Annotated in this window: 47 protein-coding genes (2 of these 47 running past the window's edge); 22 read left to right on the top strand and 25 right to left on the bottom strand. The window is 52.0% G+C overall.

Going from position 1 to position 57,671, the window contains the following annotated elements; translation table 11 throughout:
• Nucleotides 1–494: the beginning of a hypothetical protein gene (locus tag H8L32_RS06895; RefSeq protein ID WP_230412100.1), read on the bottom strand. The gene continues 910 nt to the left of window position 1, outside the view; the window shows 494 of its 1,404 coding nt (coding positions 1–494); it begins with the start codon at nucleotides 492–494; its stop codon lies beyond the left edge, outside the window.
• A gap of 311 nt (nucleotides 495–805) precedes the next feature.
• Between H8L32_RS06895 and H8L32_RS06890 the strand changes: the two genes are divergently transcribed.
• The 3 genes from H8L32_RS06890 to H8L32_RS06880 are packed head-to-tail and all read left to right on the top strand — an operon-like array spanning nucleotide 806 to nucleotide 3,963.
• Nucleotides 806–1,735, top strand: a complete 930-nt coding sequence (locus tag H8L32_RS06890) for a rhamnogalacturonan acetylesterase (protein ID WP_186946440.1) — start codon at nucleotides 806–808, stop codon at nucleotides 1,733–1,735.
• Nucleotides 1,736–1,755: 20 nt separating this feature from the next.
• Nucleotides 1,756–2,502, top strand: coding sequence for a DUF6250 domain-containing protein (locus H8L32_RS06885; protein ID WP_186946439.1), 747 nt, complete (start codon nucleotides 1,756–1,758; stop codon nucleotides 2,500–2,502).
• A 42-nt stretch (nucleotides 2,503–2,544) separates the two neighbouring features.
• Nucleotides 2,545–3,963 carry a glycoside hydrolase family 88/105 protein gene (locus H8L32_RS06880; protein WP_222619255.1) on the top strand — a complete coding sequence of 473 codons (1,419 nt, stop codon included), beginning with the start codon at nucleotides 2,545–2,547 and terminating at the stop codon, nucleotides 3,961–3,963.
• Between the two features lie 48 nt (nucleotides 3,964–4,011).
• On the opposite strand, the gene H8L32_RS06875 is transcribed toward H8L32_RS06880, so the two are convergent.
• The 11 genes from H8L32_RS06875 to H8L32_RS06825 all read right to left on the bottom strand — a co-directional run bounded on the left by H8L32_RS06875 (nucleotide 4,012) and on the right by H8L32_RS06825 (nucleotide 18,764).
• A complete protein-coding gene (locus H8L32_RS06875) occupies nucleotides 4,012–5,853 on the bottom strand; it encodes a nickel-dependent hydrogenase large subunit (protein ID WP_186946438.1) in 1,842 nt (613 codons plus the stop codon).
• A gap of 51 nt (nucleotides 5,854–5,904) precedes the next feature.
• Entirely contained in the window at nucleotides 5,905–6,714 is an 810-nt protein-coding gene (locus H8L32_RS06870; RefSeq protein ID WP_186946437.1) for a M15 family metallopeptidase, read from the bottom strand.
• Between the two features lie 61 nt (nucleotides 6,715–6,775).
• Nucleotides 6,776–7,681: a phosphoribosyltransferase family protein gene (locus H8L32_RS06865; RefSeq protein WP_186946436.1), complete on the bottom strand. Its 906-nt coding sequence runs from the start codon at nucleotides 7,679–7,681 to the stop codon at nucleotides 6,776–6,778.
• Entirely contained in the window at nucleotides 7,681–8,292 is a 612-nt protein-coding gene (locus tag H8L32_RS06860; RefSeq protein ID WP_186946435.1) for a hypothetical protein, read from the bottom strand. The genes H8L32_RS06865 and H8L32_RS06860 overlap by 1 nt, the downstream gene beginning before the upstream one ends.
• 46 nt (nucleotides 8,293–8,338) lie before the next feature.
• A complete protein-coding gene (gene hypE / locus H8L32_RS06855) occupies nucleotides 8,339–9,454 on the bottom strand; it encodes a hydrogenase expression/formation protein HypE (RefSeq protein WP_329605157.1) in 1,116 nt (371 codons plus the stop codon).
• Entirely contained in the window at nucleotides 9,451–10,605 is a 1,155-nt protein-coding gene (gene hypD, locus H8L32_RS06850) for a hydrogenase formation protein HypD (RefSeq protein ID WP_186946434.1), read from the bottom strand. Before hypD ends, hypE begins: the two co-directional genes overlap by 4 nt.
• On the bottom strand, nucleotides 10,592–11,314 hold the full coding sequence (locus tag H8L32_RS06845) for a D-sedoheptulose-7-phosphate isomerase (RefSeq protein ID WP_186946433.1): 723 nt from the start codon (nucleotides 11,312–11,314) through the stop codon (nucleotides 10,592–10,594). Before H8L32_RS06845 ends, hypD begins: the two co-directional genes overlap by 14 nt.
• A 30-nt stretch (nucleotides 11,315–11,344) precedes the next feature.
• A complete protein-coding gene (locus H8L32_RS06840) occupies nucleotides 11,345–11,623 on the bottom strand; it encodes a HypC/HybG/HupF family hydrogenase formation chaperone (RefSeq protein WP_186946432.1) in 279 nt (92 codons plus the stop codon).
• A 10-nt stretch (nucleotides 11,624–11,633) separates the two neighbouring features.
• The gene (gene hypF / locus H8L32_RS06835; RefSeq protein WP_222619254.1) at nucleotides 11,634–14,156 is read right to left on the bottom strand and encodes a carbamoyltransferase HypF; all 2,523 of its coding nucleotides are present in this window, start codon (nucleotides 14,154–14,156) and stop codon (nucleotides 11,634–11,636) included.
• Nucleotides 14,157–14,264: 108 nt separating this feature from the next.
• Nucleotides 14,265–16,073: a hypothetical protein gene (locus H8L32_RS06830; protein ID WP_186946431.1), complete on the bottom strand. Its 1,809-nt coding sequence runs from the start codon at nucleotides 16,071–16,073 to the stop codon at nucleotides 14,265–14,267.
• A gap of 579 nt (nucleotides 16,074–16,652) precedes the next feature.
• Entirely contained in the window at nucleotides 16,653–18,764 is a 2,112-nt protein-coding gene (locus H8L32_RS06825) for a TonB-dependent siderophore receptor (protein ID WP_186946430.1), read from the bottom strand.
• A 426-nt stretch (nucleotides 18,765–19,190) separates the two neighbouring features.
• Between H8L32_RS06825 and H8L32_RS06820 the strand changes: the two genes are divergently transcribed.
• Complete coding sequence (locus H8L32_RS06820) at nucleotides 19,191–21,353, top strand: S46 family peptidase (RefSeq protein ID WP_186946429.1); 2,163 nt, start codon at nucleotides 19,191–19,193, stop codon at nucleotides 21,351–21,353.
• Nucleotides 21,354–21,469: 116 nt separating this feature from the next.
• Here the strand turns inward: H8L32_RS06820 and H8L32_RS06815 are convergent, their stop codons facing one another.
• From H8L32_RS06815 to H8L32_RS06785, 7 genes are all read right to left on the bottom strand, one after another.
• Nucleotides 21,470–21,859 (bottom strand): nuclear transport factor 2 family protein, encoded by a 390-nt coding sequence (locus H8L32_RS06815; RefSeq protein ID WP_186946428.1) that lies wholly within the window; start codon nucleotides 21,857–21,859, stop codon nucleotides 21,470–21,472.
• A gap of 117 nt (nucleotides 21,860–21,976) precedes the next feature.
• On the bottom strand, nucleotides 21,977–24,148 hold the full coding sequence (locus H8L32_RS06810) for an AAA family ATPase (protein WP_186946427.1): 2,172 nt from the start codon (nucleotides 24,146–24,148) through the stop codon (nucleotides 21,977–21,979).
• Nucleotides 24,148–25,350 carry a hypothetical protein gene (locus tag H8L32_RS06805; RefSeq protein WP_186946426.1) on the bottom strand — a complete coding sequence of 401 codons (1,203 nt, stop codon included), beginning with the start codon at nucleotides 25,348–25,350 and terminating at the stop codon, nucleotides 24,148–24,150. The genes H8L32_RS06810 and H8L32_RS06805 overlap by 1 nt, the downstream gene beginning before the upstream one ends.
• A gap of 223 nt (nucleotides 25,351–25,573) precedes the next feature.
• Nucleotides 25,574–26,254: a Fe2+-dependent dioxygenase gene (locus H8L32_RS06800; protein WP_186946425.1), complete on the bottom strand. Its 681-nt coding sequence runs from the start codon at nucleotides 26,252–26,254 to the stop codon at nucleotides 25,574–25,576.
• 282 nt (nucleotides 26,255–26,536) lie between these two features.
• A complete protein-coding gene (locus tag H8L32_RS06795) occupies nucleotides 26,537–26,971 on the bottom strand; it encodes an EamA family transporter (RefSeq protein WP_186946424.1) in 435 nt (144 codons plus the stop codon).
• 99 nt (nucleotides 26,972–27,070) lie between these two features.
• Complete coding sequence (locus H8L32_RS06790) at nucleotides 27,071–27,493, bottom strand: histidine kinase (protein ID WP_186946423.1); 423 nt, start codon at nucleotides 27,491–27,493, stop codon at nucleotides 27,071–27,073.
• A gap of 38 nt (nucleotides 27,494–27,531) precedes the next feature.
• Nucleotides 27,532–28,329 (bottom strand): COG4705 family protein, encoded by a 798-nt coding sequence (locus tag H8L32_RS06785; protein ID WP_230412098.1) that lies wholly within the window; start codon nucleotides 28,327–28,329, stop codon nucleotides 27,532–27,534.
• 298 nt (nucleotides 28,330–28,627) lie between these two features.
• On the opposite strand from H8L32_RS06785, the gene H8L32_RS06780 reads away from it, so the two are divergent.
• The 5 genes from H8L32_RS06780 to H8L32_RS06760 all read left to right on the top strand — a co-directional run bounded on the left by H8L32_RS06780 (nucleotide 28,628) and on the right by H8L32_RS06760 (nucleotide 35,666).
• Complete coding sequence (locus H8L32_RS06780; protein WP_186946422.1) at nucleotides 28,628–29,290, top strand: response regulator; 663 nt, start codon at nucleotides 28,628–28,630, stop codon at nucleotides 29,288–29,290.
• Nucleotides 29,287–30,642, top strand: a complete 1,356-nt coding sequence (locus H8L32_RS06775; protein ID WP_186946421.1) for an ATP-binding protein — start codon at nucleotides 29,287–29,289, stop codon at nucleotides 30,640–30,642. The genes H8L32_RS06780 and H8L32_RS06775 overlap by 4 nt, the downstream gene beginning before the upstream one ends.
• 81 nt (nucleotides 30,643–30,723) lie before the next feature.
• Nucleotides 30,724–31,905, top strand: a complete 1,182-nt coding sequence (locus H8L32_RS06770) for an efflux RND transporter periplasmic adaptor subunit (RefSeq protein ID WP_186946420.1) — start codon at nucleotides 30,724–30,726, stop codon at nucleotides 31,903–31,905.
• Nucleotides 31,902–34,994: an efflux RND transporter permease subunit gene (locus H8L32_RS06765; protein WP_186946419.1), complete on the top strand. Its 3,093-nt coding sequence runs from the start codon at nucleotides 31,902–31,904 to the stop codon at nucleotides 34,992–34,994. Before H8L32_RS06770 ends, H8L32_RS06765 begins: the two co-directional genes overlap by 4 nt.
• 6 nt (nucleotides 34,995–35,000) lie before the next feature.
• The gene (locus H8L32_RS06760; RefSeq protein ID WP_186946418.1) at nucleotides 35,001–35,666 is read left to right on the top strand and encodes a phosphatase PAP2 family protein; all 666 of its coding nucleotides are present in this window, start codon (nucleotides 35,001–35,003) and stop codon (nucleotides 35,664–35,666) included.
• A 267-nt stretch (nucleotides 35,667–35,933) separates the two neighbouring features.
• Here the strand turns inward: H8L32_RS06760 and H8L32_RS06755 are convergent, their stop codons facing one another.
• The gene (locus tag H8L32_RS06755; RefSeq protein WP_186946417.1) at nucleotides 35,934–36,725 is read right to left on the bottom strand and encodes an SDR family NAD(P)-dependent oxidoreductase; all 792 of its coding nucleotides are present in this window, start codon (nucleotides 36,723–36,725) and stop codon (nucleotides 35,934–35,936) included.
• A gap of 81 nt (nucleotides 36,726–36,806) precedes the next feature.
• Nucleotides 36,807–37,724 (bottom strand): alpha/beta fold hydrolase, encoded by a 918-nt coding sequence (locus H8L32_RS06750; RefSeq protein WP_186946416.1) that lies wholly within the window; start codon nucleotides 37,722–37,724, stop codon nucleotides 36,807–36,809.
• A 133-nt stretch (nucleotides 37,725–37,857) separates the two neighbouring features.
• On the opposite strand from H8L32_RS06750, the gene H8L32_RS06745 reads away from it, so the two are divergent.
• The 4 genes from H8L32_RS06745 (at nucleotide 37,858) to H8L32_RS06730 (ending at nucleotide 43,588) form a co-directional block, all read left to right on the top strand.
• The gene (locus H8L32_RS06745; RefSeq protein WP_186946415.1) at nucleotides 37,858–40,824 is read left to right on the top strand and encodes a sensor histidine kinase; all 2,967 of its coding nucleotides are present in this window, start codon (nucleotides 37,858–37,860) and stop codon (nucleotides 40,822–40,824) included.
• A gap of 58 nt (nucleotides 40,825–40,882) precedes the next feature.
• Nucleotides 40,883–41,509 (top strand): response regulator, encoded by a 627-nt coding sequence (locus H8L32_RS06740; RefSeq protein WP_230412097.1) that lies wholly within the window; start codon nucleotides 40,883–40,885, stop codon nucleotides 41,507–41,509.
• A gap of 122 nt (nucleotides 41,510–41,631) precedes the next feature.
• On the top strand, nucleotides 41,632–42,858 hold the full coding sequence (locus tag H8L32_RS06735; protein ID WP_230412096.1) for a hypothetical protein: 1,227 nt from the start codon (nucleotides 41,632–41,634) through the stop codon (nucleotides 42,856–42,858).
• Nucleotides 42,803–43,588: a hypothetical protein gene (locus H8L32_RS06730; RefSeq protein WP_186946818.1), complete on the top strand. Its 786-nt coding sequence runs from the start codon at nucleotides 42,803–42,805 to the stop codon at nucleotides 43,586–43,588. The genes H8L32_RS06735 and H8L32_RS06730 overlap by 56 nt, the downstream gene beginning before the upstream one ends.
• A gap of 192 nt (nucleotides 43,589–43,780) precedes the next feature.
• On the opposite strand, the gene H8L32_RS06725 is transcribed toward H8L32_RS06730, so the two are convergent.
• Both H8L32_RS06725 and H8L32_RS06720 read right to left on the bottom strand, forming a co-directional pair.
• On the bottom strand, nucleotides 43,781–44,902 hold the full coding sequence (locus tag H8L32_RS06725) for a TatD family hydrolase (RefSeq protein WP_230412095.1): 1,122 nt from the start codon (nucleotides 44,900–44,902) through the stop codon (nucleotides 43,781–43,783).
• Between the two features lie 18 nt (nucleotides 44,903–44,920).
• Nucleotides 44,921–46,309: a nucleotide pyrophosphatase/phosphodiesterase family protein gene (locus H8L32_RS06720; protein ID WP_186946414.1), complete on the bottom strand. Its 1,389-nt coding sequence runs from the start codon at nucleotides 46,307–46,309 to the stop codon at nucleotides 44,921–44,923.
• On the opposite strand from H8L32_RS06720, the gene H8L32_RS06715 reads away from it, so the two are divergent.
• From H8L32_RS06715 to H8L32_RS06685, 7 genes are all read left to right on the top strand, one after another.
• A complete protein-coding gene (locus H8L32_RS06715; RefSeq protein WP_186946413.1) occupies nucleotides 46,308–46,505 on the top strand; it encodes a hypothetical protein in 198 nt (65 codons plus the stop codon). The two genes, H8L32_RS06720 and H8L32_RS06715, sit on opposite strands and share 2 nt — an antisense overlap.
• Before the next feature lie 468 nt (nucleotides 46,506–46,973).
• Nucleotides 46,974–47,144 carry a hypothetical protein gene (locus H8L32_RS06710; protein ID WP_186946412.1) on the top strand — a complete coding sequence of 57 codons (171 nt, stop codon included), beginning with the start codon at nucleotides 46,974–46,976 and terminating at the stop codon, nucleotides 47,142–47,144.
• Between the two features lie 166 nt (nucleotides 47,145–47,310).
• Complete coding sequence (locus tag H8L32_RS06705; RefSeq protein WP_222619253.1) at nucleotides 47,311–48,606, top strand: 3-dehydroquinate synthase; 1,296 nt, start codon at nucleotides 47,311–47,313, stop codon at nucleotides 48,604–48,606.
• 13 nt (nucleotides 48,607–48,619) lie between these two features.
• Entirely contained in the window at nucleotides 48,620–49,876 is a 1,257-nt protein-coding gene (gene eboE, locus H8L32_RS06700; protein ID WP_186946410.1) for a metabolite traffic protein EboE, read from the top strand.
• A complete protein-coding gene (locus tag H8L32_RS06695) occupies nucleotides 49,873–50,856 on the top strand; it encodes a UbiA family prenyltransferase (protein ID WP_222619251.1) in 984 nt (327 codons plus the stop codon). Before eboE ends, H8L32_RS06695 begins: the two co-directional genes overlap by 4 nt.
• 57 nt (nucleotides 50,857–50,913) lie before the next feature.
• The gene (locus H8L32_RS06690) at nucleotides 50,914–51,825 is read left to right on the top strand and encodes an EboA domain-containing protein (RefSeq protein ID WP_186946409.1); all 912 of its coding nucleotides are present in this window, start codon (nucleotides 50,914–50,916) and stop codon (nucleotides 51,823–51,825) included.
• Nucleotides 51,826–51,841: 16 nt separating this feature from the next.
• A complete protein-coding gene (locus H8L32_RS06685; protein ID WP_186946408.1) occupies nucleotides 51,842–52,276 on the top strand; it encodes a GAF domain-containing protein in 435 nt (144 codons plus the stop codon).
• 3 nt (nucleotides 52,277–52,279) lie between these two features.
• Here the strand turns inward: H8L32_RS06685 and H8L32_RS06680 are convergent, their stop codons facing one another.
• Nucleotides 52,280–53,377: a hypothetical protein gene (locus tag H8L32_RS06680; RefSeq protein WP_222619250.1), complete on the bottom strand. Its 1,098-nt coding sequence runs from the start codon at nucleotides 53,375–53,377 to the stop codon at nucleotides 52,280–52,282.
• Between the two features lie 298 nt (nucleotides 53,378–53,675).
• On the opposite strand from H8L32_RS06680, the gene H8L32_RS06675 reads away from it, so the two are divergent.
• On the top strand, nucleotides 53,676–54,287 hold the full coding sequence (locus tag H8L32_RS06675; protein ID WP_186946407.1) for a hypothetical protein: 612 nt from the start codon (nucleotides 53,676–53,678) through the stop codon (nucleotides 54,285–54,287).
• 328 nt (nucleotides 54,288–54,615) lie between these two features.
• Here the strand turns inward: H8L32_RS06675 and H8L32_RS06670 are convergent, their stop codons facing one another.
• A complete protein-coding gene (locus H8L32_RS06670) occupies nucleotides 54,616–56,079 on the bottom strand; it encodes a serine hydrolase domain-containing protein (RefSeq protein ID WP_222619249.1) in 1,464 nt (487 codons plus the stop codon).
• 566 nt (nucleotides 56,080–56,645) lie between these two features.
• Here H8L32_RS06670 and H8L32_RS06665 point away from each other — a divergent pair.
• Nucleotides 56,646–57,671, top strand: the beginning of a protein-coding gene (locus tag H8L32_RS06665; RefSeq protein ID WP_186946406.1) for a cupredoxin domain-containing protein. It continues 4,404 nt past the right edge of the window; only the first 1,026 of its 5,430 coding nucleotides appear in the window; it begins with the start codon at nucleotides 56,646–56,648; its stop codon lies off the right edge, out of view.

Here is a 57,671-nt window from a genome sequence, read left to right as displayed (position 1 = left end):
GCAAATACCGCAGCAAGATCAACCTCTATCAGTTCTACCGGCGAGGCCTGACGTGGCCGACCAGTTTTTCCTTCTCGTGGCGATTTATCCGTGCTGCGCATGAAATACAGTTTCATGGCACGTGTCGACACATTCAACATGCCTGTATAGCCGCCTTCAGATACCTGTACGATATCCCCGGTTTGTTCATTGACGGCCATCGCTTCACCTTTTGCGATACCTGAGCGAAAGATCACCCATTGCCCATCGGAAGTCCATTGTGGATGGGTAGGATAGATTTTTGAATCACCATGCGGCTGGCTGGTCAGAAAGGTCAGCATGACTCCAGTAACCGGGTCTTTGACCACTTTGCGTTCACTGGGGAAACGATGCCCTATTTGCGCAAAGGCTGATGTGGACAACAGGCAGAACAAGCACAGGAAAAAATTCAGAAAAAGACTCGGTATGCGAGCAGGCAAGATACGAACAGAGATACGAACAAATAAGCGCTTCATGGAATTTTGATATGTGTGGGAGTAATCGGTTAAATCCCGGATACGCATTTTCTCAACATGCTTGAGTGGAATGGCATCAGTGCTGCCTATTGTGCTTGGTTTTCAGGCAGTTTTTTCATAATTTGCACTGCACAATCAATAGTGATCATTTTTTTGATTCTTTAGGCAAGTCTTGCAGTCAGTTACAAGCTCTCGAATAAAATGAAATCATATGTTGAGGCTGTTGATTTACCCATATGCACTCACGTGTATGATGACCTTCAGTCTTTCGCTACCTGACGATACTTAACCATTATTCCTGTCATCCATTTATGAATACCAGTATGTCTGCGGTACGCCGCCTGATCTGTGTGAGTGTGCTGGGCTGGACTTGTTCTGCCCCGGCGCAAACTACGCCGCCACCAGCGGTGAATACCGATCCCAATGCAGCAGCACGTATCGTATTGCCGGAACCGGCGAATCCGCAATTGCCTTCAGTTTTTTTTATCGGTGATTCAACCGTGCGCAATGGCCGGGATGATGGTCAGAACAAGGGCGCGGAAGGGCAGTGGGGTTGGGGTAATCCTATCAAGGCTTATTTTCAGACGGATAAAATCAATGTCGTCAACCGCGCCATCGGCGGTCTTAGCAGCCGCACTTATCTGACTGGCGGGCACTGGCAAAGAAGCCTGGCATTGATGAAGCAGGGTGATTTTGTCGTCATGCAATTTGGCCACAATGATAATGGCCCCTTGAACGATACCAGCCGTGCAAGAGGGACCATCAAAGGCATCGGTGAAGAGGCTGAAGAAATCGATAACCTGCTGACAAAATTGCCAGAAACAGTACACAGCTACGGCTGGTATTTACGCAAATTTATTGCCGAGGCCAGAGCCAAAGGCGTGCAGGCCATCGTATGTTCTCCCATACCTCGCAAGAACTGGGATGCAAATGGAAAAATAAATCGCAGCAAAGCCAGCTATGGCGGTTGGGCTGAACAGGTGGCGAAACAGGAAAAAGCGGATTTCATCGATCTGAATGAAAACATCGCCGCTGCCTATGACATCATGGGTAAGGATGAGGTGATGAAACTGTTCCCCGTAGTGACACCGGATGAACATACCCACACCAATCTGGCCGGTGCAGAATTCAATGCACGTGTGGTCGTGACTGGTATCAAGACCCTGCAATATGCACAGTTGAAGAACTATTTGAATGATAAATCGGTCGACATCAAATCGACTGCAGCTTCACAAAAATAGTAATTCAGGAAATCATATTCATGTTTCATTTGCAAACAGTTTCGCGCCCGGCTTGCAAGATTACTGCCGTCGTTATTGCGGTAGTTGTTGCAATGGTGTCTGCCTTGCCTGCGGTAGCACAATCCAGCGAAGCCACTTGTAGTCTATGGGGCAGGGCTGGAAAACTGATTTACCAGGATGATTTTGATAAAGATCTGCGACAGTGGCAGGTAGAGTCTGCCGACACAAAGAATTCCGACATCAGTGTTGCCAATCACCAGCTTTTGATTGATGCAGCGAAGGGTGCTACGGTGTGGTTCAAGCAAAAATTATCCGGCGATATCTTGATCAGGTACACCCGCAGGGTCGTCATGGAGCAGGGGCGCAATGACCGGCTGTCTGACCTGAATCAATTCTGGATGGCGACCGACCCGCGTAATCAAAACATCTTTACCCGTAAGGGCGTTTTTGAGCAATACGATGATTTACGCCTGTATTACGCGGGCATAGGCGGCAACACCAATACCACGACCAGGTTTCGTAAATACCAGGGCAATGGTGAACGTAGCTTGCTGACCGAGTTGAATGAACGCGACACCTTATTGCAGGCGAACCGCGACTACGTCATAGAAACTACGGTGTACCAAGGCTGCACACGCGTTTTGGTCGATGGCAAAGTGTTCTTTTCATACAGGGACAAAGATGCCTTGCGGGATGGCTACTTTGGATTCCGGACCACCCAATCCCGGCAACAAGTACGTGATTTCAAGATTTACCAGTTGGAATGAATACCCGCAAGATTTATTTATAGAGCAAAAAAGATGATAAAGATGAGACAAAAAAACCAGTCAGGCCTGCGTTCAACATTGAAATTATTGGCCATCGCAGGCATCAGTTGCATGCTGCCATTAAGTATGGGCATGAGCACGGCAGTAGCCGCAGGCAAAACAAACAATACAGGCAAGCCAGCCAATGACGTGACAGCGCCACTGCATTTGATGCAACCAGATTACCCCACACCATACGGGCAACCGACAGCAGAAGATGTCAAGAAAGTGCTGTACCGTGTGCATACCTATCTGGACAATGTTACGCCTGCCAAAATTATTGATGGCAAAACAAAAAAGCAGATTACTGATTTTTCCCAGATCAATGACGATACGATACTAGCCCCGGGCGATTATCGCCTGACCAGCTACGAATGGGGCGTCACCTACGCAGGCATGCTGCTGGCCGGCAGTGCCACGGGTGATAAACGTTTCAGCAATTACGCCAGTGAACGCCTTGGTTTGCTGGCTGATCTGGCACCGCATTACATTGCCCGACTGAAGGCCAATCCGAAGAGCCCTTCACCTATCCGTTCATTGTTGCAGCCCCATGCACTGGATGATGCGGGTGCCATGTGTGCCGCCATGATCAAAGCCACCAGGGAAGGCGTGTCCAATAAACTGTCCAGCCTGATTGATATTTGCAGCAGCTACGTCAGCACCAAAGAGTTCCGTCTACCGGATGGCACGTTGGCCCGTAACCGTCCGCAACCGAATACCTTGTGGCTGGATGATCTGTTCATGAGCGTGCCCGCCCTGGCGCAAATGGGAAAATTAACTGGCGACACCAAATATTATGACGATGCCGTAAAACAGGTCAAACTGTTTTCTGACCGTATGTTCAACAAAGAAAAAGGCGTGTACATGCATGGCTGGGTGCAGGATATGGGTGTGCATCCGCAATTCCACTGGGCCAGGGCTAACGGCTGGGCCGTCATGACCATGGTTGAATTGCTGGATGTACTGCCACCAGACCATCCTGGCTATGCCGACGTATTGGCGCAATTGCAGGCCCATGTCAAAGGTCTGGCGTCCTATCAACACGGCACAGGCTTCTGGCACCAACTGCTGGACCGTAATGACAGTTACCTGGAAACGTCTGCCACTGCCATCTACACCTATGCCATGGCACACGCCATCAATCGCGGCTTTATTGATAAACGTGCTTATGCACCAGTAGTCATGCTGGCATGGAATGCGGTAGCCAGCAAAGTGACGCAAAAAGGCCAGGTGGAAGGTACTTGCGTCGGTACTGGCATGGGCTTTGATCCAGCGTTTTACTACTATCGTCCAGTGAATGTGTTTGCGGCGCATAGCTACGGCCCGGTATTGCTGGCCGGTGCAGAAGTCATCAACCTGATGAAGGCCAACACCTTTGAAATCAATGACAGTTCATTGCAGCTCAAAGTAAGCAAGCCATAATGAAGTGATCGGGCGAGGCATTTCAGACACGAAGAAATGCCTCGTTGATCAAACAGAGACAGCAGGGAAGTGAGTATCAATTTCCCTGACCAGCACTTCTTCGGTTTTGTCTATCAGCACATGTGCAGTGCAGCTCATGCAGGGGTCAAAACTTTGTATCGTGCGCTGTATGTCTATGCCACTGAAATCACTGGCATTGCTAAAACTGCTTTCTATGATAGGCGTATTCTGTAAAGCCATTTCCAGTGGACCAGGCTCATGTCCCGGCGTGCAGGTACCAACATTGATACGTGAAGGTATGGCGATCTGGTAATTGTCGATGACATGCTCCCTGATCACTGCCCAGTGCGCCAGGAAGCCGCGACTGGCCCCCCATAAGCCCACACCCAGTTGTACCCCAGGCTTGTTGTTGTCGAGCGCTACATGGGTCAGGGTTTCACCCTTGCGTATCAATTGTCCGGCAATGGCAATGTTTTCCTGGGTAACTGAAAAATTGAATGCCAGTGAATAGGCGCGCGCACGATTGCGCTCAAAAGCATTCCAGACTGGCGGTATACGCCATTGCATAGCCAAGCCTGTGCCACCACTGACAGGCAGGCAAAATTCCAGGCTGCGACCAGTTGCTGCAACAAATGGATTGTCGGGGATTTTGCGGGCGGCTGCCGTCAGGTACAACCGGGCATAGGCACCCACTTCAAAATTATGTCCGCGCCAGCTTAAGCTGGAACCCCAGCTATACGCCTGGGGATTCAGACTCTTGGGGTTTTGGGTACGCTTGTTCCATGGATGATAGGCCGAGACAGGGTTGCCCAGCGGATCAGCTTTGATGAGATCTTGTTCATCTTGACTGCGCTGCTGGAAAGAATAATCGAGAAACTCTTCCATACCCGCATTCAAGAGACTCAGGCGAGTGCACAGCAATTCGCCGCGTATCATCACGGCTGGTGTGGACCAGCGTTTTTCTCCCCAGGCATCGCAATGTGCGTAGCTGCCATCATAGTGATCGGGGTGATCCCATTGACCAAAATCCAGCATGGATGCCACCGAGCGTCCTATGTCTTCATACAGCGGATTGGCATCCAACATGAAATCAAATACCTCATCCCACACCGCTGCTGTCTTGCGACTATACGATGCAAAGGGTTGCAGGATACGGCTGAAGTCTGCCATTTTTCCGGCATCCACATGAATGCTCACACCACCGGGAATGATGGATTCTGAATGCGGATATTTGCCACCCAGCACAGTATATGCCTGGCGCGCCAGCGCAACCATATGCAGGGCTTCGCGGTATAGCGCACCGCCCTTGTTCAGGTCGTGCAAAATGTCGCTGACATGCTGATAACCGTGAAGCTGCTGATGACGGCAATGACTCTGGCAGGCTTTTACCCATATCTCTGGATTGCTTTGTTCTATCACTTGCTGTGAATAATCAGGACCGGCCAATACAAACAGATGCATGCAATTGTCATTCAGGTATTGGCAACTGAGCAGCAGATTACGCAAGACTATGCCCAATGGAGGAGGCTTCAGACCCAGCGCCATTTCCAGACACAATGCAGAAGCGGTCGCATGCACGCCGCCGCAAATGCCGGATGCGGTTGCGCTTACCATGCCTACCTGTTTCAACGCACGACCGGGCAGCAATGATTCATATCCTTTGAACAGAGTCGCCATGGATGCGCTATTAAGGACGGTACGGCTTTCAAGATCAACCCGACAATGTACGGCAAGTGCGCCTTCCAGCCGACTCAGTGGATCGACTTTGGCTGTCATGCTGGCCTTGTTCTTTTGCCTGATCAGCCGCATCAGGTCAGCATCTATCCCATTTTCTGCTGTTACGCTGACTGTATCTGTGCGCTGTGTCTGTTGTTCTGAATCCAGATCCATGCTGTTTCCTTATCACTTGCGGTTGAATGCCTTGCCTTCACTTGTTGTCCATCAGGCTTCTGGTTCCCATTCAGGTGGTCCCTTGTAGCCATACCACGCCATATCGGGTGCACTGCCATACACAGCGTTTTTCACCTTGATCCAGATCTGATTGCCCCAGTCGTGATGCCAGTAAAAGATGGGGTCATTGGTCATGTCCTCGGCAAACAGGGCCCAATGCAGGAGCCGTCGGTTCCACAGGCGTTCATCTCTGTCATCAATGGCACCAGTCAGTAACTGGCGCTCAAAATAATCTGTAGCGCTGACATCGCTGTATTCTTCAAAATCCGAGCCCATGTTCAGCCATTTGCCTGATTTTCGATCACGCAATACCACGTCTATCGACGAACCCGTGCTGTGTATGGGAAAGCTGCGCGCATCCCTGGGGTCAAAATTTCGTGGGTCACGTAGGTAGCCAAGTGTTTGCTGGCGCAACTCTTCTTCACTGGCATCTGGTCTGGCCGCATGTGCGCGATCCCAGTAATACGCCCACAAGCCGCGCTGGCATTCTATGGAGCGATAAGCGTCCAATATGAAAAGCTCAACGCCAAAGGATGACAGCACCGCATTCGCACGTGCCAGTTTTTCTGCGAATGTTTTTCTTAGCCAGCCATCCTTGCGACTTCCTTTGATACGCTTGCAATACGGTGAATTCTGACCGTTATCCATCGCATGCCATGAAGAAAAAGCCAAACCATAATCACGCACATTGACCAGTTCTTCCGTGAACAAAGGAGAACTGGTGTCCAGCGGAATCTGGTAATGCGGCAGTCTTATCTTGCTCAGATCAGCCAGCGGAATCTGGTATTGAATGTCATACATGTCTTGATCCTTATATTTTAAACCGGGCAATTTCTTCAGATGTCTATGGCCAGACTGATCTTCAATGATGCTGATGTTCAATGGTGAGCAACTGCATTTTCTCTTCGAAAATGGAATTCAGGTAACGCTTCTCCGCCTGTGCCAGCGAGAAAATTCTTTCTTTCGTCCCTGGTTCAAGCAAGGAAATCAATTGATAAAAATTATCCATACTCTCGGCAAATAATCTGGACAGGCAGCGTGTCGTAGGCGTTGTCTGCTCATCGTTGAGAATGGCTGCAAAGCTTTTTATATCATTGATGCCATGTTGATTGATTTCGAATTCAATCTCGGGATGTCGCCGCGCAAGCCCGTTTTCCAGTTTGAAGATGTACAACCAGTAACTGTCTTTGACTGCAGCCGCATCCAGTGTCTGTTGCATGAAATATTGCTGGGTGCCAGTAACATATATATCGTTGATGGTAATCACCTTGCGCTGACAGAACTGCTTCATCTGAACATCACTATCTGCCATGGCCTGTGTTTTTTGTCGTTGCTGCACACGCTGTGCCAGTTGGCTTTTGCTGTAATTATTTGTCAGATCAAAATCATCCTGGCTGTTCACCGCGATTTGCTGCTGGTTTAAACGCGGTTCCAGCAAGCTCAGGCTGAACCCCTGTAATTGCAATAAGGCGTGTACGCGCCTTGCCAATAAATTGGCAGCGGAAGGCAGATGATAAAAAGCGGGTGCCGTAATCACCCAGTCAACGGCAATATCTCTGGTGTCTGTATCAGCGTCCTGCTGCATAATGTTTGCTGCCAGACAGCTCAGTTTTTTGCTGAAAAAATCGATCTGCTGCCATTGCCCCAGTTTCATGCCGGGGTAATGGCGGTATAAATCTGCATTAAATCGCAAGGGCAGGGAGCTGATTTCTTCCAGACACATTATCCTGCTGCGCACCTCATGCGGATCATTTTTCAGATTCAGCATCAGGCCAGCACTTTGTTCCAGACATGATTGGAAGGCACTTCACCTTTGCCCAGGGGCGGCAATAACTCTACGGTAAAGTTTTCTTCCAGTGGTGCTACCCAGATCCGTGATGACAGATTCACCTTGTAGAGTTCAAATAATTTATCATCATCAGCCTTGGTTTCGCTGTAAACGCGACGGTCTATCAATTGATAGAACTCATCCGGTACGAAATCTTCGTTCAGCATGACGTGGGCAGTCTGCTTGCCATCGCTGACCCACCATTCGAATTTCATCTGACTATTGCAACGGCTGACACAGTTATCGTTTTCCATTACGGTCAGGTTGCCTTTGTCGGCGCAGTGGGTTACATAGTTCAGCGAATCAAGCACACCGGGGCCAGGATGGGCACTGACAACAACCAGATTATCTCTATGCCATAACTGGTCGCGGGACAAGGCCAGCGCTGCCACCTGCATGGCGCGGTAACCGACGGCAGTTCCCCACCAGAGCGAGCGCTGATGTTTTGCAGTGGCTTCCTGATAATCAAGTGTCAGCACCTTGCCCTGATCAACGATACGTATCAGCAGGCCTTGTGCCGGGATATACTCTTTGGATGAAAAACTGGTCATGGCATTTCCTTTTTTGCGAAAAATTTTCAATATCGATATATGGCGATCAGCAGATGCGCGGCAACTGTTCACCAACCAGCATGTCAACAATGCGCTTGCCACCAAACAGGGTCTGCATGTGCACACGTCCTGGCCGTCCATCGTGTAAAACGGTACCTATGTCTGCTGCATCCTTGCCCAGGGCATGTCCGCGCATGGCTGTCAGGGCAGCATCGGTTTCTTCCGCAGGAACGACCGCAACCAGTTTTCCTTCATTAGCCAGGTATAAAGGATCGAGGCCAAGTATTTCGCAAAAACCTTTTACTTCTTGCCTTAGCGGCGTCTTGGTTTCGTGAATTTCTATGGCGCATTTCGACGCGTCGGCAATTTCATTGAGGACAGATGCAATCCCACCGCGCGTTGCGTCACGGATGAAGCGAGTATGTGGTGCGGCTTTCAGCAAGGTCTGTATCAAATCATGCAGGGGAGCGCAATCACTTTCTATGGGACTGGTCAAATGCATGTCACCACGTGCATTCAAAATCGCTGCACCATGATCACCCAAAAAACCATTGACCAGGATATGGTCACCAGCCTGCGCCTGATGGGCACCCAGTTTATAGTCCTGGTGAATCACCCCTATGCCTGCGGTATTGATGAAAATCTTGTCGCAACTGCCGCGTCCCACTACCTTGGTATCACCGGTGACGATAGTCACACCGGCTTCCCTTGCCGTGTCAGCCATGGATTTGACGATCTGACGCAAGGTGTCAACCTGCATGCCTTCTTCTATGATCATGGCGCAGGTCAGGTACAGAGGTGTGGCACCGCCTACGGCAAGGTCATTGACAGTTCCGCAAATTGCCAGCTTGCCGATGTCGCCGCCGGGAAAGAAGATGGGGTCAATGACATAGGAATCCGTCGTCATGGCCAGCCGGTCACCCAGTTTCGCCAGATCACTGAGCTGGAAACGGGCCTGGTCTTCCAGTGTGTTCAGGGCAGGATTGCTGAAGGCATCGATAAACACATCGTCAATCAGGTCGCGCATGGCCTTGCCGCCACCGCCATGTGCCAGGGTAATGACCGAACTGACCAGTTTGCCGCGCCTGGTACGGATATCTGTCACGTTTGCGACCGCCGCCGCGCTGTCAGGCGGGGCGAGATTTTTTTCTATCATGTTCATAGACTGGTTTCCTCAAGCTGATGTATTTTGATACTGTCTTTGGGGGCGCCACCATATTGATAATAGGCAGCGCAGGCACCTTCACTCGACACCATCAGTGCACCCAAAGGTGTTTCCGGGGTACAGGCCTTGCCGTAGACCTTGCATTGCCAGGGCTTGATAGCGCCTTTCAACACTTCACCGCACTGACATGATTTGGGGTCGGCGATGGTGACCGAGGGCAGGGAGAATTTTTTCTCGGCATCGAAGGCCGCATATTGCTGGTTCAGTTGCACGCCTGAATTATCGATCGAGCCCAGGCCACGCCATTCAAAGAATGGTCGCAATTCAAACACCTTGCTGATAGCTTCCAGCGCCATCCGGTTGCCATGTTCTGGTACCACGCGGTTATACTGATTTTCAATCCGCGCTTCACCCACATGCAATTGCTTTAACACCATCCACAGGGATTGCAGGATATCCAGGGGTTCAAAACCCGATACCACCACAGGGCGCTGATAGTGTTCAGCGATGAAACCATACGGTTGATTGCCTATCACCATGCTGACATGGCCCGGGCCAAGAAAACCGTCGAGTTGCAGGTCTGGCGAATCGAGCACGGCCTTGATGGTGGGGATAATCGTAATGTGGTTGCAGAATAAAGAAAAATTACGTATGCCTTCTGCCTCGGCCTTTAGCACCGTCAGGGCGGTGCTGGGCATCGTGGTTTCAAAGCCCAGGCCAAAGAAAACCACTTCCTTGTCAGGATGTTTTTTCGCTATGCTGAGTGCATCCAGCGGCGAATACACCATGCGCACATCTGCACCCAGGGCCTTGGCCTGCAGCAGGCTGCGCTTTGAACCAGGCACCCGCATGGCATCACCAAAGGTGGTCATAATGGTGTCTTTTTGTTCGGCAATGGCCACACAGTCATCCACACGTCCCATGGGTAATACGCATACCGGGCAACCGGGGCCGTGTATCAGTTCCAGGCTGGCTGGTAACATGTTTTCTATGCCATACCGGAAGATGGAATGGGTATGCCCCCCGCAGACTTCCATGATGTATACCGGACGTTTCAAATCTTCTGACAGCTCATCAGAGATCCGTGTAATTTCCCGTATCAGGGATTTGGCTTTTTCCGGGTCGCGAAATTCATCAACGTATTTCATGTTCGGCCTCTGTATCGTGATTGGTTTTATTGCTCAAATAGCCGCGCTCATCCGCCAGCAGGGTATGTACCAGGTCCCACAGGACGTGATAGATCGCTACATGGCATTCCTGGGTACGGTGTATGCTGTCGGAAGCCACGACCAGGCAATGGTCCAGTTCCATCGCTGCCATTTCACCACCGGTACCACCTGCCAGACCTATCGTGACTGCACCGATTTTCTTTGCCTGCGCAAAGGCCCTGAGCAGATTGTCTGAATTGCCGCTAGTGGAAATACCTATCAGCGCATCATTTTTCTTCATCAGATTGGCGACTTGTCGTGCATAGACATGCTGGTACCCGACATCATTGGCAATCGCTGTCATCACTGTTTTGTCACAGCTCAGGTCATAGGCAGGCAATGCGGGGCGTCCGGTGGTGACTGGATGTAAAAATTCTACGGCGATATGTGAGGCATCCGAACTGGATCCCCCATTACCCATGGTAAATAGTTGGCCCTGTTTTTTATAGATGCCGGCAATTGCATTTGCACAATCAACGACTGCCTGTTGATGAGTGGCAAAGAAATGACTGATCACACTCTGGTGTTGAGCCATTTTTTGTTCTACGGAGTCCAGTAGCGCCTGGTTCATGCTGACAGTATCAGATTTCTTTTTAGTGAGAAACGGATACAGTGCTTGCAGGTGGCTGGCATTTTCAGTATTGGTCATGACGCTCTCATTGATAAATTCTTGCTTGCTTCAGGAGTCACCTTCCTGCATGGCGACCAGTTCTTCCTGCATTTGCCCCAGTTCATTGAGTATGGCCAGCGTTGCCCTGGCTTCTTCTTCATCGATCACGCTCATGGCAAAGCCCACGTGTACCAGCACCCAGCGATTGACCAGTTCGTGCAGATTTTTCCCATCCTGGGCAACACAACTAAGGTCGACGGCGCGTTGTATGCCGCCTACATCCACGATGCCAAGCAGTTGCCCGACATCACTGATGCTGACAATTTTTCCTGGAATTCCTAAACACATAATGTTTCCTTCATGGTGAGATAGCGTGTTGGGTAAAGTTTTTCTGCCTGAACGAATAATCTTCTGCCATAAGTCTTGCTGTTGTTTGTGCCGTTCGTACTGTTGCTACCGTTGGTATTGTTGATACTGTCACTAATTCGAGGGATCGGGCCGCTGCAATCGCTGCCTGGCCAAGTGCTATTCCACCATCATTGGAAGGCACCAGCGTATGGCTCAGGCAGTTGAATTGCTGTTCACGTAAAGACATTTCCAGTCCTGCCAAAAGAATCGCGTTTTGCATACAGCCGCCGGATAGCACCACATCCTTAAAAACATGTTGCTCACGCAAAGCGCAGACCATTGCCGTAATGCCTTTGATCAAGCCAGCATGAAAACGGGTCGCGATAAGCGAGGCTGACAGGCCTTGCTGCAAGTCACCCAGCAACTGTGGCCACATGCTGGCGGCGTTCAGTTCAAAGAGCTTTTGCGTGGCTTCAGTTGAAGCTGGTGAACTAGCGGGTTTTTCTATGCAAAAGTCATAGGCTGGGTAAGTTGCCTTGCCTGCCAAACAGTCAGCCAGCAGGTTTTTGTCGACCAGCATTTCCAGTTCCATCGCCGCCTGGCCTTCAAACTGGACTTGTTGTCTATGCAGGCCGACCGCAGCGGCTACCGCATCAAACAGGCGGCCTGTTGAACTGGCAAGTGGGCAATTCATGCCACTTGCCAGCATGTTTTCCAGTATGGTGATGGGTTGCTGGCTAAAGAATTTCGCCAGATCAGTATCAGAAAATTGCTGGATAAAGGTATCCCATTGCATACCATTCAGAATATGTGCATAGGTGTTGCGCCAAGGCTGTCTGATAGCCTGTGCTGCACCTGGCATGGCGACCGGTTTGAAGCGCGCCAGTCGCTGGAAGTTGCGGTAGTTTGTCAGCAAAAACTCACCACCCCAGAATTGCCCATCGTCACCCAGGCCCAGACCGTCAAGAGCAATACCCAAAACCGGTGGATGCGAGAGTGCAATCTGATTCTCTGCCATGGCACTGGCGATATGTGCGTGATGATGCTGCACCGTGCTTACAACAGACGGCAGCAAGTCCGGCACATCGTGCGCGAGTTTGTTGCAGACGTATTCGGGATGCATGTCCTGTGCCACTTGGACAGGCATCATTTCAAACAGTCGCTGGTAGAGAGCCAGATTATGTTCATAATCATCCAGTGTGCTGATGTCTTCCAGATCCCCCTGATGTTGTGACAAGATGGCCGTGCCTTGTTTGACCAGACAAAACGTGGATTTAAGTTCTGCGCCATAAGCGAGTATGCCATCCACTTTTTCAAACCCTGCTGGCAGTGGTATTGAGCGTGGCGCATAACCACGCGCACGTCGCAGGATACGGGCCTTACCTGCGACGCAACGCACGACAGTATCGTCAATGCGATTGGCAATATCCCGGTTATGGCAAACGATCAAGTCGGCAATGCCCGCCAGTTTTTCTAGTGCTTGTTCATTGTCAATGATCTGGGGTTCACCTGACACATTGCCGCTGGTCATCACCAGTGGCCGTCCAAATTGCTGACAGACCATATGGTGCAACGGCGTGTACGGCAACATGAAACCGAGCAGGTGACTGCCAGGCGCAATGTCTGCCGATAAAGCTGGCACATCGGCATCAGTGATCTGTCTGGCTTCCAGCAGGACGATGGGCGCAGCAACGCTTTGCAGCAACTCTGCTTCCAGTTGATCAACGGCACAGTATTGCTGTATGCAGGCAAGTTCATGCGTCATTACAGCAAAAGGTTTGGCATAGCGCTGCTTGCGCTGACGTAAAGCCTGAACGGCATCGTGACTGGTCGCGTCACAGCACAAATGAAAACCACCCAGGCCTTTGATGGCGACGATTTTTCCATCTTTCAGGGCCTGATCAATATGCTGCAACTGTTGCGCGATTCTATCCTGATAGCCATCTATATCTGTGCTGCTACAGTGCACCAGTAATTGCCCCGTTTCATGCAAAAACAACTGAGGACCACATACATGGCAGGCTATGGGTTGGGCATGAAAGCGGCGATCCAGCGGATCATCATATTCTTTTTGACAGGCCGGGCACATGGTAAATGCCTTCATGGTCGTCCGTTCGCGATCATAAGGAATACCCTCAATGATGGACAGGCGGGGCCCGCAATGTGTGCAATTGGTAAATGGATAGCGATAACGGCGTTCTGCTGGGTCCATGGTCTCGGCCAGGCAAGACTTGCAGGTGGCTGCATCAGCGACTACTTCGGTACGACCTTGCGTATGGGTGGATTGCGTAATGCGAAAATCCTCATATTCCCAGGCTTCACTGACGGTCTCGGTAGAGATGGAATCAATTTTTGCCAGCGGTGGTGCTTCGGCTTCCAGTCGCTGCAAAAATTCACTGATATCGTTTTGCATGCCTGACAGGCGTATCAGTACGCCATCGGTATCATTTGATACTTCACCATGTAACTGGCATTCCAGCGCAAGACGGTAAACTGCTGGACGAAAGCCCACACCTTGCACGGTGCCTTTCACGCGTATCTCCTGATTTTCCACAACAGATGACATACCCGGGCCTCAATACTGTGACACTACCTGCGACAGACAAATACGGGACCATCCTGGCCCCGTATTTAAAGCTGCTTACTTCGGATACAACGGGATGAGCGTGTTGTAGATATGGCTGACTACTGTATTCGCCGGTTGCCCCGCCGGTTGTGATTTATTGGAATGGCAGCTAAAGCAGTTTGATCCATTGATCTTACTGCTCGTGCCCTGATCGTAAGTTTCCAGTGTCGTATTGTTGAGCAGATTGGTACCTACCTGATTGGTGGGAGTGACCGTTTGTCCACCAATGGTCCAGGTTGCGCCTGTCATCATGTAGTTGGTGCGCAAATCGCCTTTGATCAACTGGCTGAGTACACTGCTGTTGGATGAAATGACCTCGGTATTTTCCAGCAACACATTGGTGGCATCCGAACCTGTACCCCAGGCTTTCCAGCGCAGGGTATCGCTGGGGCCGATAGGTGCGCTGGTGTTTGCGGTAATATTTGGTGAGGACGTGAAATTGGCAAGTTGTACATTGGGTGTTGCAGATTTCAGCGATGAAAACAGCCAGGTACCGGTAGTATTTTGTGCTACATTTACCGTTGTACCACTGGTGTTTGTGTAGCTATAGGCCGCATTGGGTGTATTGCTGACATGTTCAAAAGTCGCCCATATCATTTCTGGATGGCCTTTGGCACTTCCCACGACGTGCATGCCGACCAGGGCAAGTACGACGGATTTGGTTTGTCCAGTAGGTATCCAAAGCTGAGTATTGCTCTTGTTATATAAAGGTACGGTACTGGTGACAGTGACATAGTTACTGGCTTTCAGGCCCAATGCATCCAGCCCGACGACATCTATCCATGATGTTTTTACTTCCATCGCCAGTGCTTCAGGTGCCGGGAATTTGGTTCCTTTTGACGCAGCATAGGCAATCACTGGATCCAGTTGCGCCTGGGTAGTGGGGAATACGTTGGTGGGGTTGGGAATGACGCCATTCGCGACACCCGTCTGGAAATAGGCGAAAACATCGTTGACCATGGTGGCGTAATACACCAATGACTGATTTTGACCGACCAAAACGCCCGACAAACTACCGGCCTGACCTTGGGTAGGTTCTATGGTATTGCCGAGACTGTCAATGAAGACTGTTTTGCCATTCACCTGGAAGCCTTGCACCATATTTTTTGTGGCAGTGCTGTCCGCAGTCAACAGCCTGGGCGCGACGCGGGCGGCCAGTGTTGTGTCCATGGTCACTTTGCCTGGCAAGGTAATTTTTTTGTCATTCGCATCAAAGAACGTTGGCTTCTTGCCGTCTTGCGCTTCTACGCGGTTAATTTCAACTAGTTTGCCAGCGCTATTGCGTATCAGAGATTGGCCTTTCTCCGTTTGTGGTGCAGGTAAAACCTCAAACATGCGGCCATCTTTGCTGGTGAGAAGTTGCAATCCATTTGGACCAGCCTGTGCACTGCGGATATTCAACAAGGGCAGGGGCAGGTCGGGTTGATTTTGCGTATAGGTGCGTTTTCCCTGGTTATTTGCGCCGGATACGTTGTAGAAAATCGGCGAATTGAAGACCAGGCTCTTGCCACCACCATAAGTACTTGGGGCAGGTGATGTCAGCCACAAAAACATCTGTTCTGACCATTGATAAAAGCTACAGTCACCAGTATTCGGAAAGGTCACACTGTTGGCCGGGTTGACCGCACCGTTCAGCGTAACCGTTCCGCCAAACCAACTGGCAAACGTTTGTGGCGATACGGCACACAAAGGTTTTGCATCTTGCGGCACCGTTACCTGTGCCTGCGCAAGGCCACTCAGCAATGGCGTCACTGCCACCAGCGCGCATCCCAGACATGTTGATATGACGCGATTGCGCCGGCTTGCTGCCACTAATCCGCTCATTGTATTTCTCCCTGTTTTGAAGGCGAGAGGTGTAATTTTCTCTCGCTTGTGTTTCATCAGACTACGAAGTACAGACCCAAGACACACTGCTAATCAGCCTGGTATTACCAAGCGAAATGGATGGCGATATTAAGCAACGATTAAGTAAAGATTGAGCAACGATTAAGAAGGCAGCCAATACCCGGCTACCGACAGAAAATCGATGACAACAACTACGCGCTGTTTTAGAAAACGCTTGAAATGTTTAAATGGAATGTAAAAAATGCAATTAACGATTAAATAGTAATTTAACATGCATTTTGAATAATTGCTTAATTAATGTTTAATTATTTTCTTTTTTGCTACGCTAGCTTGCCGACAGGCAAATGCAAGCTGAACGCGCACATCAAAAGTGCATCGATATGTCATTCTGCAAAGAAAAAGAAGGGGGATGTGGCAAGAGCTGCCTGATGTCAGCAATGTATCAGGCGGGATTCCAGATGGTTCAGCGGCAACAGATTTGTTCTGTTGCCGCTGCCAGATCGGTAATGTTTTTTTGGGAAACTGTATCGATAGTGAATTGATTCAACAAAAGCTGAATCAGAGATCTACCTTTACAGATAGTTTAATCAGCCTGGGCATGCCAGATGCCAGACGCGTACCGGCACCAGCCCAGTAACGTTTGTCCCCTGCGTTTTCAACGTTGATCTGCCATGTAGTCCGCTTGCCCATGGTTTGTGTGACATACCGGCTGCCTGCACTGAACAGTGTCACGCCGCCGAGATAAGCCTGATTCAAATCATTCACAGGACGACTGCCGTTATAGTAGGCACCAGCATTTACAGACAGTCCAGGCAGCGATTCAAATTCATATGACAGGAAAGTGCTGGCAGTCTGTTTGGCTGCATTTTCTGGTGCCTTGCCATTGTAAATAGTACTGATTTTTTGAAACTCCGGGCTCAGGAGCTGCAAAGAGGTTTGCCATGACAGTTGACGGCTCAGTTTTCCTTGTGTTGACAACTCGATGCCGCGATAACGCTGTTCACCATCAGCGACAAAAACATTGCTGGTATTGGTGTAGTAGCCAGGGCGGGTGATATCAAACAGGGCAGCAGAAACCAGGGTATTGCCAGCAGTCAGCCAGCGCAGGCCAAATTCTTTTTGTTTGCTGACGCCGGGTGCCAGGCGTACATTCTGGTTCACCGTGCCAGTCGGTCCCGGCTCGCCTTCCTCCAGACCTTGCGCTGCCGAGGCATAAAAAGACAGGGCAGGGGACAGTTTGTAAATGACAGATGCCATGGGTGTGGTTTTGCTCACATCATAGTGGCTGGTGCCCTGATTACTTTGGTAGCTGGCCCGGCGTATGCCCACCACACTTTGCCATTGCGGCGTGATTTCTATCCGGTCAAGCAGATACACGCCGCTGTCGCGCGTATCCAGGGCAACCGTTGTCGGGCTGGTAGGTATGGCACCAAAAGACACGGTTGTAATGGGTGTCGGGTCATACAGGTTTTGTGCGGCAATCGTATAATTACTCTGATAAATAGGATCCTGGGTTTTGGTGGTACGTGTTACCCCAAAAGTCAGTTCATGTTTCAGCATACCTGTCGCCAGGCTCCCCGCGAGTTCTGCGCGTATCAATTTCGATGCTGTCACCTGATGCTGCAGGTTGCCGGTAATGCGGCCAGCGCCGGTGCTGACGGCAGCAGTATTATTGAAACGAAAAATTGGCAGGCTGCGGTCACGTGCGGTTTCTGATGCGCCCGTTTCCAGGGTGAAGGCCCAGTCATCAGTGATGGCGTAGTCGGCACGCAACTGCGCATTGGTGGTCCTGGTTTCAAACCTTGCCCATTCAGGACCGATCAGACGTGTAGGGTCAACCGCTATCGGCAGCGGAATGACGCCGTTGACAACGGTTGGCAAGGCGACGCCAGCCTGCTCAATGAGTTTGCGTTTGTCGTATTCAAAATCGGCTTTCAGCAATAGCTGCTTGTTGACGCGCCAGTCCAGTGCGGCAGAGGCAAAACTGCGGTTACCGTTATTTGCCTTTTCAAGGTAAGGTCCCAGCGTACCTCCTGCGGCATTGACGCGAATACCATATTCCTGTTCTGCGCCAAAACGACGGCCAAGATCAACATTGGCAATCGCGCTGCCATTCTGATCTGCCATCAATCCAATGCTGGTGACGGGGGTGCTGCCGGCACGTTTGGTCACAAAATTCACCACTCCGGCCGGAGAGGTAAAGCCGTAATACAGTGCCGATGCACCTTTCAGGACTTCTACCCGTTCCTTGTTTTCCATCGATATCTGGGAAAAATTCATGATGGGAAGCGAGCCATTGAGGCGGTAATTAGTACGGTTTTCAACTGCGATACCACGAATCACCAGTTGGTCCCAGGTGTCGCCACCGTTTTGCTGTCGGGTGACACCTGCCGTATTGCGCAGGGCATCATATAAGCCGGCGGCAGCCTGCAGTTCCAGCAAATCACGCGTAATCACATTCACTGTTGATGGTACATCCATGATATTTGACCCGCGAAAACTGCCTGCGGCTGTGCTTTTGGGGAGGAAACCATCCGCCCTGGTGCTGGTGATTTTCACTGCCTGCATGATGCTGTCATCTGCTTCCTGCGCAAAGGCCGCGTGTGGGGCATAGGCGATAGATAGCAAGGCTACGACAGGAAGCAAGGTATTCGGATGACGCTTGGGCATGATGCAAAAACTTTCAAATTAGATGGCAATAAGCTGCGGATGACATGTGACTTGGCTCTGTGCAGAGCAAAAAATCAGCATGAAATCAGAATTCAGATAAAGAGGGATGTAATACGGATGGATCAGGAAAATAAGGCAAATAAGACAATGATGCTTAGGCTAAAAAAACAGACATTTTATATTGAATGAGAATCATTATCAATATGTATCGTAAGCTGGCAAAACATATCCGGAACGAAAAGTCGCATACCGTGATGCTTGCGTACAAACAAGTAGTAGCTGGGGTTCTGCGTTTATGTACCGAATGTACCGAAATAAGGAACTTTCCCTATAATTCCCAGACTAAGCAAATCGCGCCCTGGATTAATGATCCGGGGTTTCGAGGGGGAATTACCTTTAATTTTCACATTTTTCTATAATAATATGATGAAAAAAACACTTACTACTCTGGCGGTCATGAGCCTATGCCAGATCGCCAGCGCAGATGAAGGCATGTGGATGCCGCAACAACTGCCGCAAGTCGCCAAGCAACTGAAGGCAGACGGCTTGAAACTGGACCCGGCAACACTCACCAAATTGACGGAATTCCCTATGGGTGCCATCGTCAGTCTGGGCGGTTGTTCCGCATCCTTTGTGTCACCACAGGGCCTGGTTGCAACCAACCATCACTGTGTCTACAACAGCGTGGCGCATAACTCCAAACCAGAGCGCAACTTGCTGGCCAACGGTTTCCTGGCAAACAGCCTGGATGAAGAATTGCCGGCCTCACCTGGTTCGCGCATACTGGTCACCAAAGATGTCAGCAATGTCAGCAACAAAATCATTGATAAGGCAACTGCCAGGCTGAACGGCAAGGCCCGTGTTGATGCGATTGAAAAAAATTCCAAAACCATCATCGCAGAATGCGAAAAAGATGCCGGCCATCGCTGCAACGTCTATCCTTACTACGGTGGACTTGAGTATTACCTCATCAAACAACTGGAAATCAAAGACGTACGCCTGGTCCATGCTCCACCAGAAGGCGTAGGCAAATTTGGCGGCGATACCGACAACTGGATGTGGCCACGTCATACCGGCGATTACGGTTTCTACCGCGCCTATGTCAGCAAGGATGGCAAATCCGCTGATTACAGCAAGGATAATGTGCCGTATGTACCCAAGCATTTCCTGAAACTGGCCAAAGACAATCTCAAAGAAGGCGACTTCATCATGGTGCTGGGTTATCCAGGTCGCACCAACCGCCATCGCCTGCCTTCAGAAGTAGCCTACACTTTTGACTGGAACTACCCAACATTTGTGAAGAGCTCTGGCGACACGCTGGCCATCATCGCCATGGAAACCAGCAGCAATCCGGACGCCAAACTCAAATATGCTGGCCAGGTAGCAGGTATCAACAACTACTACAAAAACCGTCAGGGCATGCTTGACAGTTACGCAGGCAGCGACATACTGGCACGCAAGACCAAAGAGCATGAAGAGCTGAAAGCATGGATCAACAGCAATCCTGCACGCGCCAAAGAATTTGCCAGCGACATTGATCAGGTTGAAAAACTGATTGCCGAACGCGATGCCCTGGCCAAGCGTGACTTTTATCTGGCCAGCTCTTATCCACGCTTCCTGGGCACCGCACGTACCTTGTACCGCCTGTCCAATGAATCGACCAAGGCAGATGCAGAACGCAAAGCCGGCTTCCAGGTACGTGACCTGCCTCGCTTCAAGGCCACCGTCGATGCAGTCGAACGCAACTACGATGAAAAAGTCGACAAGGCTTTGGTCCTGTACAACCTGAGCAAATATGCAGCCCAACCCAAGGCAGAGCGTAGTGCCAATTTTGATACTGCAGTAGGCATCAAGGACGGCATGTCTGAAGCTGATCTGAAATCCCTGCTGGATAATCTGTATGCAGGCAGCAAGCTGGGTGACAAGGCAGCACGCAGTGCATGGCTGACCGCCAAGCCGGAAGACTTCAAGGCCAGCAACGACAGTTTCGTCAAGGCAGCCGTTGCCATGTATGAAGGTGGCTTGAAACGTGAAGCTGAAGAAGAAGAGTTGATGGGTAAAATCCAGCAAGCCTATGGTAACTACATGAAAGCAAAAATCGCTTACATGAAGAGCAAAGGGCAGGCAGTCTACCCTGATGCCAATAGCACCTTGCGCGTCACTTTCGGCAAAGTCATGGGTCGTGACCATGGTACCGCCGATGGCCTGGCGTGGAGCGCCTTTACTACCGTCAATGGCATCCCGCCAAAAGCAACCGGCACAGGCGAATTCAATGCCCCAGCCGCACAATTGGCAGCTATTAAAGCCAAAGACTTTGGCAAGTATGTTGACCCGCAACTGAAAACAGTCCCTGTGAACTATCTGGCTACGCTGGATATCACTGGTGGCAATTCAGGTTCTGCTGCATTGAATGCCAAAGGCGAATTCATCGGCCTGGCATTTGACGGCACCCTGGATTCCATCATTTCCGACTGGGACTACAACAAGGCCAATTCCCGTTCCATACAGGTCGATCTGCGCTACATGCTGTGGCAGATGAAACATGTGGACAAGGCTGACCGCCTGTTGAAGGAAATGGGCGCAGAGTAATATAGTAAGACTGCTATAACCTGAAAACCCCTGCAAGATTCGTATCTTGCAGGGGTTTTTCATGTGGCTAACAATAGTAAGTGTCGCCTTTCAAACGCCAGAGTCTGTTGGTTTGATTAAAGCTCGTATTTGTTCCCCGCTGTCGAGCGAATAGGATGCGTGTCATAGATCAAGTCCAGATACCTGACCTTGTCGCTGTCTGGCTCAAAGCTGAACATATCCATGACCTTGAAGCTGATTAAAGTTCCGTCGCGTACGGTCCAGTCATATTGAAAATAAGCTGTTGCATGGTGTTTCTTTGTCGTGCTGACAAAGATGTCAATCGGGGTGATGACATTACGGCTGGAGGCTTCTGCCAGTCTGTCAAAGAAAGGACCTGCATCCATTTCACCAAGAAAAGGCGAGAGAACTTTGCCATCTTTGGCGAACAGGCTTTTGATGGTGGCGTAATCAGCATCACCCAGTGCCTGCATATAGGTTTGCAAGACTAAAATGTAATCAGACATGAATGATCTCCTTTATTTATGAAATGAGTTCTAAAATAAATTCTATATAGCTGCTGCAAAGCGACAATTATGACAGTTGCAGCCTTTGATTTAGTGCATGTGCCTTACTGTATGTGCTTATATTGTAGCGGCTGCATGCAGGGAGGTCAGTTCTTGCCTGAGCAAAAGCGTAACCTCGCTTTGCTCAAACTGTTTAATCAGCAGCGGGATGGCAAATACAAGTTCTGTTCCCTCACGTTTCAATACATAAGCCAGTTGCAAACGGGCGAAGGCATGTCGCAGGGTTTCTGGCTGAATTTGATGTGTCCCGGTACTTTCCAGTAGCGCGACCAATGCAGATAAACTGGTTTTTCCGTGCAGGGCGGTGTGATAGACAACTATGCGGTCCAGCCTGCATGCAGCTTCATCATGGCTGAGCCGGCCCCAGCCTGCCAGCGCATCCTGAACCGCCTGTGAAGACAGGGCCAGTGCAGTATGGCGTGCTTCAATCGCGCGCTCGCCCGGTTGCAGGACTTCCAGGCATTCCTGGCAAAGAATGGCCAGCAAGTTGGCGCGCTGGCCGCTGGCTTCCACCAGTTGATCAATCAGTTGGTTGCTGGCAAAGCCAAAGCGCAGGCGGGACAAGGGGACGCTGGCCAGTTCCCTGCATGCTTCCTGTTCCAGTCCGCCTATGGTGAGGACTTCACCAAAATTACGCAGGGGTGACTGATAATCCAGCACTGCCGTTGCATACAGATCCCAAAAACCGGCCAGCATGAACCAGCAGCGTCCTTCATCACTCAATGCGCGCAGGGCAGATAATTGCCTGTAACCATTTTGTGCTTCATCACGAAAAAACTGATCTGCCTCATCAATCAGCAGGAATAAGCGTTTGCCGACAAAACTGGTTTCGAGGTGGGCAATGATGTCTTCTATGGAGCTTGTCGCAGCCAGTCCAAACTGTAAGGCCATGCGCGGCGCCAGACGGTGATCACGCAAGGAAATATAATGGCAGACGATCTGCGGATGTTCCTGCAAACGGCGCTGTACTGCTTTCAACAGGCTACTCTTGCCAAGCTGGCGTCCGCCAACCACCAGATAATTGGCGGGTTCACGACCGATGACGCGTGCCAGCAATTGGTCCCGCCCGAAAAAGGCACCTGAACTGGTGATGGCCCCGCGTGTCTGGTAAGGTGAAATACGGGTGACGCGCAATTGTGCCGCCAGCAAACATAATAAAACAGCCGTGGCTTGCCTGCTGAGCAGACATTCCGTCTGGCTGGCACTGTCCAGCATGACAAACATATTGGCCCTGTCATCACAGTAAGCCTGTAACAAGGGCATGGGGTTTTCTGCTGAGTGTGCTGCCAGAATCAGCATCACATCTGAGCCGGTTTGTGCCGTTACCAGGCAACGTATCAATGAATCTTCATCCAGGTCTTCGAATGGAATAAACACCAGGCAACGGTCCAGGGAAATCGGCAGGTTGCTGGCAAATTGCCATTCGAAAACCTCACCGGGAAGTGTCCAATCCTGGCTAGCCTTGCATTGCGCACCCAGTTGTTTGGCCAGACAGGCAGCCCGGCTGTTGGCGTTGTCGTTAACATAGTTGACTGCGCGCTGCCAATCCGACATGGATACAGCCGCTGCCTGCAGGGTAGATTGGCGCCGGCCAGCCAGTCGCAGCAGTCTATCCAGTTTGGGCAAGATGGGGTAGGGCGTGCGTCGCAGACGTTCTGGCCGTAATTGTGTCGGCCCCAGCAAGGGATGGCGTAACAACAAAAAAATACCCGCGATAATAAAGATGAGTGCGCAAAACAGCGGCAGCATCTTTAACATGCCCAGACCTGGTCCACTTGTACTGCCGCCATCACAATTGACGGGTAAAAAACCTGATGGAATCGGCGGTGAACCAGCCTTGCAGCGCCATGTTGAGCTGGATGGGTTTAATTCAAAAATGATCTGAGTACCCGAGATGGAGCCCAAATCAGCACGATTGGCAATATCTGCCTGCAACACATAAGCTTGTGGTGAACTGACGATGAGATAGGAAGTCATCGTCTGTGGTGCATACTTCTGGATGTCTTTTGGCCAGCCATCTTCAATACTGCGCGCCTCTGCCAGTGCTATTCGCCATTGAATCAGATCGTTCCAGATGGCTCCCATATTTTCTGCAGCGAGTATCCTGCCACGTGTCATGGGGTTCAGTTTTGGTGTCAGTACGGCGCTTGCAATGAATAAGGTAAGCAAGGCAATTAAGACAATGCGCGATACTTTGCCCGGCAGAATGTGCGCCAGCTTTTTCAACATTATTCGATCACCATCAAACCTGCATCGCGAATGATGTCACAACGCCAGTACAGGCGCGCCTGGTCACCCTGGCCACGAACATGAATCAGATTGCCCCAGAACAGGCGGCGCAAATCTTCATCTTGCAGATAGGGGCGGGCGCGGCCCAGGTCTTCAGCCAATAAAAGCTCGCGCAAACGGGTTTTGGTATCCGGGCTCTGTGTCAATGGCAAAAAGGTTTGCCATAGGCGGGCACTATGAATTAAATGCATACGCAGGGCAGGCAGGTCGTCGGGCAGCTTGCCCGTATTCTCTGTCAGCCATTGCATGCCCTCCTCAAAAAGAGCAGGGTGGCCGCCACACAAAGAGGCCAGTGCTGCAATGCCGGCTGCAGACACCGTATGATCTGGCCAGCGCTGTTTGACAATGATATTGAGGTCTTCGGTACTCGCATCTGGCCAATGGCTTACCTGTGCGATATTAAGCAAGGACAAGTCGCCACTGCGATATTTCAGGTCGGCCAGTGCCTCACCGCCACAAAGCAACAGATGCAGGCGTCCGCCATGCATTTCACTCAGGCTGCGCAAGATACCGGCCAGTGTCTCACGCAGCGCTGGCGTGCCTTGTTCAAAACGGCTGACCAGGCAAAATACACGTTCACCTGCATTCAGCTTTTGTTCTAGCGCTGCTTCAAATTCATAATCCGAACTGACATCTGCAAAACCGCATTGGCGCGCTATCGCAGCAAAATAGTCATTGCTTTCCGTGCTAACGCTGAAAGGTGGTTGTATATGCAGGGTCGCAGCTTCACCATACTGGGCGCGTGCACGGGCCAGCAATTTTTGCCTGAACGGTGGCTGACCCCAGTGTGCCTGTGACAGCAGTAAGGTGATGGGGTAGGGGGCTGCCTGCGCCAGTCGCACAAATAACTGATTCATGAAATCAGCAAATGGTGTTTCACCTTCTTCTTCGCTTTGCAATGGAAATTCGGGTGCCAGACCTGCAGCAGCAAAGAAAAGATTGGTCTCTGCTTCTGTCAGACGGAGGTAGCGTGCACAGGCGTGCAGGCTATCGCGGGATCTTGGGCTGGGAAGCGACGTGCCATTTCTCCAATTATTGACTGATTCACGGCTTAAACCAATTTCGGTGGCGACGCCGGATGCGCTGGCACGAATGCGGCGCATATATTGCGATAGCAAGATAGAAAAAGTATCAAGATGCATAGGCAGTCTGTCCCGGGTGATCATCGATGGCTCTGGCGCAGATCCAATTTATCCATGACGGCACATATTGAACTGCCTTGATGAGCATGTCGCATTTTAACAGTGCGTGCCAGCACTGGGCATGACGACGCTGTCAGGCGACGGCAATATCGACTTGACAGCCTGTCAGGTGGGCGGCTAAGGATTTCAGTGTGGCAGAGATACCCGCAACCCGGACAGATGCTTAGACATCAGCCCACAGACGCAAGAGATTATGATAATGCCCGGTCAGCCCGACGATGGTTTCATTGTCGCCATACGCCGCGCGCAATTGCTGGATGTTTTGGTCCAGGTCAAACAGCATGGAACGTTTCCAGTCGTCACGGACCATGCTTTGCGTCCACATAAAAGAACAGACTCTGACGCCGCTGGTCACTGGTTCTACCTTGTGTATGCTGCTGGATGGATAGACAATCAGGTCGCCTGCCGGCAATTTCACTTCATGGGTGCCGTAAGAATCCACCACGACCAGCTCGCCACCCTCGTAATCATCAGGTTCGCTCAGGAACAGGGTAGACGATACATCCGAGCGCATGCTGTAAGCACCACCGATTGGAGTACGAATGGCACCATCGATATGCAGTCCATAGTGTTCGCCGCCTTCATAGCTGTTAAAAAAAGGTGGGAGGATGCGCAAAGGCAGCACCGCAGAAAAAAATAGCGGATGCGACTTCAGTTTACTGACAATGAGCTGTCCCAGCTCGATTGCCAGAGGCGACCCTTCCGGCAACTGGCGATTACGCTTGACCTGCGCCCCTTGTGGACCAACACTGGCCCGTCCATCAATCCACGATGTCTCATGCAGACGCTGGCGAAATTGCGCAACTTCCTCGGGTGTCAATACACCGGGAATATGTAACATCATGATATGTCCTTTGAAACCTTGCTAATGCGTGTTACTTGCAAATTTATATGTTAATGAGAATTATTTTCATTATCTCATGCGTGCCAGCGGTTGAGAAGAGCATTGCAGTAGCAGAAAGCAGGTGATCAAGGCATTGTTGATCTGGGACAAAGTTACCGCTCTCCGAATTTTATCGGGGCTGTTGTCAGGCGACGGTGCTCAGGGCAGCGCATGCAGGAAGCAGCATACCCGCATCGCATAAGGCTCAGGTCACGGTTGCCGTTATATTCAGGACGGTAAATCTTAACGTTTGATGGCCAATACCAGGACGCCGCCAGCAACCAGGGCAATGCCTGTCCATTCTTGCAGGGATGGTCTTTCCTCCAGAAAGATAAAGGCAAAAATGGCCACCAGCACCAGGCTGAGTTTGTCGACGGGAGCTACTTTTGATGCTTCACCAATTTGCAGGGCACGGAAATAGCATACCCATGAAGCGCCCGTCGCCAGGCCGGACAAGCCCAGAAACAGCCAGGTTTTTGGCGATAGCGCAGCCGGGTTGCTCATTTTCCCAGTGAACCAGACAAAAGCGGTGAGGACGATAATAATGATGACCGTCCTGATCAATGTCGCAAAATCCGAATCCACATTGCGAATCCCGATCTTTGCAAAAATTGCCGTACATGCGGCAAATACAGCAGACATGAAGGCCCAGTAAAACCAGCTATTGGATGAATTCATTTTAATCTCACAGAAAAATCGATGAATTAATATACACCCTGGGTATGGGCGTGTAGCAAATCAATATGCCTTGCAGTATTTACTGGGCTCCACAACCTGTTATTTCGCTGTGGCAGCATTCGCCTTGTCAAATTCATTCAGCAAATCCCTGATGCTCTGTTTGCAGCTTGCCGGATTAGGGTTGCTTGCACGCAAGGCAGCCAAAGCCTTGTCGATAGATTTATCTATCACGTGCCAGTCTGCCGCCGCTCTGGGTTTCAGCCCGGCTTCTGCTTCGTCCCAGCTTAGTTCCAGGTCTTTGATGCGTGTTTTGGCAGCGGCAAGATCGCCTTTTTCAATAAGGGCCGAAGTGTCTTGCGCAATGATTCTGAATTTGCCCAGATCGCCGAGTTTGCTGCTTGCCGCCTGCGCCGGACTGATCACGGAAACCGTGAAGGGGAGAGTACCCGAAGCCAGTATCGCAACTGTACTGATTGCCAGCATGATTGGTTTTATTTTTTGCTGTATTTTTTGCTTTTTCATTTGATTTACCTTATTGAGTATGAGTGTGAACGCATTTGTCAGGGCGCATTTCCCTGGTTGTCGGCCACATTCTTTGCTGACCGGTTTTGATTCTGGCTGACCACCAGCACAAGAATTGCAATAATGCTCAGAAATATCAGGCTGGTCATGATGGTTCCCCAACCTACACCACCATATTCTGGCGATTGTGATAGCAGGTCACCCAGCGAGGCACCTAAAGGACGAGTCAGAATGTATGCCAGCCAGAAAGCCAGAACAGCATTGACTCCGAGTCGACAGGCTACATAAATGAGTGCAATCAGTGCGCTGAACAAACCTACTCCAAACCTGAAACCCAGACTGAGTTCTTCCGTTGCCAGATCACCTGCTGCGGTCCCAAGAGCGAACGTCAGCAGGATGGCTGCCCAATAAAATAATTCCCGGCGGCGCGTCACGATAGTGTGGATAGACAGCGTACGTTCACGCCAATACCAGGCAGCAAAAACGGATGCAAGTAATACGCAAAACACGAACGTACTGAGATAAAGACTGACTCCAAGGCGATCAGTCAATGCATCAGTTATCTGGGTGCCAACGACACTCAATAGCACGACTGTCAGCCAGTACACCCAAGGTATATACCGGTGCAGCCGTATTTGCCATATCAGGGCAACGGATAACAGGCTGGCCATGAGCAGGCCGGTGATGCCGGTTCCCAGCCCTGCATGGACAGCCAGATAGTCCGCACCAGTCTCGCCTACGGTCGTCGAGAGTATCTTGATGATCCAGAAATACATGCTGACTTCGGGTACTTTATTCAACATCCGGGATTGTTTTTGCTGTTGCAATGTTTGCATTCTGAGTCTTTCTTTGAAAAATCCCTGTCTTGCCGGGACATACTAATTTTGCAGTCAGCATATAGGGCGAAGATTAAGAATTCATTAACAATCACAGCATATTTTCACGCCAAAGTAGATCGTCGCGGATCGTCGGGTTTTAAGACTGGCTTAACGATAGGTGCGCTAAGCTGTAGATAACACTTGGCGATCTGTCAGCAATTTTCATGTTTTGCATCATCGTGATTTTTAATGCAGAAGTCGCGCAGGACGTACGCAGGATGTATTAAAGCAGGCTAAGTCCCAAAGGAAATGTCACGTGAGAATGTTGCTGGTAGAAGACGATCCCATGATCGGAGAAAGTATAGAAGAAGCCTTGCATGGTGAAAATTATGCGGTGGACTGGGTACGCGACGGCCATAACGCAGAATTGGCTTTGGATACGCAAAACTATGATCTGATGTTGCTGGATCTGGGCTTGCCCAAAAAAAGCGGACTTGATGTGCTGCTGCGCTATCGCAAGCAAGGTGGTGCCGTTCCTGTATTGATCATCACTGCACGTGACGCCAAGGCAGACAGAATAGAAGGGCTGGATGCCGGTGCAGATGATTACCTGATCAAGCCATTTGATGTCGACGAACTCATGGCACGCATACGTGCAGTTTTGCGACGACGTCACGGTTATAACCAGTCCAGCATCAGTCATGGTGACGTCACGATGAATCTGGCTACCCATGAAGTTACCCTGAATGGTCTGATCGTACATCTGTCAGCCCGTGAATTTTCTGTCTTGCGTGCTTTGCTGGATTCGGGCAGCAATGTTGTTTCCAAGACGCAGCTGGAAGATAAGATTTATGGCTGGGATGATGAAATAGAAAGTAACGCAATAGATGTCTATATCCATCATTTGCGCAAAAAACTGGGCGCAGATTTCATCAAGAATGTCAGAGGTGTCGGATATAAACTGATGGCAGCCGAATGAAAACAATACGAACCCAGCTCATGCTCGGTTTGCTGGTGGGCGCATTGATATGCACGCTGGTGGCTGGCTTCGCCATTTATCACCAGGCCGATCATGAATCAAATGAGCAATCAGACCGGCAACTGAAACAAATCGCCGCAGCCTTGCCTCTGCAATTTGTCGCGAATCAGCTATTGCCTGCAACCGAAGACCTGGACGATAAAATTGCCGTCCAGGTATGGGAAAAGGATGGTTGGCAAGTTTACTTTTCTCAATCTGATATGCACCTGCCGCCTCAGAAAACAATGGGGCATCAGAGCGTATTTTTTGCGGGTGAAACTTTTCGGGTTTACACCGAGACCAAAGGCGGGCGTCTCCTGCAAATTTCGCAACCGCTTTCGGTAAGACATAAATTTGCAGTGAATATGGCATTGCGCATGTTATCCCCCTTGCTGTTGCTGTTGCTGGCTTTGGCCACCTTGATTTATCTGGTCGTTGGGAAAGCACTGGCTCCCCTGGATAAAGTTGCTGGTGCCGTTGCCATACGTTCGCCACAGGCTTTGCAGGCGATAGATCAGACAGGATTGCCGGAAGATTTGTTACCCATCGTCGTTGCCTTGAATCGCCTGCTTGCCCGGATACAGACGACGCTGTCAGCGCAGCGTATTTTTGTGGCAGATGCTGCACATGAACTGAGATCTCCGTTAACTGCGCTGAAGTTGCAATTGCAACTGGCTGAACGTTCTTCAACAGATGAGTTACGTGCAATCGCATTTTTAAAACTGCATGACAGACTGGACCGCTCCAGTCATTTGGTGCATCAACTGTTGACGCTTGCACGTCATGAACCAGATGACGTCATGCATACCCCGGTTATTTGCGATTTGCATTTGCTGACCCAACAGGCAGTCATGGATCATTCCGCCTACGCCGACAGCAAATCGATAGATCTGGGAGTTGCCAGTGAATCCATGCCGGTAAAGATTTCAGGAAACATTGATGCACTCGGCATCATGCTCAGCAACCTGGTCGACAATGCCCTGCGGTATACCCAGCAAGGCGGCAAGGTCGATGTGTTTTCTGGCATTGATGGTGGTCGCCCTGTCCTGCGTGTCTGTGACAATGGACCTGGTATTCCATTGGCAGAACGTGAGCGCGTGTTTGACCGGTTTTATCGTCCCGATGGCAATACTACCTGGGGTTGTGGTCTGGGTATGTCCATTGTGAAAAGTATCGCCGACCTCCATGCGGCAGAAGTGCATCTGGACAGTAATCCTGCCGGCAGCGGACTGATTGTCACTGTCCGCCTAATGTCTGAGGCTTTGTATTTTTCTGGACCCGACGATGATGCTGAGCAGGGACGTATTGTCTGAAAAATGTAAGGTAAGGCATTGGGGCGTGTTGATGAAAGTGCTGTCTCTACAGCGAAATTGTTGAAGTTTTCAGGATCTATCATGTTAAAAAGAAAAAACCATTGGGTGATCTCCGCTACCGCAGGCATCATTCTTCTTGCAGTGATTGGCCAGCACTATATCTGGGGGCGTACAACTGAAAAGCAGCTTGCACCAAAAGCCTTGCCGCTGGTGACCATCACAACAACACAACGCATTGATCTGCCAATAGAATTTTCTGCGCAGGGGCATCTGGTCACCTTGAATCAGGTTGATGTGCGACCGCAAATTACAGGCATCATCCGCAGTGTCAATTTTCACGAAGGGGATCAGGTGCAGGCAGGGCAGTTGTTGTTTACGCTGGATGCCAGCGATGCCAGTGCCCAGATCAATCGTTATAACGCACAATCGGCTCAAATCAAGGCGCTGCTGGCCGATGCCCAGCGTGATTATGTCCGGTCCAAAGAGTTGGTCAAATCTGGCTTTATCTCTGACAGCACCGTCACCAGCGCGCAGAGCAAAGTGGAAGCATTACAGGCGCAATTGAACGCAGCAAGCGCCGAGACAGACAGCGCAAAAATACAGGCAGGCTATACCCGCATAACGGCACCTGTTTCCGGCCTGGCGGGAGCAATCAGTATTCACCCTGGCAGCCTGGCGCAAACATCTTCTGCAATACCACTGGTCACGCTGGTGCAAATGGATCCGATTGCCATGGAATTCAATCTTCCCGAGCAGGCATTACCAGCCATTCTGGCCGCACGTGAACAGGGCAAGGTCAGCGCAACACTGGAAACGCAAGACAAAAAATATGTCGAAGGTTATATCACTTTTGTGAACAACAGCGTCAGCCAGGATACCGGCACTATCAGCCTGAAAGCCAGCTTTGCCAATACTTCGCGCCGATTGTGGCCAGGCGGTTTCGCCAGGATCGTAATACATGCAGGCATCAGCAAAGCTGCAGTAGTCTTGCCGCCGCAAGCAGTACTCGAAGGCCCTGCCGGACGTTTTGTGTACTTGTTGGGAGATCAAAATAAAGTCAGGGCAAAACCTGTGAACCTATTGCGCATACAGGATGGGAAAGCAGTACTTGAAGGTTTGTATGGTGATGAACAAGTCGTACTTGAAGGTGGGCAAAATCTGTCTGATGGTGCTGTTGTGATGGTTGACAGGAAAACCCTGTCAACCAGGCCAGGTAATGAAGCTGGAGACAAAGCCGGTGAAAAGGTCGGCAAATCATTATGAATATCTACGAACGTTTTATTGACCGGCCGATTGCGACCATGTTGCTGTGGTTGAGTATTATCGTGGCAGGTGCCGTGTGCTGGTTAAAATTGCCGATTGCAGCTTTACCTAATTACGATACACCTACCATTCAGGTCGGTGCAAAGCTATCTGGTGCGAGTCCGGAAACCATGTCGACCTCCGTTGCGACACCTCTGGAAAAGCAGTTTTCCGCGATTCCTGGCTTGCTGGCAACAACATCAACCAGCATACAGGGAGAGACGCAGATCACGCTGGAATTTGACCCCAGCAGGCCGATTGATGCCGCCGCTGGTGACGTGCAGGCTGCCTTGTTTCGGGCGACTCGTTCCTTGCCGGCAGAAATGACCACACCGCCATCGTATCGTAAGGTGAATCCTGCGGATGCCCCCATATTGCTGGTAGGCTTGAGTTCGCCTTCCATGAAGCTGACGGATTTGAACGGTTTTTCAGATAACCTGATCGTGCCTGCGCTGTCCACCCTGAATGGCGTGGCGCAAGTGAATGTTACCGGCCAAAAGCGCTATGCCGTCAGGATAGAAATCCAGCCGGACAAATTGGCTGCCGTCAATCTGACTTTGCCAGAAGTAAGCACCGCACTGAAAGCTGCCAATTCAAATGCACCGACCGGTCAGTTTGACGGCAAGCGTCAGATGATGATGCTGAATGTACCTGGTGGCTTGATGAAAGCGGCTGACTTTGCGAATGTCATTGTCGCCAGCAGACGCGGGCAAACAATCCGGCTGCGGGATGTGGCAGATGTTCAGGATAGTATTGAGAATGTGCAAAATACCAGTGCGATCAATGGTGTCAGTTCCATATTACTGACGATACAGAGGCAGCCCGGTGCCAATACCGTGGCGACGGTAGATGCCATCAAGAATATGCTTCCCATTTTGCAAACGCAATTGCCTGCATCGGTCAAGGTAACGCTGCTGTCGGATCGATCCATTTCCATTCGTAATGCGGTGCACGACGTAAATTTGACGATGTTGCTGACCATCGCACTGGTGATCATGGTGATTTTATTGTTCCTGCGTCGCCTGGCTGCTACGCTGATTCCAGCAATCAGCCTGCCGATTTCATTGCTGGGAACATTTGGGTTGATGTATGCACTTGGCCTCAGCCTGGATAATATTTCGCTCATGGGACTTACCATCGCCGTTGGCCTGGTTGTGGATGATGCTATTGTCGTTCTGGAAAATATCATGCGCCATATTGAAGCTGGTATGACACCACAATCGGCGGCACGTCAGGGGGTGCGTGAAGTTGGTTTTACCGTGATTTCCATTTCGGTCTCATTGATCGCAGTATTCATCCCCATTTTTTTCATGCCTGGGGTGACCGGCTTGTTGTTCCATGAATTCGCTGTCGTCGTATCGCTGTCGATCATCGTTTCTGCGGCAGTTGCATTGACGCTGATCCCGCTGATGGTGCCAATGCTGCTTAAATCCGGGCAACATCATGAGCAGGGGCCTGGCTGGACCCGGGCCTTTGAGGTCGTTTTTGAACGAACGCTCGGCGCCTATGCCCGGGGCCTGGAATGGGCACTGGCACATCGCGTTGTGGTATTGCTAGCCGGTTTGTCTACCGTCGTGTTGACCGGTGTACTGTATATCGCCGCACCCAAGGGGTTTTTCCCGCAAGAGGATATAGGCCAGATTTCAGTGAATGTCGATACGCCACAAGACATGGCGTATGACGCAAGGCTATTAATCAATCAGCAACTTGAAACAGTCTTGTTGCATGATGCATCCATCAGTGATGTTGTAGCAAAAGTCGATCACGATACAACAGCGTTTACTGTCACTCTGAAAGAAAAGGGCAGCAGGCCACCCATGGCAGAGGTATTGACACAGTTGCGAAAGAAAACGGCCTTCCTGCCAGGCATCAAGGTTTTTTTCAGTCCGGTACAAAATTTCCGCATTGGTGGACGAGGTTCGAAAAGCAGTTTCCAGTACACCCTGGAATCTGTCAGTCCGGGTGAACTGGATGTCTGGGCTGACAAGTTGATGGCTGCCTTGAAAAAATCCGATGTGTTTGTTGGCCTGGCTTCCGATGCGCAGAAAGATGGATTGCAGGCAAAATTGTTGATTGACCGTGACAAGGCGTCGCAATTGGGCGTGGACATGAATGTCATCAAGAACACGCTATATACCGCTTTTGGGACACAACAGGTTTCCACTATCTATGCACCGGAAGACAGTTACCAGGTCATCATGGAAATGACACTCGAAAGCCGGCGTGACGAAACCAGTCTGAATCAGGTCTATGTGCGCAGCAACACCGGTGCGCTGATTCCTGTTGCTGCACTGGCACGCGTTGAACGGACCAAAGGTGCCATGGCCATTAATCATCAAGGGCAATTGCCTGCCGTAACCCTGACTTTTGATCTTAGCCCCGGCAAGTCACTTTCCGACGCCGCCATCGCGATTGATGCAGCCCGGCAGGAAATAGGTTTGCCCACATTTGTGTTTGGTGCATTTGCCGGACAGGCCGCCTTGTTCCAGCAGGCACAAACTACCCAGCTATGGCTGGTGCTCATTGCGGTGGCCGTCATCTATGTCGTACTGGGCATGTTGTATGAAAGCTGGATACATCCAGTGACAATCTTGCTGGGCATTCCCTCTGCCGCAGTGGGGGCGTTGCTCGCCTTGCGTATCACCGGCCTGGAACTGAGCTTCATTGCCATGATCGGCGTGCTGTTGCTGATTGGTGTTGTCAAGAAAAATGCCATCATGATGATAGACTTCGCGCTTGATGCACAAAGAACCCGGGGACTGACGCCGCTGGACGCCATTCGTCAGGCCTGCCTGCTGCGTTTTCGTCCCATTATGATGACGACATTTTGCGCCATCATGGGAGCATTGCCGATTGCACTAGGCCTGGGCGCGGGGGCAGAATTGCGTCAGCCGCTGGGCGTATCCATAGTGGGTGGTCTGCTGTTTTCGCAGCTGATTACCTTGTTCATTACGCCGGTCCTGTACGTGTGCTTCGATAGAACGGCTGGCCAGCCGCAAGTGAATAGTCCGGCGGCAGTTATTGCCGATGAATCCGGCCAGATTTCTTAAGACAATATGACTACTCTTTTTTACCGCTTACAACTACGTGCACCAACACTAATTGCGCTTTTTATTGGAATATTGCTGCCTTTTTATATATTCAGCATACTAGCCAGTGAAGTGGCAGAGCATGAAGTATTTGCCTTCGACCAGCCTCTGCTGATGTTTTTTCATGCACATGCGAATACACAGTTGGATAGCGTCATGTTGTTCTTTACGCATATCGGTTCGGCGCCGTGGGTCGTTCCGTTTGAACTGGCTTTATTTGCCTGGCTTGTATATAAGCGCCTGCGAATGGATGCGCTGTTTGCCTTCCTGTCCTTGACTGGCGCAGCAGCGCTGAATGTGCTGGCAAAGAATTTTTTTGCCAGAAGCCGCCCCGACTTCTGGATTTCATTGCAGCCAGAAACCACATTCAGTTTTCCGAGCGGGCACTCCATGAACGCAATGGCGCTGGCAGCCTTGCTGATTATTCTTGGCTGGAAAAGCAAGGCACGCTGGCTGATTACAGCAATCAGTGCATGTTTCGTTTTGATGGTGAGCGTATCCAGGCTGTATCTGGGTGTTCATTATCCATCAGATGTCATGGCCGCATGGGCTGCCGCACTGACCTGGGTGGTAGGTCTGGCGTTGATATTGAAGTGGCGACATACGGCAACGGCCACCAGGCCTGGCGAATAATGTCCGGCTTCAGTGTCTCTTCATCCACCCTGGGTGCCTGACCATGTAATACATAAGCAAGCTGGCAAAAATTTACAAGGCAAGAGTGACTGATTCTCGCTATTGCCTTGTAAATTTTTGCCAGGCTGTCTTTATGTTTGCGCACTGACTTGACAATTACCTATCCACATACTGAAAGCGCCGAAAATGCTGAAAGCAGCAGGCGGTTTCCATCTCGTTTGCGGTTTCGGATTGATAGAGGTTCATCGCCTCTTTGTCGTTCCTTTATCAGAAAGCGCTCTTGATAACGCCACCGTCAACTCGTAACGCCGCACCGGTGGTCGCCGACGCCAGCGGACTTGCCACGTAGGCCACCAGCGAAGCCACTTCCTGTGGCGTCCCGAAGCGTTTGATCAACGATGTCGGGCGCACCTGATCGAAAAACTCCGCCTCGATCTGCTCGAAGCTCTTGTCGCTCGCGCGTGCCATGCCTTCGACGAAGTCGCCAACGCCGCGCGATTTCGTCGGACCAGGCAGTACGCTGTTGACGGTAATGCCCGTACCGGCCACTGATTCCGCCAGCCCGCGCGAAACAGCGAGTTGCGCGGTCTTGGTCATGCCGTAGTGAATCATCTCGGTGGGGATCTGGACCGCGCTTTCACTTGAGATGAAGATGATGCGTCCCCAATTCGCCCGTTTCATCTCCGGCAGCACCAGCCGCGCAAGGCGGATACCACTCAGGACATTGACGTCAAAAAAACGCTGCCAATCTTCGTCGGGAATATTTTCGAAGGCCTTGGGTTCAAAAATGCCGAGGTTGTTGACCAGAATGTTGATACCCACATGTCGTCGAACCAGCTCCTTGGCAGCCTCGGATTGACTAAGGTCTGCAACATAGCCGTGGACCGTACCATGCGTTTCCGCGCGTATAAGCTCCACTGCCTCATCGACCCCGGCCTGAGTCCTGCCGTTGACGATCACACTGGCACCCTCCCTGGCCAGCGTAGATGCGATCGCGAAGCCGATTCCGGCCGTGCTCCCGCTTACCAGTGCCAGTTTGCCATTCAGTTGTAAGTCCATGTCGATGCTCCTTGGTTGGGCGCGGGAAATCCCGCGAGGATGGGGCACAAATCTGTGCCCGCTGGTGGCCGTGTGGCGATCTTATTTGGCGCGGATGAATGTTAACACGGCCTCAATGGTTGCGTCGGGCGCCTCTTCCATCAGCCAGTGGCCAGCGTTGGGGATTACTTTTTCGGTGACGTTGGTGGCTGCGTTGCGCATTACGGCAGCTTCATTGGCACCGAACGATTTTTCGCCACCGATCGCAAGTACCGGCATATTCAGTTTGGTCTTCATGGATTCGGCGTTGTCATCGACATCCTTGCGTATAGACAGGAACTGGTTGAAGGCAGCCTTCATGGCACCGGGCGCGGCGTAAAGTTTTGCGTAGTGAGCGCGGGTGCTTTCGTCGACCTTGACAGGATTGCCGGCGAACTCGTTCCAGAAGCGGTCCAGATAAATACGTTCGCGGCCCTGTACCAGGCGCAAGGCATCCTTACCACCGAAATCGAAGTGCCACAAAGCGGGCAGGCGGACGATTTGCTCCCATGGCGGAATGCCCGGCACCGGCGCATCCATTACCACCAGCTTGGTGGTCTGGTCGGGATAGCGCGCAGCGTAAGCATAGGCCACCATAGTACCGATATCGTGGCCGATGATGACGGCCTGCCCGACACCAAGCTTGTCCAGCACGGCACGAAGATCACCGGCCTGGTTCTTTTTTTCATAGCCGGTTTCGGGTCTGGAAGACAAACCCAGTCCGCGGAGATCCGGCACGATAACCTTGTGGTCTTTGGCCAGTGCAATCGCCAGCGGTGTCCACATGTCGCCGGTGTCGCCAAAGCCATGCAGCAGCACTACCGCTGGCCCGCTACCGCCCACGCGCACGTGGATGGTGACCTCTGGTGTCTTGATGTTTTCGATTTTGAAAGTGGCCGGATAAGGCAGGGGCGCTGCCCACGCCGGGGCAAACTGAAGGGCGGCGGTTAGTGCAACTACGCTGGCAAGGTTGATACGCATGATGTTGGCTCCTGTGGTTGAAAACACAGTATAGCCAAGCAATCATGCTAAATATACACACTATCGGGTAGGTATATTCGATACAATCTCGAACATAATAGTTGCATAATAGAATTAATTACTAGCTAACACGATGAAGAGTCTATTACTTGACTATTGCCACGTAGCGGTGGCCTGCTGCGTGCTGTTTTGCGGTGGTGTTTTTCCGGCGGTCAGTCTGTCGCAGGGCCTTGCAACACCGGCGATCAATTTGCATCACACCAGCTGGAGTGCGCGTGACGGTGCGCCGGAATCAATCTTGTCGATCACGCAAACCAGCGACGGCTGGTTATGGCTGGGCGGACCGGCCGGATTGTATCGCTTCGATGGCATGCAGTTCGAACAGTTTGCGCCGGTCAATGCGGCTTTGCCGACCCAAAACGTCAGCCTGGTGAATGCGGTGGCTGACGGCGGACTATGGATAGGCTATCGCAGTGGCGGGGCAAGTTTTTTGCGCAACGGGCTGATACGCAATTATGGTGAGCGGGATGGCCTGCCCAATCGCGCCGTGTGGGGTTTGGAGCAGGATGGCAGTGGCCGCATGTGGGCGGCCACCACGCTAGGCTTGTTCTACATGGAACGCGACCGCTGGCAGAAGCCAGTCAGTTCATGGGGCCTGGCTGGCGGCCCATATAAAACACTGATGCGCGACCGGCATGGCGTACTGTGGGCGCAGGGCGATGCGGGCGTGTATTCTCTCCAACCGGGGGAGGCGCGGTTTGCCAAGTCTGCTGTCGACAGAGGAACCGGTGTACTTTTCGAGCTCCCCAATGGCAATGTGGTCAGCTGGGATGCGCTGCATGGGCGACTCAATCTGCTGACAGGACCCAGGCAGAATACAGTATATCGGCAGTGGGGATCCATAGGTGATCCCGGTAGTCTGTTGATCGATCGTCACGGTGATCTCTGGGTAGGTCTGCTGGATGGGCTCGAGCTTCATACTGCGCGGGGAATCACGCGCGCGACGCCACGGCAGGGCTTGAGTGGACGTGCCGTCGGCGCGATCTTCGAAGATCAGGAGGGAAATATCTGGACGTCAACGTCAAGCGGAATCGATAGGTTTCGTCATAAACGGCTGACCAAGCTGGAGGTTCCTGAAGCGGCCATAGGCGGCGGGATCATCGCCGACGATAGCGCCGGCGTCTGGATAGGCAGCTATCACGTGGTCGCCAACGAGACCGGCCAGGCGACAGCCACGCCGCTCTTGCCGCAGGTTGGCGACGGATGGGATCGCAGGCTGACCAGTTTTACCCGTACCAGCGATGGTGCGCTATGGGGCGCTTCGTACGGAACCTTACGGCGTTTCCAGGGCGAGGACAGTCGGTCGATTACCTTGCCTGCCGCCATCGGCGGGGTGAGGGTACAGGCGCTGCTGGCGGACAGGGATGACAGCTTGCTGGTGGCGTTGTTGCAGCATGGCCTGTATCGTCGCAGGCCGCAGGGAACATGGGAAAAAGCAGGGAGCGAGGGCGAAGTCAATGTGATGGCCCGCTCAGACGCCGCCGGACTCTGGCTTGGTTATTATCCCGGTCTGGTGGTCCATGCGCAAGGTGCTGCGTGGCGCAGCTACGGTGCGGCCGAAGGCTTGGCGTTGGGCACTGTGATGGCGCTGCATCTGCACGGTCAGCACGTATGGGCTGGTGGAGAAAAGGGTTTGGCATTGTTTGGGGCAGACCATTTTCGTCAGATCAGCGGCGTTAATGGCGAGACGTTCCGCGGCATTTCCGGCATCGTTGAACTGGAAAACGGCGATCTCTGGCTGAACGCCTTCGCCGGCCTGTTCCGCATTCCGGGTTCGGAAATCGCCCAATTCGAACGACAGCGCGATTATCATGTGCAGTACGAGCGACTGGACCAACTGGATGGACTGGAGGGGAGCGCTCCCTACATCGCGCCAACTCCGTCGCTGGTGCTGGCGTCCGATTTGCGTCTGTGGATAGCCCGATCCACCGGCATGTTCCTTCTGAATCCTGCCGAGTCGTTGCCGCCAGCACCCAGGCGGCCCGTCATCATCAAGGCGCTGGGACCGCCCGGCGACGGCAGACCGCCGCAGTCGCCTATTCGCTTTGCACCCGGCAGTTCCGTGTTGCAGTTCGATTACACCAGCCCGGCGTTATCGATCCCGGAACGTATGCGTTTCCGATACCGTCTGGAGGAAGTTGATACGGAATGGCAGGATGCAGGTGGACGCCGCAATGCCTACTATAGCAATCTCGCGCCTGGCAATTACCGCTTCAGCGTCACCTCGACAGACTACAACGGCAAGTGGTCCGACGCCATTACCACCGTGGATTTTTCGATCGCGCCTAAAGCGACGCAGACATGGTGGTTCAAGGCGCTGTGTGTACTCAGTCTGCTTACGGTCGCCCACATCGCTTACCGATGGCATATCCGGCGTCTGGGCAGACAGATGGTCGGCCGCCTGCAAGAGCGGGTCAACGAGCGAGAGCGGATTGCCAGGGAGCTGCACGACACTCTGCTGCAATCGGTGCAGGGACTGGTGCTGCATGTACATGCAGCGTTACTGAAATTGCCGGCGAGGGATACGGCGCGGCTGCAGATCGAAACCGCATTGCAGCAGGCCGATGAGGTGCTCGACGAGGGGCGGGAGCGAATACGTGAATTGCGCGGCGAAGACGCCGGGAAAGTGAGTTTTGCGGATGCAGTACTGGCTGCGGCTGCACGCCTGCAGCATGGCGATGCTGGCCCGATTCGTTTGACTGTTTCCGATTCCACCCGCCGGCTCAATGCGACGATCTATGAAGACGCTTTGGCGATCGTCACCGAGGCGGTAGCAAATGCCTATACCCATGCCAGGGCAACCAGGATAGAAGTTGAAATCCACTACGGCAAGCGGGAATTCCGCTGTATTCTGCGCGACGACGGCGTCGGTATTCCTGCAGCCGTTCTCAACGATGGGGGGCGTCAGAACCATTGGGGCATGTGCGGGATGTATGAGCGCGCGGCCAGAATCAAGGCCAAATTGGTGGTGCACAGCTGTGAAGGTAGCGGCACCGTGTGGCAGCTGGATGTTCCGGCCGCGCTGGCATATACCCGATAGAGTGATGCGCGATGGCGTTGCCGGTGATACGCTTGAGCGAAAATACAGGAGCACAGTCATGGAGAATGGCCTGATTAGCGTCATGATAGCGGACGATCATCCCTTGATGCGCAGCGGGATCATCGCGGTGCTATCGTCCAATCCGAAATTCTCGGTGGTGGCTGAAGCGGAGGATGGCGACTCTGCCATTGAACTGTATCAACGATGGCGCCCGGATGTCACCCTGATGGATTTGCAGATGCCCGGATTAAACGGCATCGAGGTCACCCGTGCGATACGTCATATCGACCCGGAGGCCCGTATCATCATCCTGACCACGTTCAGCGGCGACGTACAGGTAGCGCGCGCGTTGAGCGCCGGAGCGATTGGTTATGTCCTGAAAAATCTGGCCCGCAATACCTTGATCGACTACATCATTGCCGCACATGCTGGTCGACGGCTGTTGCCGCCACCAGTCGCGGCCAGCCTGGTGAACAGTTTCCAACTGAATACCTTAAGCAAGCGCGAGATCGAAGTGCTGCGTCTGGTTGGTAACGGCAACTCAAACCAGCGCGTGGCCGACCACCTGGGCTTGAGTGAGGACACCATCAAGGCCCACATGAAAACCATTTTGCAAAAACTTGAGGCACGTGATCGTACCCATGCTGTGACGATTGCCATGCGGCGTGGTTATTGGGAAAGCTGAAGATCATTCAACACCCGATGGGATGAAAAAAACTGACTTATGGCGGAGCGACCGGCACGGTATCCCATGTCTATAGAAAACTATTCTGATTTTTTGTCATTCAATGAAAGGAAGGTATCGCAATGAACATCCCATGCAGATTGTTGTTGAGTCTACTCCTTGCAGTCAGCTCGGCACATGCGGCACATGCAGCGCCAGTGGTCATACAATCGGTCAGCAAGCTCAGTTTCGGCGATGCGAATACGCTGTTTGTTGCCGACTGGAAGGGCGCGCGCATTTTTGCGCTACCGGTGCCAGTGCCTGCCAGACCGGCTGGCAAACCGTTCAATCTGATGGATGTGCAGGCACCGATTGCCAAAGCACTCGGGGTGGCGCCTACCGCGCTGCGCTTTGAGGACCTGGCCGTGCAGCCGGACGGTGAACTGGCATACGTGGCTCTGACCGTACGCGGCGGCAAGGGGCCGGGCAAACCGGCCATCGTCAGTATCAATGCGGCGGGCAAAGTCGCGCGACTGGATCTGACCAGGGCTTCAGCTTCGACGCCAATTACCGATGCGCCGACGGCCGACGTCACCTTCTGGCGCAACCTGCCGGAACAGACACTAACTGTGACCGACATGCGCTACTACCAGAACAAGCTGTATGTGGCAGGGTTGTCGAACCGCAGTTTCGCTTCAACCCTGCGGGTGTACGACTATCCATTCAGTGGCAAGGCAAGTGCTACCACGGTCGAGATGTACCATCCGGTGCATAATCAGATCGAAACCCGTGCGCCTATTCGCAGTATGACGGTGATGACCATCGACGGCGAGCCGACGTTGGTGGCTGCCTATACCTGCACGCCGCTGGTCACCATTCCACTCAAGGATTTAAAGGATGGTGCACATATCGTTGCCAGGACGATCGGGGAACTAGGTTGGGGTAGCGCACCTAACGGTCTGGTGAATTTCAAGGTGGGCGATGCAGAATATGCCTTGCTGGTCAATTCCAGCCGTTCAGCCGATTTGCTGAGCGCCGCCGATCTTGCAAGTGCCGTCGCTACGCCTGGCCTGAGTACGCCGATCGACTGGCCGGCCAAACCCTATCTCGGCATCAAGGCGACCATGACGCCCCTGTCTGCGGTGATGCGAATCGATAATCTGAATCCGCAATTGCTGCTTGCGTTACGCCGCTCGGAAGCCAGCGGCGAGATGCAACTGGTGTCGATTCCCAAAGGTGGCTACCTGCGTCTGAGCGACTTCGTCAACGAATACGATTTTCCTGACTACCGCTACCCGGAAGGAGATAAATTCCGTGGCTTCCACAAATATGCGCGCACCATCGAGGGTTATCCTGAACTGGCTCGCTAGCGCGGCATTGCTGGCCGTGGTGCCGGGGCTGGCACTGGCTGGCGCCGGCCTGACGCCTTCCGGGCCAACAGTGGCGGAAAATCTGCTGCGGATCGAACTGCACCTCGATCGGCCACTGGCGGCACCGTTGGATATGGCCCATGTGGCGCTGTACGACAGCGCCGGCACGCTTATCCGTGACGCCTTTCTCGACCTGCCGCTGTCCGACCAGAGTGGCAGGAACGTGACACTGTTGCTGCATCCGGGACGCATCAAGAGCGGGGTCGGGCCTAATCTCGCACTGGGGCCCGCTTTACGAAGCGGCGGGGCCGTGACACTACGCATCGACGATCCGCAACTCGACCGGCCACTGGAACGGCGCTGGCTGGTGACGGCGCCGCTGCGCGAGCGCATTGATCCGCAACAATGGTTGGTGCAAACAGTCCGGCGTGGAGGCATACAGCCTTTGCGCGTCATCGTCCCCGCTGCGCTGGATGGCGCTGCTGCAACACTGATTGCGGTGCAAGACCCGGATGGGCGGCGTATGTCCGGCACCGCCATGTTCATGGCAGGCGAGCGGGAATGGCGTTTCACGCCGGCGTGGAATTGGCGGCCTGGGACTTACCTGTTGCGCATCCATCCACAGTTGGAAGACCCGCAGGGGAATCGTTTGTGTTCGGCGTTTGAACAGGTGCAGCAGAGTGCTCAGCTGTGCGTGGATGAGGGCCGGGTGACTTTTGTAATTGATTGAACCTTGCGCTGGCATGGTGATCTGCCTGCGATATGTAATATGCGATATGCCGGCATGATCCGGCGTTTGTAATGCGCATCAACGCAAATCCTCAGACATGCCTGTTACACCTTCGTCCTGTCATGGTCTCACCTGAGTTCTGAAGTTGCGCCGTAAAATCAGGTGGATGGAAAATGATGAATCTCAGTCATTTTAACGGATGATGTCTGGATTCAGCACTTCTTCATCCACCCTGGGTGCCTGGCCACGTAATACAGAATTGCCACTGTACAGGTTACGTTGATCTATTTTGGCTGGCTGACACCAGTGGGCTTCCTGCATTTCCTGGTTCAGGCTGTACACGGACAAGGCATTGGCGTAAACAACTTGATGAATCACATCGGCTGCAATGCCACGGCTGGCCATCAGACGAGCTGATTTGGGTACCGCCAGCGGGTCGGATACGCCCCAGTCACAAGCAGAGTTGACGATGATGCGTTCAGGGCCGTACTGGTTGACGATATCAGCCAGCCTTTCATTGCCCATTTTGGTGGATGGATAGATGGTGAAGGCGCACCAGTAACCGCGGTCCAGCACTTCCTGCACGGTTTCTTCATTGTTATGATCAATGACACAGCGTGCCGGATCAAAGCCGCATTCTTCCAGCACATCCATGGTACGGGTGGTGCCGCGTTTTTTATCCCTGTGTGGGGTGTGTATCATGATGGGTAATTCAAATTCTATCGCCATGGCGATTTGCGCGCGCAGGGCCTTGTCTTCTAGCTCGGTCTGTTCATCGTAACCAATTTCGCCCAGTGCCACGACACCTTCCTTGCCCAGATAACGCGGCATGATATCCAGCACGGCTTCGGCCAGGGCAGGGTTGTTGGCTTCCTTGGGGTTAAGACCTATAGCACAATAGTGGCGTATGCCGAATTGTCCGGCGCGAAAACGTTCGAAGCCGGTGATGGTGGAAAAATAATCGATAAAACTGCCGACATTTGTACGCAACTGCCCCAGCCAGAAAGCAGGTTCGATGACAGCAACGATGCCTGCTCTGGCCATGGCTTCATAATCGTCGGTGGTACGGGCGATCATATGGGCATGCGGGTCTATCATCATGCCATTACCGCCGCTGGCCAGTTGCCGGAAGGCTGCCTGGCCCTGTTGCAGTTGCCCGGCCTGAGCAAGCAGGTTTTGCAGCATTTGTGGTGTGATTGTGCCATTGCAGCAGGGGCAGCTTACTGCGCGGTCAGAAAACATTTCATCCACGATGGTGCTGTCAGCAACGAAATTATCTGAGTAATTGCCTGGATATTTGCCATTGTTGTTCATTTGCCTGCTCCTTGTACTTTAGCGCTTTTCTTCAAACATGATGTTCAGGGCGATATCTTTGATGTCTGCTACGTGGACTTTATCCTTGCTATCTGTCTGCGCACGATCAAGTATCAGCAAAGGGCCGTCGGCAGCATCATCCACCGGTCTGCCATGGGAACCCTGTACCAGGCTGGCATCCAGACCGATGACATTCATCAGACTGCGAAAGCCCAGCATCCGTTTGCCCAAACGCCATGCCACCGCGAGTTTGGGAAAACGGATATTTCTGTCAACAAATAATTCTGCCGGGTCATAGCCAGGCTTACGATGGATTTCGACGGTGCGTGCAAAGTCGGGGGCCAGTGCATCATCCTGCCAATAATAGTAAGTGAACCAGGAACGCTTGTCGGCCATCACCACCAGTTCACCCGAACGCGGATGATCAAGCCCCAGGCCTGCCCGTTCATTACCGGCCCAGATACCTTCTACACCGGCGACGCTGCTTAACAGTTTGCGCACGGGCGCGATCAATTCTGGCCGTGCAATATATACATGGGCAAACTGGTGGTCAGCCACGGCATAAGCGCTGGACGCAATAGGGTCCAGCAATTCGGCACCATCTTCTTCACGCACCACCAGATAACCGGCTTCGCGCAAGATACGGTTCAGATGAACTGGGCGGTCAACTGCTGTAATACCATATTCGGACAAGACCATGACGCGGCGGCCAGCCTGTTGCGCATGGGCGATCAGGTCACCGGCAACTTCATCGATATCACGTAGTGATTGTTGTACGACTGGGTTACTTAAATCGGGGCCGTGCCTTTGCAGGTCATAGTCGAGATGCGGCAGGTAGACCATGGTCAGGGTAGGATCTTTTTCGCTGATCGCCAGTTTGGCGGCATCGGCAATCCAGCGACTTGATTTGATTGTCGTGGCTGGCCCCCAGAACTGGAACAGCGGAAAAGCACCTAGTTTCCGGCTCAGTTCATCACGCCATCCAGGTGGCGTCGTATAACAGTCGGGCAGCTTGCGGCCATCGGCTTTGTAGATGGGGCGTGGGGTAATACCGTAGTCATGGCTGGAAGCCATGTTGTACCACCAAAACAAATTGGCGCAGGTGAACCTGGAATCACGTGCCTTGCCAGCCTCCCAGATTTTTTCACCGGTTACCAGTTTGTTGGATTGCCGCCAAAACCAGATTTCTGCCAGATCACGGAACAGCCAGCCATTGCCGACGATGCCATGCTCCTGCGGCGGCAAACCTGTCATCAGCGTCGCCTGCACAGTGCAGGTTACAGCCGGGGTCACAGTTTGCAGTGGCTGCATTTTGCCACTGGCGACAAAGGCCGACAGGCGCGGTGTCAGTTCTCCCAACAGACTGGGTGTCAGTCCAACGATATTCAACATCAGCAAACTTTGCATGCGTCTGGCCTTGCGTATTCATACAGCGGTGAGATCGGGAAGTGCATCAAGCCGTGATGCTGGTGAAGTCAATCACCGCACAAACATACACGCACATTGTTTCCTTATTATTAATTTAAACAATGCTTTTCGCAACAGATTATTAGCAGAAAATCTTTCTTTAAGAGAAATGTTGTGTAAAAAAGATATTTCTTGAAATATGTTTTAAAGCCATTGCTTATTTTGCACTAATATTTCAATATTGGTAATTATTTTTTCTGCAATGCTTATTTGCGGACATTTGCAGACTTTAGATAGTGTGGCATTCATCCTGAAATATGCCGTCGGGACGTTTGTTGCTTTTCAGTATGACGATGGTAACCCCATGTAATGCATCAATCCTGCTGATTGATGCCACCACCACAGGAGACCCAATGAGTTACCTTAACTTACCCCGTTTAGTGTTTGCTGGCCAGTTCCAGGCCGACGTGTCTACGGTCAATAATGATCCGGAACATTTCAATACCGCCCGTTTCCGTTCCAACTATCAGTTGCCGGGCCCAGGGGCGACCAACGGGTGGTGGCATCCGAATGGCACGGGTTCATGGAGATTCCGCAATTGTGTGGTTACCAGCGTTGTCTATCGCGATGGCAGCACTTGTTCTGATCCGAATCCTACCAAGCCTTGCTCAACGGCTTGCATATCGCCTTCAATGGCGAGCCGGAAAAACTGGGACAGGCAGTGGGCTTGATGTTCTCGCTACAACTGGCAGCACAGCAATTGATGGAAACGCCGTCTGGCTTGAATGATGGCACGACAGCCGGACCGAGCTTCCAACTACCGTTCCCTTATTAAAAATAGTGATGGTGAGGTATTCCCCGGACATACTTTTTCGTCCGGGCAATTTATAAATTTGCAAATAAATGCATATCAGTTTTATAATCATTTTCAGTATCGGGCACAAAGAAATGTGCAGGCACGACAGAAAACTGGAAATGGTGATCCATGGAGAGGACTTATCGTGAAATTGGCTGAACTGAACAGACTACCCGATCTGGATGTGACGGCACCAGCCACCTTGCGTGGTGCCTGGCAACAGCAACATGTGCGCGTCGATTACTCGTTTCCTGTGGTATCCACCCGTGATGCCTTTGATATCGCTAATCCTGATTTTCGTGCCGTGCTGAGTTTGCGCGAACCCCAGCGTCGCCACCGTCTTGCGATTTTCCTCGACGAAGGGGTAGCTAAAGCCATGCCCGGTCTGGTGGAGCAAATCCATGCTTATCTGCGTTTTCATCACGAAGCTATGGAACTGATTGGTGACATCTTCATGATGCCCGGCGGTGAAGCCTGCAAGAATGACCCGGCATTGGTGGAAAGACTGCTGCAGGCTTTGTCAGAACGGGCGATAGACAGGCATTCTTATTCCGTCGCCATCGGCGGCGGTGCCGTGCTGGATGCCGTGGGTTACGCATCTGCGATTTTCCATCGGGGTGTACGGCATATACGTTTCCCTACAACAGTGTTGGCACAGGACGATAGTGGTGTCGGTGTTAAAAACGCCGTCAACTGGCAGGGGCAGAAGAATCTGATCGGCACCTTTGCGCCACCCTGGGCCGTCGTCAATGATGCATGTTTCATCGATATTTTGCCTGTGCGTGAAAAACGGGCAGGACTGGCAGAAGCCGTCAAGGTGGCATTGATACGTGACCATGCATTTTTCCTGATGATGGAAAAACAGTTACCTGCATTGGCTGCGTTTGATAGCCATATCCTTAATACCGTGATTGCCCGTTCAGCCAGCCTGCACATGCACCAGATTGCTCATGGTGGGGATCCCTTTGAAAGCGGTTCTGCCAGGCCGCTGGATTACGGTCACTGGGTCGCGCACAAGCTCGAACGCCTGACTGTGCATGCCTTGTCCCACGGTGAAGCAGTTGCCATTGGTCTGGCACTGGATGCCCGTTATTCCTGCCTGGCAGGTTTGCTGCCGGCAGGCGAAGACGCACGCATCTACCGTTTGCTGACACAACTGGGTTTTGACTTGTGGCATCCACAATTGCTGGCGCAGGATGGGCAGGGTGAATTGCTGGTACTGCAAGGCTTGAAAGAATTCCGGGAACACCTGGGTGGAGAATTGACCATCACCTTGCTGGCCGCCATAGGTAGTGGTGTGGAAGTGCATGAAATGGATGCGGAACTGGTGCGTGCCGCGATAGACTGGTTACAAAACCTGCATGCAGATTTGGCGGCGCACCTGGCGACCGGTTCAGCAAGCAGCTCAGCCAGCAAGTTACAAACTGTTCTCGCTGTCTGAGCCAGAGGCCGATATGCAATTATCCTTGCCATCGCATAACGTGCATCTGACCTACTGCACGAATATCCATGCAGGCGAAAGCTGGGATGAGGTTTCATCCAGTCTCGATGAAACCATTCCTGTGATCAGAAAAAAACTGGAACTCAGTAATGACCAGGCTTTTGGCATAGGCTTGCGGCTGTCTGCGCAAGCGGCGGATAGTCTCATCTTACCAGCCAGGCTGGATGAATTTAAAGCACAACTGGCGCGCCTGGGAGCTTACGTTTTCACCATCAATGCGTTTCCTTACGGACCTTTTCATACGGTCAGGGTGAAAGAGCAAGTCTATTTGCCCGATTGGCGCGACGGCGAGCGTCTGCGTTACACCAGGCAGTGTGCCTATATTCTGGCCGCGCTTTTACCGGAAGGCATGGATGGCAGTATTTCTACAGTGCCCGGTGCCTACAAATCTGAAGCACGCACGGCTGATGCTCAGACACAGATTGTCGAGCAACTGATAGCCGCAGTGGCCATGCTGGCACAACTGGAACAAGACACCGGTAAATATATCGCCCTGGCACTGGAGCCGGAACCCTGCTGTTTCCTGGAAACTCTGGCTGAAACCACAGCTTTTTTTTGTGACCAGCTATGGGCTACCGACAGCATAGTCAAGCTGGCAGATTTATGTATCAGTACCGAAGCAGAAGCCAGTCATATGATGCGTCGTCATCTGGGTGTTTGCTATGACGTGTGCCATGCCGCAGTCGAATTTGAAGACCCGGTGAAGGCGCTACAGAAATTGAGTGCCTTTGGCATACGCATACCCAAGATTCAATTGTCCTGCGCCTTGCGCATACCCGTCATGCACGCGGGTATGCTCGCTGAACTGCAGCGTTTTGATGATGGCGTGTACCTGCATCAGGTTGTCGTCCAGAAGCACCGCAATCTGCAACGCTATACCGATCTGCCTGCGGCTATGGCTGCATATCAGGCAGGCAAGGCAGATGGTGAATGGCGTATCCATTGCCATGTACCGATATTCTGGGACAGTGATGGTCAAACGGGATCAAAAACGGATTCAAAACGGGAGCCAAAACTGGATTCAGAGCTAGGATCGACCCGGGCAGATTTGCTGGCGACCTTGCAAGCCTTGCGCAAACAGGGCTTTTCCAGCCATCTGGAAGTGGAAACCTATACCTGGGATGTTTTGCCAGCCCATTTAAAGAACGAATCCAAAGCCCATGCGATCGCACGTGAACTGGGTTTTATCATGAAAGAACTGCTGACATGAATACGAACATGAACACGATAGTCATCAACAACAGCCGCATGGGTATTTATTTGCGCCTGGGCAGGGTATCCAATCTGCCGACGGTATGGACCAATGTGCTGGCAGGGGCGATTGTCGCCAGCAGCATCACTGGCCGGCCTTTGTCCATATTGCATACCTTATTGGTGATGCTGGCAATCTCGGCCTTTTATTGTGCAGGCATGTACCTGAACGACGCCTTTGACAGGGAAATCGATGCCCGCGAAAGACCTGGGCGTCCAATACCTTCAGGGCAAATCAGTGCCCGTGCCGTGTTTTCTATCGGTTTTGTTTTACAGCTTGCCGGTATCGCCATCCTCAGTTATTACGGCACCTGGGCCATTGTCTGTGGCTGCGCGCTGGCCGCAACCATCCTGCTGTACAACGTCTGGCACAAGGGTAATCCCTTAAGCCCGCTGATCATGGGCCTGTGCCGTGCACTTGTTTATTTTGCGGCAGCAGCCAGTGCCATGGTCATCACCGGCAATATGGCAGATGAAAACCTGTTCCAGGCTGGCAGCAACCTGCCTTTGACCAGTACCGTGTTGGTAAATACAACATTTGTGCTGGCAGCCCTGGCTATCTGGGCACATGTGGTTGGCCTGACTTATGCAGCAAAACAGGAAAGCCTGAATCGCCTGGGCAGCCTGTGGCCCTTGCTGATACTGGCCCTGCCTGTACTCTTGTATGGCAGCCGTTCAGTCACCAGTTGGGCCGATGGTGGCCTGGCGTTGCTGATGCTGTTGGCGTTGATTGTCGCTGACGTTATCGCCGTGCGTTTACTGATTACCCGCCACATCGCTGGTTCGGTGCCAAAGGCCGTGGCGCAACTGATTGCTGCAACGTCCCTGCTGGATGCACTGGTGATCGCCATCGCCGGTGGCGGTGTCGCCGCCGTGGCGTTTTGCCTGTGCGCCTTTGTCATGACCAGGGTTTTGCAACGTGTCATTCCCGGAACCTGAGACTGCTGCCTGGATTAATTATTTTGATTCACTCTATGGAAGTATAGGACAGCCATCATGAGACATCCGTCGATAGAAGAAATGCAGGCATTGACCCCCACCGCTGCAGCATTGTCGCAACTGGATATCTGGATAGCTGCACGCAGTACACCAGAAGCCTTGCTGTGGTTCAGGCTGCAATGCCAGAAAATCAGCACGGCAAAACAGGAATGTGATGTCTATCGTGCCATGGGTATGGCTTCGCGTAAACTGGGTAAGCTGGATTTGAATTTGAGTGATGATGAACTGCTGGCCGCGAATTTGCTGCGCCCTGGTTTTGACCCTTCAACCTGGAGCGTCGATATTGCTGCCAGGGTGGCTTTCATACTCGCCAGTTATGCTGGTGATGAAGCACAATTTGCAAGCCAGCTTGACAGCATTGCCGACAGTGCTGAAATCAATGAACTGATCGCCCTGTATTCCGGTTTTCCCTTATACCCAGCGGCCATTGCGATAGAACACCGTGCCCGCGAAGCCATACGTTCCAGCATGCGTCCCATCTTTGAAGCGATGGCGCACCGTAATCCTTATCCCATGCAGACATTTGATGAAGCTGCCTGGAACCAGATGGTGGTTAAATGCTTTTTTCTCGACAGCCCGCTATGGCCCATACAAGGACTGGAGCAAAGGAATAATCCTGCCCTGGCTCATATTCTGATCGATCTGGTACATGAACGCTGGGCCGCAGGTCGTGTCATCAGCCCCGAGTTATGGCGTTGCGTGACGCCGTATGCAACTTATGCAGACATAACAGGCAAATCTGAATTGCTGCGCGTGCTGGAGCAGGGCAGGGATGCAGAACGACTGGCCATCGCCAAGAGTTTGCCAAAACATGACAGCAGTCTGCGCGTCATCTGTGAGCAACAGCAACTGACAGAACGGGCAGCAGATATCAGCTGGCAACAATTGCTGGAACAAACCCAACACTGATCAACAGGAGAGCACCATGTACGAAAAAAATGCCGAACACCAGCAATGGCTGGAAGATAATATAGCCAGGCTGGATGCAGCAGCAGGCACCATCCATATACAGCGTGGTGAAGACCTGTACCTGAGCGCCGCCTTGCGCATACCAGAACCGGTACTCGCCATCGTGGCGCATGTCAGCCATGGCAAAGGCATGGCCGGCGCTGCACAATTAAGCAAAGAACCGGTGCAGACCTGTAATCTGCAAGACGATAAAAGCGGCAATATACGCCCCGGTGCCAAAGCCGTAGGCGCGCAGGCAGCAATCGCCATTCCCTTGCTCAGTAAAACCGGTGATGTCATGGCGGTGGTAGGTTTCGCCTGGCAAAAAGAAGGCGATCCGGCAGAGTGGGTAGCACAGGCACCATTCCCGGATAAACTGGCTCAGTTAACAGCGAGTTTGCAAGCTGCCTGAAGTCTACGGGTTTTCTGGAAGGATTAATTTGCGCACATAGCCCTCCAATGCCACGGTTTCTCCACTGGCATTGGCTATGGGGCGACCAGGCAAGCCCATGCCTTCGCTGATAAATACACTGTTGCCAACCACGCATAAATTCGATGGTGTATCCAGATGTTCGGCCAGACTATGCACGGTTTGTCTGGCCAGATCAAAACAAAGCAGGCGTCCTGAATAACGTTTAAAACCTCCGTGCCAGGGTATTTGCGGCACTTCCGCTACAGGCATAGGCTGCAAGAAGTCTTCACATAGTTCCAGCACCAGCAATTGTCCCTGATCGGTAAACGCCATGCCCGTTGCCAGGGTCAGCCCCTCAATCACAGGACTGACCTCGCCAGTATCCAGATCCAGCCTGACGACCTTGCTGACACCTTTTTCAAAATGTATGCCAAGTTTGTCGGCATCACCCTGCAACTCGCCCGAGAACAATGAAATCAATACCGGCTGGCTGCCATTACTTTGTGGCCAGCTTTGATCCAGGATCACGGTCACCGGCACCGCATGCTGGCCGCCGGTCAAATCTGGCAGCACCCCGACTAATGCTTCTGGCTTGCTCGCGACAAATTCTATGGCCTGATTCGTATCCGGCTTGACCGTCAGCCAGCTTTGTCTTTTCGGGTGGTAACACAGGCTATTTAAATTGCCGCGACTGTGGAACAGGGTTTGGGGCGGCAAAGCTGATAAATCCATAATACGGGAACCAGATACATAATCCGTCTGACTCAGCAACCAACGCCCGCCACCATAGGCTACATCAGCCAGGCCAAAAATTTCATCCCGGCACATGCGCGCCTGCATGTTCATGGATCGAAAACCGGCAGCCACGACTTCCATTTGCCCATATACACCGGTAGCGTCGCATCTGAACTGCAATAGGCGACCAGAAAAAGCCTGTTCTGCCTCATTAATGTACCCAGTGCCTGCCTCCACCAACAGCAAGCGGCCATCCGGTTTCACTTTGATGCCGCGTGGATTATTCAACCCACGCAAGATGATGCTGGATACACAGGTTTTGCGTAAAACTTGTTTTGGTAGCGCGACAGGAAGCAAATGTGCCATGTGCAGGAAATGTAAGGTGGATTCAGGAAGTAGTTCTTCATGTGCCTGATGATAGTCTCAGTGTTTCATAAAAGACAAATGTGGTCAATATGCCATTTATTGTGATGGCATGTTGTTGATAGAGCGGGGTAAGTAAAATCGGTATGCCCTGGCGTTTGGCACAAGCATATAAGGCAAGGGGGCTCAATATTGCAATGCTTGACAAATATGCAAAATACCTCGTATTGTCTGTGCTGCTCAAACAATATATCTGAGCCTGTCTCCACCAATTTCCGCCATTCAACGACAAGGATTTGCCATGACCGACTTTGCACTTACGCTTCAATTAACCAAAGCAGATACCGCAAGTTTGAATCAGCAAGGCTATCGGGTGGCAATCGTCAAGGGGGCAGTTACCAAGGCGGATGAGGCCCTTATATGGGTCTCCTTTGCGCCATTCGAACAGAATTTCGTCACATGGAATTCATCTACCGGATTATTTGGCTCGCCTGATCCGCTCAATATCAATGCTCCTATCACTGCATATTCTTCAGAGTTCCCGGCCAGCCTGGGTATGAATTATCCATTTCAATACAATACTTTTGGCACGCCAGAACCAACTGCTCCGCCTGGTGTATATGGTATAAAAAATGTCGATGGATGCCGGATTGTTTTTGGCGTTTTGCAATCGGTCACGGCAAACGGCAGCAGCTATCATGCGCAACCAACATGTGTCATTGCGGCTGAAACCAATACTACCATCCAGTTTGACGTAACGGAGACCCTGTCGATTTTCTTGTATGAAGGATCGTCAAGCGGCAGCACGGTCATCGCCAATGTATCCGCAGTGCTGAAAGTTGACATGACAAGCAATCCACAACAAACAATTCATTTTGACGGAAAACAATTTGCTGCAGGGGTTTTGTCTTAGGGCGTGTTGACCTATCTTTTAGGCAAGCAAATGGGTTTGAAACCTTGTCTGGCTAGGCGTGCGGAGCGCTGCTCGATAATTCAAGTGAGCGACGCACAACAACGCCAGGCGAGGTTTCGGACCCATTCCCTCCGGGTTTCCGCCATAGCGCGTGCTGGACAGCGTTGCGCGTCTTGTCAGGGGCACCAGCCCTGACTGCACCACACGCCTTGCCAGCCCGCGGTATGGTGGGGGCCGCCTAGGTGAAATGCTTTGCCTAAAAGATAGGTCAACACGCCCTAGTCCGCACCCGGATCAGGCAGTACAAGATATTGTCAGCTTGTGTAGATCACGAATGCGGTGCATTTGGTCCTTGCAAAAGCTTTGCCAGATTTCTTTGCGCAGACGTGTTGCCTGGATCAAGCACCAGTGCCCGGCGGTAATGGGTGATTGCGGCCGCATTATTGTCATTGACCAGATACGCGTGCGCCAGGCTGTCTTCGGCATTGCTGCTGTCGGGATGCTTTGTGGCATTGAGTTGAAAAATGGCCAGTGCCTCGGTGCGCCGATTGGTGGCCATCAGGCGATATCCCCAGTCATTCATTTCCAGTTCTGGCCACCTGGTGCCCGGGTCTTTAGCATCCAGTTCGGCAGCGACCATGCTGGCATGATGGTAGCCACGCTGATCCAGGGCGATGCGCAGCGCTGCAATGCCGGATAACGGCAAATCAGGTGCATAGATAGCCGCGACCTTGTCGATAAAATCTTCTGGAAAGGTGCCGGTAAGATTGGTGAGGATAACGACGGCAACGCCGTCATCGGGATAAATGGCAAAGGCGGCACGTCCGCCTCCTGTCATGCCTACAGCGCGATGCGTTCCACGTTGCTGTATCTGCCAGCCCGTGCTCCATTGCCCTTTGTCGCCATTATTGAAAGTCGCAGGCGTCCATAAACTGGCAAGACTTTCCTTGCTCAGGATTTTTCCACTCTGAAGAGAAATGATCCAGTGCGCCATGTCGCTGGCGGTGCTGTTCAGTCCGGAAGAAGCTCGCCGGAATGGCAGGAAGCGTTCCGAGGTTGCACGCAAAACAGTTGCAGCTTCGGTCCACGATTGAGACTGGCTGGGTGATGTCCAGCGATAAGTCGGTGCCCGCCTGGGGATGACATCGTAAGTGTCGCCATACGCTGTGTGTTTCATGTTGGCGACACTGATTTGCGCAGTTGCCAGCGGTGCATCCAGTGGACGCCCTTCGATCTGGTTGATGACTTGCTGAACCAGCGTGTAATTGGTCTGGCAATAATCGAAGCGCTCTCCCGGCGCAAAGCGGACAGGGCGTGTCTGTACCCAGGTCCATGCCGCCTTCGCGTCTGTTTCAACCGTTGGTGCACCCATGACATCGGGCAGGCCAGACATATGGCTAAGTAGCTGACGTATTGTCACGCCCCGCCATGTTTCCGGAAGATCGGCCAGATAACTGCCGACTGGTTTGCCAATATCCAGCTTTCCCTCTTCAACCAGACGCATCGCGGCTACCCCGGTGAAGGCCTTGGTAATTGAATTGATTGCAAAAACGGTGTCGTCTTCAACGGGTACGCCAAATTCGACACTTGCAGTTCCATAGTGACGCGAGAGAACGATTTGTCCATCCTTCACTACCGCAAGCTGCATTCCGGGCATGCGTGTCTTCGTCATTTTATCGCGCAGGTAGGCATCTACCTGATCTGCCTGGCTGATAACAGGATTCGGTGTCTGCGCATGTACCGTCATCGATATGATGGCAAAAACAACTGCACCCAAAAATTGTTGACGCATGATTTTCATCCTGACTTGGTGAGATATCCTGGTGTACGGCAAGTGTGATCGGTAGCCACAAGCGAGTGAATGCCGTCCGATGACAATTCGGAGCCTGTGTTTGTCATCAAAAGAGTGACGAAGTTCCACCTGCTTCCCTTGCAGGATCTGACGGATATCTGTTTCATCTGAAGCATGGTGTTGCCGGAGTCACGATAAAAGCTGGTTACGCCTTGTCTGACGAATGCCATAAATGTCGCATTCACAAATGCTATTAACTTAAAAATTATCAAAAATTCTTCTTTTATTGGCAAATCTTGGTGATCTGGAGTATAGTTATTTAGCCAACTTTGTAGCCAGCTTATGTAGTCAACTTATGTAGTCAACTTATGTAGCCAACTTATGTAGCCAACTTATGTAGCCAACTTATGTAGCCAACTTATGTAGCCAACTTATGTAGCCAACTTATGTAGCCAACTTACTTATAAGTTATTAATTAGCGCGCAACGCCATCAAATAAATCGCCAGCAGCCTTGACCTGCCCGAGCCGGGCTTGAGACATCACTTTTTCTTGATATGGAACAGGTATGAAAATCTTCCCTTTGATTGGCTGCACCCTGGCATTGATGCTTGGCACCCAGGCTCAGGCTGCACCAGTGAGTAACTTGAGCAGCGGGCGTTGCGAACGCACAATTACTGCCGATGTGGTCGCCATTGACCAGGCCATGATGATTAACCGTCTCGGGACGTCGCAACCAGCGGGCATGGTGTATGCGTTGAGAGGCGATGTAGTTGCCATCAATGGCGGTTCAGCAGGGCCGGGCAATGCGCAATTGCGGCCCGGCAAACGCCCGCGCCCCATGGTCTTGCGGGCAAATGTGGGCGACTGTCTGGTGGTTAATTTCCAGAACTGGCTCAGGCTACCCAATGCCAACCCCGACCAGCCGCTTACGCGAAATGCGTCAGTTCATGTGGCTGGCATGGAGTTGGTGCAATCCATCGCCGATGATGGCAGCTTTGTTGGCAATAATCCTGTATCTCCTGGCGGCAATAATAGCGGCATCATCGCGCCAGGCAAAGCAATCAGCTATCGCCTGTTTGCGGAAGAGGAAGGTAGTTTCTTGCTGTACAGCATGGCCGGGCAGGAACAACTGACATATGGTTTGTTCGGTTCAGTCAATGTGCAGCCGCGCGGGTCAGAATGGTATCGCAGCCAGGTCACACAGGCTGAAATGCAACAGGCATCGATTGCAGGAACAACGGCTTACCCGGTGATTAATTATGATGCGCTCGTGTCTGGCAGCAGTAAGCCCGTGTTGAAAATGCTGGATGCAAGAAATAATATTGTCCATAGCGATCTGACGGCCATCATCACCGGACCCAACCACGGCCCCTTCACCGTTAGTGGCACACGCAATCCTTCTTACCCGAATCCAGAATCACCGTACCGTGAAGTGACAGTGATGTATCATGAGTCGTTCACGCTGGTGCAGGCATTTCCGCAAATGAATAACGTCAATGATCCGTTGAACGGAGTCTTGAATGGTGCCAGTGATGCGTTTTCCATCAATTATGGATCGGCAGGTATTTCTGCCGAAATTCTCGCTAACCGG

It is taken from the genome of Undibacterium hunanense, from assembly GCF_014284335.1.
In the GTDB taxonomy this organism is placed as follows: Bacteria; Pseudomonadota; Gammaproteobacteria; order Burkholderiales; family Burkholderiaceae_D; genus Undibacterium; species Undibacterium hunanense.
The sequence above is the reverse complement of the archived record's forward strand: the minus strand, read 5'-3'. Positions and strand labels throughout refer to the sequence as shown.

Coding starts and splice junctions, on each gene's coding strand:
- H8L32_RS06830 (WP_186946431.1), bottom strand. CDS start 16,073: ATGAGCGGATTAGTGGCAGCAAGCCGGCGCAATCGCGTCATATCAACA.
- H8L32_RS06765 (WP_186946419.1), top strand. CDS start 31,902: ATGAATATCTACGAACGTTTTATTGACCGGCCGATTGCGACCATGTTG.
- H8L32_RS06690 (WP_186946409.1), top strand. CDS start 50,914: ATGAGACATCCGTCGATAGAAGAAATGCAGGCATTGACCCCCACCGCT.
- H8L32_RS06800 (WP_186946425.1), bottom strand. CDS start 26,254: ATGATGTTACATATTCCCGGTGTATTGACACCCGAGGAAGTTGCGCAA.
- hypD (WP_186946434.1), bottom strand. CDS start 10,605: ATGAAATACGTTGATGAATTTCGCGACCCGGAAAAAGCCAAATCCCTG.
- H8L32_RS06880 (WP_222619255.1), top strand. CDS start 2,545: ATGAGACAAAAAAACCAGTCAGGCCTGCGTTCAACATTGAAATTATTG.
- H8L32_RS06845 (WP_186946433.1), bottom strand. CDS start 11,314: ATGACCAATACTGAAAATGCCAGCCACCTGCAAGCACTGTATCCGTTT.
- H8L32_RS06745 (WP_186946415.1), top strand. CDS start 37,858: ATGAAGAGTCTATTACTTGACTATTGCCACGTAGCGGTGGCCTGCTGC.
- H8L32_RS06740 (WP_230412097.1), top strand. CDS start 40,883: ATGGAGAATGGCCTGATTAGCGTCATGATAGCGGACGATCATCCCTTG.
- H8L32_RS06725 (WP_230412095.1), bottom strand. CDS start 44,902: ATGAACAACAATGGCAAATATCCAGGCAATTACTCAGATAATTTCGTT.
- H8L32_RS06695 (WP_222619251.1), top strand. CDS start 49,873: ATGAATACGAACATGAACACGATAGTCATCAACAACAGCCGCATGGGT.
- H8L32_RS06875 (WP_186946438.1), bottom strand. CDS start 5,853: ATGGATCTGGATTCAGAACAACAGACACAGCGCACAGATACAGTCAGC.
- H8L32_RS06820 (WP_186946429.1), top strand. CDS start 19,191: ATGAAAAAAACACTTACTACTCTGGCGGTCATGAGCCTATGCCAGATC.
- H8L32_RS06860 (WP_186946435.1), bottom strand. CDS start 8,292: ATGACCAGTTTTTCATCCAAAGAGTATATCCCGGCACAAGGCCTGCTG.
- eboE (WP_186946410.1), top strand. CDS start 48,620: ATGCAATTATCCTTGCCATCGCATAACGTGCATCTGACCTACTGCACG.
- hypE (WP_329605157.1), bottom strand. CDS start 9,454: ATGAACATGATAGAAAAAAATCTCGCCCCGCCTGACAGCGCGGCGGCG.
- H8L32_RS06755 (WP_186946417.1), bottom strand. CDS start 36,725: ATGGACTTACAACTGAATGGCAAACTGGCACTGGTAAGCGGGAGCACG.
- H8L32_RS06825 (WP_186946430.1), bottom strand. CDS start 18,764: ATGCCCAAGCGTCATCCGAATACCTTGCTTCCTGTCGTAGCCTTGCTA.
- H8L32_RS06680 (WP_222619250.1), bottom strand. CDS start 53,377: ATGGCACATTTGCTTCCTGTCGCGCTACCAAAACAAGTTTTACGCAAA.
- H8L32_RS06890 (WP_186946440.1), top strand. CDS start 806: ATGAATACCAGTATGTCTGCGGTACGCCGCCTGATCTGTGTGAGTGTG.
- H8L32_RS06770 (WP_186946420.1), top strand. CDS start 30,724: ATGTTAAAAAGAAAAAACCATTGGGTGATCTCCGCTACCGCAGGCATC.
- H8L32_RS06840 (WP_186946432.1), bottom strand. CDS start 11,623: ATGTGTTTAGGAATTCCAGGAAAAATTGTCAGCATCAGTGATGTCGGG.
- H8L32_RS06670 (WP_222619249.1), bottom strand. CDS start 56,079: ATGCGTCAACAATTTTTGGGTGCAGTTGTTTTTGCCATCATATCGATG.
- H8L32_RS06810 (WP_186946427.1), bottom strand. CDS start 24,148: ATGTTGAAAAAGCTGGCGCACATTCTGCCGGGCAAAGTATCGCGCATT.
- H8L32_RS06750 (WP_186946416.1), bottom strand. CDS start 37,724: ATGCGTATCAACCTTGCCAGCGTAGTTGCACTAACCGCCGCCCTTCAG.
- H8L32_RS06720 (WP_186946414.1), bottom strand. CDS start 46,309: ATGCAAAGTTTGCTGATGTTGAATATCGTTGGACTGACACCCAGTCTG.
- H8L32_RS06760 (WP_186946418.1), top strand. CDS start 35,001: ATGACTACTCTTTTTTACCGCTTACAACTACGTGCACCAACACTAATT.
- H8L32_RS06815 (WP_186946428.1), bottom strand. CDS start 21,859: ATGTCTGATTACATTTTAGTCTTGCAAACCTATATGCAGGCACTGGGT.
- H8L32_RS06715 (WP_186946413.1), top strand. CDS start 46,308: ATGCGTCTGGCCTTGCGTATTCATACAGCGGTGAGATCGGGAAGTGCA.
- H8L32_RS06785 (WP_230412098.1), bottom strand. CDS start 28,329: ATGCAAACATTGCAACAGCAAAAACAATCCCGGATGTTGAATAAAGTA.
- H8L32_RS06885 (WP_186946439.1), top strand. CDS start 1,756: ATGTTTCATTTGCAAACAGTTTCGCGCCCGGCTTGCAAGATTACTGCC.
- H8L32_RS06675 (WP_186946407.1), top strand. CDS start 53,676: ATGACCGACTTTGCACTTACGCTTCAATTAACCAAAGCAGATACCGCA.
- H8L32_RS06870 (WP_186946437.1), bottom strand. CDS start 6,714: ATGTATGACATTCAATACCAGATTCCGCTGGCTGATCTGAGCAAGATA.
- H8L32_RS06790 (WP_186946423.1), bottom strand. CDS start 27,493: ATGAAAAAGCAAAAAATACAGCAAAAAATAAAACCAATCATGCTGGCA.
- H8L32_RS06735 (WP_230412096.1), top strand. CDS start 41,632: ATGAACATCCCATGCAGATTGTTGTTGAGTCTACTCCTTGCAGTCAGC.
- H8L32_RS06795 (WP_186946424.1), bottom strand. CDS start 26,971: ATGAATTCATCCAATAGCTGGTTTTACTGGGCCTTCATGTCTGCTGTA.
- H8L32_RS06685 (WP_186946408.1), top strand. CDS start 51,842: ATGTACGAAAAAAATGCCGAACACCAGCAATGGCTGGAAGATAATATA.
- H8L32_RS06775 (WP_186946421.1), top strand. CDS start 29,287: ATGAAAACAATACGAACCCAGCTCATGCTCGGTTTGCTGGTGGGCGCA.
- H8L32_RS06805 (WP_186946426.1), bottom strand. CDS start 25,350: ATGCATCTTGATACTTTTTCTATCTTGCTATCGCAATATATGCGCCGC.
- H8L32_RS06865 (WP_186946436.1), bottom strand. CDS start 7,681: ATGCTGAATCTGAAAAATGATCCGCATGAGGTGCGCAGCAGGATAATG.